Source organism: Rhodococcus sp. Leaf278 (genome assembly GCF_001426085.1).
Classification (GTDB): Bacteria; Actinomycetota; Actinomycetes; order Mycobacteriales; family Mycobacteriaceae; genus Rhodococcoides.
The window spans coordinates 1-57,436 of sequence record NZ_LMRR01000014.1 but is presented as its reverse complement, the minus strand read 5'-3'; the positions used below and the strand labels follow the sequence as shown (position 1 = coordinate 57,436).

The 57,436-nt window shown below is 62.0% G+C and carries 53 protein-coding genes and 2 pseudogenes; 31 read left to right on the top strand and 24 right to left on the bottom strand.

Going from position 1 to position 57,436, the window contains the following annotated elements; genetic code table 11:
- The first annotated feature begins 287 nt into the window (after positions 1-287).
- Positions 288-1,319, top strand: a complete 1,032-nt coding sequence (locus ASG84_RS15445) for a hypothetical protein (protein ID WP_156399541.1) — start codon at positions 288-290, stop codon at positions 1,317-1,319.
- Positions 1,320-2,436: 1,117 nt separating this feature from the next.
- Here ASG84_RS15445 and ASG84_RS27765 read toward each other — a convergent pair.
- A complete protein-coding gene (locus ASG84_RS27765) occupies positions 2,437-3,045 on the bottom strand; it encodes a TetR/AcrR family transcriptional regulator (RefSeq protein WP_162248343.1) in 609 nt (202 codons plus the stop codon).
- Positions 3,046-3,143: 98 nt separating this feature from the next.
- On the opposite strand from ASG84_RS27765, the gene ASG84_RS15435 reads away from it, so the two are divergent.
- Together ASG84_RS15435 and ASG84_RS15430 are read left to right on the top strand one after the other, a co-directional pair.
- Complete coding sequence (locus ASG84_RS15435) at positions 3,144-4,205, top strand: hypothetical protein (RefSeq protein ID WP_057477934.1); 1,062 nt, start codon at positions 3,144-3,146, stop codon at positions 4,203-4,205.
- Positions 4,202-5,323, top strand: a complete 1,122-nt coding sequence (locus ASG84_RS15430) for an ABC transporter permease (protein WP_057477933.1) — start codon at positions 4,202-4,204, stop codon at positions 5,321-5,323. The genes ASG84_RS15435 and ASG84_RS15430 overlap by 4 nt, the downstream gene beginning before the upstream one ends.
- Before the next feature lie 862 nt (positions 5,324-6,185).
- On the opposite strand, the gene ASG84_RS15425 is transcribed toward ASG84_RS15430, so the two are convergent.
- Positions 6,186-7,193: an amidohydrolase family protein gene (locus tag ASG84_RS15425; protein WP_057477932.1), complete on the bottom strand. Its 1,008-nt coding sequence runs from the start codon at positions 7,191-7,193 to the stop codon at positions 6,186-6,188.
- Positions 7,194-7,255: 62 nt separating this feature from the next.
- Between ASG84_RS15425 and ASG84_RS15420 the strand changes: the two genes are divergently transcribed.
- Positions 7,256-7,690, top strand: coding sequence for a MarR family winged helix-turn-helix transcriptional regulator (locus tag ASG84_RS15420; RefSeq protein ID WP_057477931.1), 435 nt, complete (start codon positions 7,256-7,258; stop codon positions 7,688-7,690).
- Positions 7,691-7,782: 92 nt separating this feature from the next.
- On the opposite strand, the gene ASG84_RS15415 is transcribed toward ASG84_RS15420, so the two are convergent.
- Positions 7,783-8,445 (bottom strand): SDR family NAD(P)-dependent oxidoreductase, encoded by a 663-nt coding sequence (locus ASG84_RS15415; RefSeq protein ID WP_057477930.1) that lies wholly within the window; start codon positions 8,443-8,445, stop codon positions 7,783-7,785.
- A 140-nt stretch (positions 8,446-8,585) separates the two neighbouring features.
- On the opposite strand from ASG84_RS15415, the gene ASG84_RS15410 reads away from it, so the two are divergent.
- Together ASG84_RS15410 and ASG84_RS15405 are read left to right on the top strand one after the other, a co-directional pair.
- On the top strand, positions 8,586-8,954 hold the full coding sequence (locus tag ASG84_RS15410; protein WP_094680321.1) for a winged helix-turn-helix transcriptional regulator: 369 nt from the start codon (positions 8,586-8,588) through the stop codon (positions 8,952-8,954).
- 1,156 nt (positions 8,955-10,110) lie between these two features.
- The gene (locus tag ASG84_RS15405; protein WP_057477928.1) at positions 10,111-11,217 is read left to right on the top strand and encodes a GGDEF domain-containing protein; all 1,107 of its coding nucleotides are present in this window, start codon (positions 10,111-10,113) and stop codon (positions 11,215-11,217) included.
- A gap of 586 nt (positions 11,218-11,803) precedes the next feature.
- Here ASG84_RS15405 and ASG84_RS15400 read toward each other — a convergent pair.
- Positions 11,804-12,322 carry a PadR family transcriptional regulator gene (locus ASG84_RS15400; protein ID WP_057477927.1) on the bottom strand — a complete coding sequence of 173 codons (519 nt, stop codon included), beginning with the start codon at positions 12,320-12,322 and terminating at the stop codon, positions 11,804-11,806.
- Between the two features lie 185 nt (positions 12,323-12,507).
- On the opposite strand from ASG84_RS15400, the gene ASG84_RS15395 reads away from it, so the two are divergent.
- Together ASG84_RS15395 and ASG84_RS15390 are read left to right on the top strand one after the other, a co-directional pair.
- A complete protein-coding gene (locus ASG84_RS15395; RefSeq protein ID WP_057477926.1) occupies positions 12,508-13,488 on the top strand; it encodes an NADPH:quinone reductase in 981 nt (326 codons plus the stop codon).
- 67 nt (positions 13,489-13,555) lie between these two features.
- Positions 13,556-13,948: an ester cyclase gene (locus ASG84_RS15390; protein WP_057477925.1), complete on the top strand. Its 393-nt coding sequence runs from the start codon at positions 13,556-13,558 to the stop codon at positions 13,946-13,948.
- Positions 13,949-14,071: 123 nt separating this feature from the next.
- Here the strand turns inward: ASG84_RS15390 and ASG84_RS15385 are convergent, their stop codons facing one another.
- Positions 14,072-15,370: an MFS transporter gene (locus tag ASG84_RS15385; RefSeq protein ID WP_057477924.1), complete on the bottom strand. Its 1,299-nt coding sequence runs from the start codon at positions 15,368-15,370 to the stop codon at positions 14,072-14,074.
- 244 nt (positions 15,371-15,614) lie between these two features.
- Positions 15,615-16,442, bottom strand: coding sequence for an IclR family transcriptional regulator (locus tag ASG84_RS15380; RefSeq protein ID WP_057477923.1), 828 nt, complete (start codon positions 16,440-16,442; stop codon positions 15,615-15,617).
- Between the two features lie 143 nt (positions 16,443-16,585).
- On the opposite strand from ASG84_RS15380, the gene mhpA reads away from it, so the two are divergent.
- The 4 genes from mhpA to ASG84_RS15360 are packed head-to-tail and all read left to right on the top strand — an operon-like array spanning position 16,586 to position 21,148.
- Entirely contained in the window at positions 16,586-18,175 is a 1,590-nt protein-coding gene (gene mhpA, locus ASG84_RS15375; protein ID WP_057477922.1) for a bifunctional 3-(3-hydroxy-phenyl)propionate/3-hydroxycinnamic acid hydroxylase MhpA, read from the top strand.
- Positions 18,176-18,219: 44 nt separating this feature from the next.
- Positions 18,220-19,209, top strand: a complete 990-nt coding sequence (gene tsdA / locus ASG84_RS15370; protein WP_057477921.1) for a gamma-resorcylate decarboxylase — start codon at positions 18,220-18,222, stop codon at positions 19,207-19,209.
- A complete protein-coding gene (locus tag ASG84_RS15365; RefSeq protein WP_057477920.1) occupies positions 19,206-20,300 on the top strand; it encodes a maleylacetate reductase in 1,095 nt (364 codons plus the stop codon). The genes tsdA and ASG84_RS15365 overlap by 4 nt, the downstream gene beginning before the upstream one ends.
- Complete coding sequence (locus ASG84_RS15360; RefSeq protein WP_057477919.1) at positions 20,297-21,148, top strand: dioxygenase family protein; 852 nt, start codon at positions 20,297-20,299, stop codon at positions 21,146-21,148. The genes ASG84_RS15365 and ASG84_RS15360 overlap by 4 nt, the downstream gene beginning before the upstream one ends.
- Positions 21,149-21,263: 115 nt before the next feature.
- On the opposite strand, the gene ASG84_RS15355 is transcribed toward ASG84_RS15360, so the two are convergent.
- The 4 genes from ASG84_RS15355 to ASG84_RS27760 all read right to left on the bottom strand — a co-directional run bounded on the left by ASG84_RS15355 (position 21,264) and on the right by ASG84_RS27760 (position 25,409).
- Positions 21,264-22,805 carry an MDR family MFS transporter gene (locus ASG84_RS15355; protein ID WP_057477918.1) on the bottom strand — a complete coding sequence of 514 codons (1,542 nt, stop codon included), beginning with the start codon at positions 22,803-22,805 and terminating at the stop codon, positions 21,264-21,266.
- Positions 22,802-23,449, bottom strand: coding sequence for a TetR/AcrR family transcriptional regulator (locus ASG84_RS15350; protein WP_082521011.1), 648 nt, complete (start codon positions 23,447-23,449; stop codon positions 22,802-22,804). Before ASG84_RS15350 ends, ASG84_RS15355 begins: the two co-directional genes overlap by 4 nt.
- A 557-nt stretch (positions 23,450-24,006) precedes the next feature.
- Positions 24,007-25,188 (bottom strand): lipase family protein, encoded by a 1,182-nt coding sequence (locus ASG84_RS15345; RefSeq protein ID WP_057477916.1) that lies wholly within the window; start codon positions 25,186-25,188, stop codon positions 24,007-24,009.
- 71 nt (positions 25,189-25,259) lie between these two features.
- The gene (locus ASG84_RS27760; RefSeq protein WP_162248342.1) at positions 25,260-25,409 is read right to left on the bottom strand and encodes an alpha/beta hydrolase; all 150 of its coding nucleotides are present in this window, start codon (positions 25,407-25,409) and stop codon (positions 25,260-25,262) included.
- A 4-nt stretch (positions 25,410-25,413) separates the two neighbouring features.
- Here ASG84_RS27760 and ASG84_RS15340 point away from each other — a divergent pair, with 4 nt between their 5' ends.
- Both ASG84_RS15340 and ASG84_RS15335 read left to right on the top strand, forming a co-directional pair.
- Positions 25,414-25,758, top strand: a complete 345-nt coding sequence (locus ASG84_RS15340) for a DUF3237 domain-containing protein (RefSeq protein ID WP_162248341.1) — start codon at positions 25,414-25,416, stop codon at positions 25,756-25,758.
- Between the two features lie 87 nt (positions 25,759-25,845).
- The gene (locus ASG84_RS15335) at positions 25,846-26,202 is read left to right on the top strand and encodes an AMP-binding enzyme (RefSeq protein WP_235581677.1); all 357 of its coding nucleotides are present in this window, start codon (positions 25,846-25,848) and stop codon (positions 26,200-26,202) included.
- Between the two features lie 4 nt (positions 26,203-26,206).
- Here the strand turns inward: ASG84_RS15335 and ASG84_RS15330 are convergent, their stop codons facing one another.
- Positions 26,207-26,887, bottom strand: coding sequence for a HemK2/MTQ2 family protein methyltransferase (locus ASG84_RS15330; RefSeq protein WP_057477913.1), 681 nt, complete (start codon positions 26,885-26,887; stop codon positions 26,207-26,209).
- Between the two features lie 176 nt (positions 26,888-27,063).
- Complete coding sequence (locus ASG84_RS15325; RefSeq protein WP_057477912.1) at positions 27,064-30,495, bottom strand: ATP-binding protein; 3,432 nt, start codon at positions 30,493-30,495, stop codon at positions 27,064-27,066.
- A gap of 102 nt (positions 30,496-30,597) precedes the next feature.
- On the opposite strand from ASG84_RS15325, the gene ASG84_RS15320 reads away from it, so the two are divergent.
- A complete protein-coding gene (locus ASG84_RS15320; protein WP_057477911.1) occupies positions 30,598-31,146 on the top strand; it encodes a hypothetical protein in 549 nt (182 codons plus the stop codon).
- 107 nt (positions 31,147-31,253) lie between these two features.
- Here the strand turns inward: ASG84_RS15320 and ASG84_RS15315 are convergent, their stop codons facing one another.
- Positions 31,254-31,736, bottom strand: coding sequence for a hypothetical protein (locus tag ASG84_RS15315; RefSeq protein ID WP_057477910.1), 483 nt, complete (start codon positions 31,734-31,736; stop codon positions 31,254-31,256).
- 248 nt (positions 31,737-31,984) lie between these two features.
- Between ASG84_RS15315 and ASG84_RS15310 the strand changes: the two genes are divergently transcribed.
- Positions 31,985-32,845 (top strand): MerR family transcriptional regulator, encoded by an 861-nt coding sequence (locus ASG84_RS15310; protein ID WP_057477909.1) that lies wholly within the window; start codon positions 31,985-31,987, stop codon positions 32,843-32,845.
- A 47-nt stretch (positions 32,846-32,892) separates the two neighbouring features.
- On the opposite strand, the gene ASG84_RS15305 is transcribed toward ASG84_RS15310, so the two are convergent.
- Positions 32,893-34,068 (bottom strand): epoxide hydrolase family protein, encoded by a 1,176-nt coding sequence (locus ASG84_RS15305; RefSeq protein WP_057477908.1) that lies wholly within the window; start codon positions 34,066-34,068, stop codon positions 32,893-32,895.
- A gap of 38 nt (positions 34,069-34,106) precedes the next feature.
- Positions 34,107-34,697, bottom strand: a complete 591-nt coding sequence (locus ASG84_RS15300) for a TetR/AcrR family transcriptional regulator (RefSeq protein WP_057477907.1) — start codon at positions 34,695-34,697, stop codon at positions 34,107-34,109.
- Positions 34,698-34,784: 87 nt separating this feature from the next.
- Here ASG84_RS15300 and ASG84_RS15295 point away from each other — a divergent pair, with 87 nt between their 5' ends.
- From ASG84_RS15295 to phnA, 5 genes are all read left to right on the top strand, one after another.
- Positions 34,785-35,213, top strand: coding sequence for a nuclear transport factor 2 family protein (locus ASG84_RS15295; protein ID WP_057477906.1), 429 nt, complete (start codon positions 34,785-34,787; stop codon positions 35,211-35,213).
- Entirely contained in the window at positions 35,210-36,043 is an 834-nt protein-coding gene (locus ASG84_RS15290) for an NmrA family NAD(P)-binding protein (protein WP_057477905.1), read from the top strand. The genes ASG84_RS15295 and ASG84_RS15290 overlap by 4 nt, the downstream gene beginning before the upstream one ends.
- 204 nt (positions 36,044-36,247) lie before the next feature.
- Entirely contained in the window at positions 36,248-37,639 is a 1,392-nt protein-coding gene (locus ASG84_RS15285; RefSeq protein ID WP_082521008.1) for a cation:dicarboxylate symporter family transporter, read from the top strand.
- Entirely contained in the window at positions 37,636-38,550 is a 915-nt protein-coding gene (locus ASG84_RS15280) for a LysR family transcriptional regulator (protein WP_057477903.1), read from the top strand. The genes ASG84_RS15285 and ASG84_RS15280 overlap by 4 nt, the downstream gene beginning before the upstream one ends.
- Entirely contained in the window at positions 38,547-39,905 is a 1,359-nt protein-coding gene (gene phnA, locus ASG84_RS15275; protein WP_057477902.1) for a phosphonoacetate hydrolase, read from the top strand. Before ASG84_RS15280 ends, phnA begins: the two co-directional genes overlap by 4 nt.
- 118 nt (positions 39,906-40,023) lie before the next feature.
- Here phnA and ASG84_RS15270 read toward each other — a convergent pair whose 3' ends face one another.
- Positions 40,024-41,775, bottom strand: coding sequence for an amidohydrolase (locus ASG84_RS15270; RefSeq protein WP_057477901.1), 1,752 nt, complete (start codon positions 41,773-41,775; stop codon positions 40,024-40,026).
- Between the two features lie 272 nt (positions 41,776-42,047).
- Here ASG84_RS15270 and ASG84_RS26975 point away from each other — a divergent pair, with 272 nt between their 5' ends.
- From ASG84_RS26975 to ASG84_RS15245, 4 genes are all read left to right on the top strand, one after another.
- Positions 42,048-43,610, top strand: coding sequence for an amidohydrolase (locus ASG84_RS26975; RefSeq protein ID WP_162248340.1), 1,563 nt, complete (start codon positions 42,048-42,050; stop codon positions 43,608-43,610).
- A gap of 572 nt (positions 43,611-44,182) precedes the next feature.
- On the top strand, positions 44,183-45,238 hold the full coding sequence (locus ASG84_RS15255; RefSeq protein WP_057477898.1) for a sugar ABC transporter substrate-binding protein: 1,056 nt from the start codon (positions 44,183-44,185) through the stop codon (positions 45,236-45,238).
- An 18-nt stretch (positions 45,239-45,256) separates the two neighbouring features.
- Positions 45,257-46,777 (top strand): sugar ABC transporter ATP-binding protein, encoded by a 1,521-nt coding sequence (locus tag ASG84_RS15250; RefSeq protein ID WP_057477897.1) that lies wholly within the window; start codon positions 45,257-45,259, stop codon positions 46,775-46,777.
- Positions 46,770-47,813, top strand: a complete 1,044-nt coding sequence (locus tag ASG84_RS15245) for an ABC transporter permease (protein ID WP_082521006.1) — start codon at positions 46,770-46,772, stop codon at positions 47,811-47,813. Before ASG84_RS15250 ends, ASG84_RS15245 begins: the two co-directional genes overlap by 8 nt.
- 76 nt (positions 47,814-47,889) lie before the next feature.
- Here the strand turns inward: ASG84_RS15245 and ASG84_RS15240 are convergent, their stop codons facing one another.
- The gene (locus ASG84_RS15240; RefSeq protein ID WP_057477895.1) at positions 47,890-48,822 is read right to left on the bottom strand and encodes an SDR family NAD(P)-dependent oxidoreductase; all 933 of its coding nucleotides are present in this window, start codon (positions 48,820-48,822) and stop codon (positions 47,890-47,892) included.
- Between the two features lie 67 nt (positions 48,823-48,889).
- Between ASG84_RS15240 and ASG84_RS15235 the strand changes: the two genes are divergently transcribed.
- Positions 48,890-49,300, top strand: a complete 411-nt coding sequence (locus ASG84_RS15235; protein ID WP_057477894.1) for a MarR family winged helix-turn-helix transcriptional regulator — start codon at positions 48,890-48,892, stop codon at positions 49,298-49,300.
- Between the two features lie 35 nt (positions 49,301-49,335).
- Here ASG84_RS15235 and ASG84_RS15230 read toward each other — a convergent pair whose 3' ends face one another.
- Positions 49,336-50,061, bottom strand: coding sequence for an SDR family oxidoreductase (locus tag ASG84_RS15230; RefSeq protein WP_057477893.1), 726 nt, complete (start codon positions 50,059-50,061; stop codon positions 49,336-49,338).
- A 130-nt stretch (positions 50,062-50,191) separates the two neighbouring features.
- Here ASG84_RS15230 and ASG84_RS15225 point away from each other — a divergent pair, with 130 nt between their 5' ends.
- Positions 50,192-50,626 (top strand): MerR family transcriptional regulator, encoded by a 435-nt coding sequence (locus ASG84_RS15225; RefSeq protein WP_057477892.1) that lies wholly within the window; start codon positions 50,192-50,194, stop codon positions 50,624-50,626.
- 61 nt (positions 50,627-50,687) lie between these two features.
- Here the strand turns inward: ASG84_RS15225 and ASG84_RS15220 are convergent, their stop codons facing one another.
- Both ASG84_RS15220 and ASG84_RS15215 read right to left on the bottom strand, forming a co-directional pair.
- Positions 50,688-51,092 carry a nuclear transport factor 2 family protein gene (locus ASG84_RS15220; protein WP_057477891.1) on the bottom strand — a complete coding sequence of 135 codons (405 nt, stop codon included), beginning with the start codon at positions 51,090-51,092 and terminating at the stop codon, positions 50,688-50,690.
- A 102-nt stretch (positions 51,093-51,194) separates the two neighbouring features.
- Complete coding sequence (locus tag ASG84_RS15215) at positions 51,195-51,755, bottom strand: PadR family transcriptional regulator (RefSeq protein WP_057477890.1); 561 nt, start codon at positions 51,753-51,755, stop codon at positions 51,195-51,197.
- 93 nt (positions 51,756-51,848) lie between these two features.
- Here ASG84_RS15215 and ASG84_RS15210 point away from each other — a divergent pair, with 93 nt between their 5' ends.
- Positions 51,849-52,646 carry an SGNH/GDSL hydrolase family protein gene (locus ASG84_RS15210; protein ID WP_235581675.1) on the top strand — a complete coding sequence of 266 codons (798 nt, stop codon included), beginning with the start codon at positions 51,849-51,851 and terminating at the stop codon, positions 52,644-52,646.
- Between the two features lie 156 nt (positions 52,647-52,802).
- The gene (locus ASG84_RS27460) at positions 52,803-52,973 is read left to right on the top strand and encodes a hypothetical protein (RefSeq protein ID WP_156399539.1); all 171 of its coding nucleotides are present in this window, start codon (positions 52,803-52,805) and stop codon (positions 52,971-52,973) included.
- Between the two features lie 17 nt (positions 52,974-52,990).
- On the opposite strand, the gene ASG84_RS15205 is transcribed toward ASG84_RS27460, so the two are convergent.
- On the bottom strand, positions 52,991-54,010 hold the full coding sequence (locus tag ASG84_RS15205) for an NADP-dependent oxidoreductase (RefSeq protein ID WP_057477888.1): 1,020 nt from the start codon (positions 54,008-54,010) through the stop codon (positions 52,991-52,993).
- A 104-nt stretch (positions 54,011-54,114) separates the two neighbouring features.
- Here ASG84_RS15205 and ASG84_RS15200 point away from each other — a divergent pair, with 104 nt between their 5' ends.
- Positions 54,115-55,695, top strand: coding sequence for an MFS transporter (locus ASG84_RS15200; protein WP_156399538.1), 1,581 nt, complete (start codon positions 54,115-54,117; stop codon positions 55,693-55,695).
- A gap of 31 nt (positions 55,696-55,726) precedes the next feature.
- Here ASG84_RS15200 and ASG84_RS28630 read toward each other — a convergent pair whose 3' ends face one another.
- A complete protein-coding gene (locus ASG84_RS28630) occupies positions 55,727-56,083 on the bottom strand; it encodes a hypothetical protein (protein WP_327213075.1) in 357 nt (118 codons plus the stop codon).
- 134 nt (positions 56,084-56,217) lie between these two features.
- Here ASG84_RS28630 and ASG84_RS28625 point away from each other — a divergent pair, with 134 nt between their 5' ends.
- Positions 56,218-56,403: a hypothetical protein gene (locus tag ASG84_RS28625; protein ID WP_327213074.1), complete on the top strand. Its 186-nt coding sequence runs from the start codon at positions 56,218-56,220 to the stop codon at positions 56,401-56,403.
- A gap of 384 nt (positions 56,404-56,787) precedes the next feature.
- On the opposite strand, the pseudogene ASG84_RS27455 reads toward ASG84_RS28625, so the two are convergent.
- Positions 56,788-57,004: pseudogene (locus ASG84_RS27455) on the bottom strand (hypothetical protein); the annotation flags it as partial.
- 1 nt (position 57,005) lies between these two features.
- A pseudogene (locus tag ASG84_RS28210) lies at positions 57,006-57,436 on the bottom strand (3-hydroxyacyl-CoA dehydrogenase); the annotation flags it as partial.

Here is a 57,436-nt window from a genome sequence, read left to right as displayed (position 1 = left end):
CACGCTGCCTGATTTTAGGGGCGTGAGACGGGAAAACGCGGTCAATCCTTACAGATTCGATGTCAACTGAGGCGGGGACAGTCCCTAACCCGCCGTTACCCCTCCAAAAGCTGCCTCCGGCTCATCCGCCAATCAGGCCGAAGCCTGCGCCGGCGCGTAGCAAGCGATGGGGAATCTCGTTGCGCCCACCGTAACTTCCGTGCGGTTCGCTGGCATGTACAGCCCTATGTGTCGGTGTCTGTCGGCATGATCACTACATGTCCAGGAAACGGGATCGGAAGAAGCCGTTGGAACGTAAGACCGCCGCGGGCGGGCGTACGTCCAACAAGGCCGTGGTCTATGACGGTATACGCAACGTGATTCAGGAGGAGTTTGAATGGCGAGGTGGGCCATCACTGCTACCCGGCATCGTTCCGCGCGGACTTCTCAGCCGTCGTCGCCAAATGGTACTGGCTGTCTTCGATGAGTACCTCCCGGACGACGTGGTCGTTCGAATCCGAATCACGGCGTCGATGGCTGCCACCCTCGCCAACCTCCAACCGGATTTGTACGGAAGAGAAGGTCCGGGTTACACCACAACGAGGGGGGCGAATATAGCTCAAGCCAAGACCGTGCTGGCTAGTGACGGCACGTGGGACGTTGTGATCGACTGGGAACGATTTCTGAACGAATCTCCCGAATCCCAGGCTGAAGTCGACGACCAGACGCAAATCTTGGAACACCTTGCGGCACATGAGCCACAGCACATCTTGATGCATCTGACCAGCACGGACTCAAGCGACTACGTCGATAGCTTGACGGGTTCGCCAACCGTTCGAGCATGGCGTCACTACGTTGGCGAAGCAATCGATGAATTTCGCTGTGAGTTGGCAGCCAACCGTCGCGTGACCATGACTCCGACCCATGAGTCCACCGCAAGTGACGATATAGAGCATTTTCGACGCGCATTGAACGAGAGCGCTGCACACATTGACGACAACCCCAGGCGAGCCGCGATGCAAGCGCTGGGTGCAGCGAAAGAGATGGTGAAGGCTCTTGGCTATCTGGCGGCAGAATACGCGGCAGGGGGCCGAGAGCCACTTCCCCCGAGTCCACTGCCGACCGGATGGGACGAATACATCGGTCAGTTTTGGCCGGACATATTCGAACTCTTCGCCAGTGTGCCTGCTGCCAACGAATCAGCATCCGTAGAGTTTCTCACGACAGTTCTACAGGCGACTTGCAAGCGAGTCATCACGTGGCTGACGGAGATTGGTATCCGATACGAGAAGGACGAAAATCTCAACGACTACTGCTGGTGGGACCGGCGGGAGTTCTGACGCAAGGATGGACGACACCGAAGGAACGTAAGAGCAAACTAACGCGTGACGAGGGCTCGACAGGCTATCGAAATCTCTGATCCCTCATTTCCTTCGTGAGGTGACAGTCTCCGTCATTCTTAGAACGGTTCGAGACCTGCCCTCCCAGCGGCAGTTATGAGGTGTAAAAACACCGGCGTGGCGGCTCGGCGAAGCGGCTCAGTCGAGTAGAGGTTTGGTGGTCACGACCCGAGGTGTGTAAAAACCTTCAAGGTTCCTTGACGGTGCGGTAACTGCCGTTTCCGCGCGATGTCGTCGGCGGCATCGTGCCTGTTGTTGGCAACTCGGCAATTGTTCGCTCCCGTCAGTATCATCGCCGGATGGTTAACGCCTCGCCTGGAGCAGCATTTGTCCGACATGCCGTTGGACCAATGCGGTGGGGTTCGCCGCTGCACTTTTCGACTGATTCGAGGGCGATGTAGGTTGGCGACGAATAAGTCTCGTTGTCACGAGTCCGCACAGAGCGTCGGTGCGCCAGGACGCTCTCCGTCCACCCGATACCGTGGCTGTCCGACACCGTTCAAGACTGTCCGGTGTCGGAGAATCGGCGGCAGTTCGGTGTCACGAGAGTGTCACAAGTCGGTACGTTCGGGCATGGACTTGTTCGGACGGTAATGTACGAAAACTGTTGCAAATAAACAAATATCGAGTCCAGAGACGTTCAGATGAATCCACTTCCAGGGACTTAAAATCCGTCAAGTGTCGGTTCGAGTCCGACTGGGGGCACCAGGGTCCATATGGATCCAGATTTCTGGACCAGGAAAGTGCTTTTCGGTTGGTAGCGTGTATGCCGGTGGCTTCCCACGGATCCGAGTGGACAACCGACACAGCGGATTTCAGATCCGCGCGGGAGTTACCTTCATCGTCGCCGTTTCTTCGAGTTCGTGCAGATCAGGGTCGGTCTTCGGGTTCGACGGTCGTGTCCGCAGGTGGTTCGCTGTCACGAGGCTGTCACAACTGGACATGGTGTAATTGCTGCGGGATGCGCTCGAGATGACCGGCATCCCGACGGACTCGCGGCATCACACCATCGGACGAGCGCACCGTCACGGATCCGACGATGGAAGTCGAGGACTTTTTACTGCAGCTCCTGCGGTTCAGGGGCACTCGCCACGGTCGATAAGAGATGCCACAGTCGTTCGGCCAACCAACGTTGCTCCGAGGGCTCGTCGACGTGGTCGCCATCGAGCCACTTCGATAGCACCGTCACCATTCCGCCCGTGATGAACCATGCTTCTTCGTCGAGCCGCCTCGATTGACGGGAGTTCGGCGAGGTGTCGCCCAGTCTTTGTTGTCGGAGGTACTGGCCCAATCCTTCACGCAAAACGGTCATCACCTGCTCGCGGGATCGCGAGTTCGATTGAGCCCCGATCAGTTTGCGGTAGAACTCACGGTTCGAACCCAGTTCGGCCACAACGAGCCCGATGCTGCGTTCTGCCTGATCTCGGTCCACCGCCACGTCGTCGTCCAGCGCGGCGATCGACTGTAATCGCCTCCGAACGACGGCGGCGAACAATGTGTCTCGGTCCTGGAAGTGCAGATACAGGGTCGGCCTGCTGACGCCGGCAGCCGAGGCGATGTCGGTGATCGACACCTCCGCAGGATCACGGTGAGACACCAGTTCGGCAGCAGCGTCCAGTAACAGTTCTCGACTGCGTACTGCCCGAGGGTCCATGTTTGCGGTCATCGTGGTCCACCTTAATAGGTGATGCGCCTCTCTCGCGTACCTTATCTTACATATGTATTGTAATGAACAGATGTAAACTACCGACGAGGAGTTCGATTGTGACCGACCAGCTGGCAGCGGGTGCTCAGGAAGCACGTCCGCGCAAGAAACCGTCACCGACGGTGATGATGCTCGGGGGAATGGTGGTACCGCTCTTCCTGATGACGGTTCTTCCTCTGCTCTATACCTGGGGCCTCCATTCGCCGACGCCGCACGACATGGACGTGCGGATCGTGGGAACGTCGACGCAAGTCGAGCAATTCGCGCAGCAGGTTCAGGCGCAGGTCGGGTCGTCATTCGACGTCGGGGTCGTAGCAGATGTCGACGCTGCAAAGGATGCTGTGTCCAGCTTGGAAACGCGTGGCGCCTACGATCCGGCAACGAACATCGTGTACGTCGCGTCCGAAGGAAACCTGGCCGCTGCGCAGGCGGTCGAGGGCCTCTTCGGTTCCATTGCGGGCAAGACAGTCGGCACTGCACCTACCGTCTTCGACGTAGCACCGACGAGTTCTACCGACAGGTTGGGCGCATCGCTGATGTTCGTCGGCCTCGCGGCGATACTCGGCGGCTTCTTGACTGCGACAGTTCTCCAACTGCTCCTGCCAGGCCTTTCGCTGCGTGTCGAGCTGACCGTCATTGCCGTCATGAGCGTGGTGTCCGCGGTAGTGCCGGCCTTCGTTGCATACGGGGTGTACGGCGCGGTGTCCGGAAGCATCCTGGAGGTGCTCGCACTGCTTGCACTGTCGGCGTTCGTCGTCGGATCCTTCCATCTAGGGGGGATGCGTTTGATAGGACCGGGGATGATGATCCCCACGCTGCTGATCATGGTGCTACTCGGAGTGCCCTCGTCGGGTGCGGCGATTGCGCCTGAGATGGTGCCCGGCTTTTTCACCACACTCAATAACTTCCTTCCCACGCCTGCGCTACTGGAGGGCCTCAAGCGCCTCGTGTACTTCCCGGCAGCAAGTATCGGGGGCACCGTTGCCGTGATGGCGATGTGGGGATTCTTGGCCGCCGGACTACTCGGGCTCTCGGTGCTTCGACACAAAAAGGATCCGGACGAACCGATCCTGAGTTCCTTCGCCGCAATTCCCGCACCCGAGAACGGAGACTCGAAATGAGTGAAACAGTAACTGCGCCGGCTGCATCGAACGCAGACTTTCCAACGCAGGGAACGAACCATTTCCGCTTCTACTTCGGCGACGAGCATTCCGCGACTCCGCAGCAGATGAAACGGAGGCACATGCTGACGGGCGGACTGTTGCTCCCGCTGTTCATGATGTTCGTCCTACCTCTCACCTACATCGGACTGTTCCACAGCCCCGGACCGAACGGTGTTCATATCGACGTTGTCGGAAACAGTCCGGCCGCAATGAAATTCGTCCAGAGCAGCGATGCCCTCAACAACGACGATTTTGTGGTCGACCGTGTTGCGACGGTGGACGAGGGTACCGAGCGACTTCTCGATCTGGAAACCCGAGCCGTATACGATCCGACGACCTTGACGTTGTACACAGCGCAGGCGGGCAATACACAATCGACCATCGCTGCGCAGCGATTCGTGACCGCACTCGCTGCATCGACGAATGCAACAGTGAATGTCGAGAATCTGGTACCACTCCCGGAATCGGACGCGGTAGGTGCCGGCGTGATGTATGTCGGACTCGGAGCCATCCTGGCAGGCTTTCTGACGACCGCAGTGGCGTCGCTGGTTGCACCCGGCGTACGCATCAGGTGGAAAGTGTTGTTGCTCGGCGTGATGAGCAGCATCGCGGCGGGAATCCAAGTACTGATTTCCTACGGAATTACCGGGACCTTGCACGACAACATCGGCGGAGTCGCAGGGATGGTGTTTCTTCTTGCATTCACCTGCGGGATCGTCACACTCGGAGGTTTCGTGAACTTCGGACCGGTCATGATGCTCATCTCACTCGGCCTGTACATCATGCTGGGGGTTCCGGCATCGGGCGTTGCGGTCGGGCTCGATCTGGCACCGTCGTTCTACCAGTTTCTGCATCCGCTGCTTCCGACGTCCACGGCGCTGGACGGACTGAAACGTATTGCGTACTTCGATGGCTCGGGCCTGGGTCCTGTTCTGCTCACCATGTCGGTGTGGGCGCTGATCGGATGCTTGGGGGTCGTCATCGGCCACCGTCGCCGAGCGAAAGCCGTGGCGCTCGAACCGGCCGTCGCAGCTGCAGAGGTCACCGATTCCGGTTCGCTGAGTGAGCGCGTTTGAAATCTGCGCTTGATCTGCACCACTCCCCGGCGGACTCGGAGATTGAACTCCGACTACCGGGGAGCGCGTGTAGGCGCGTACGCGGTTCACTTACCGAGGATCGTGAAGGCGACAGTCTCGGCTGCCGCGGAGGGTAGTGGCGCGCCTGGCACCGCGATCACGCCGCGTCAGCGAATTCGTGGCTGCCGAAGGGCGATTCGAAGTGGGCGACGCCGATGTCGCACTCGCAATCGTTTCCGGTTCCTGGCTGTCACTGGGGGCGTCTACTGCTCTCGCAACCCCAACGCGACGAGGCGGAAACGGTCGACCGCACCATCGAACGAGTGCTTCGCGCACTGGGAATCTCGACCGACGAAGCTCGAACACTCTGCGCCGGTGCCCTACCCGCGTCATACGGCGTTACCGTACATGCGGTCGTCGACCCCTGGCCGGGTACACCGAATGGGCGTGAACACGCACGAGCCAAGCCATGGCCTGGCCTGCAGGTGCCCCCTACTCGGTCCCCGGCTTCGTCCCCAAGATTCGGTGGCCAGAGGCGCGGCAGGAGGTCGAGTCTTCAGAAGAAGGCCAGCTGAGCGTCGCCCACGGGTCCGCGGCCGGACTGTGCCCTTCCCGGTCCGCCCGACGGTCCACGTCGAGCATGGACGCCGAGCACCGAGGGGTGCTTCGAGTAGAGCTCGGTTACGGCCCGGCACCTCGAATCGGCTCGGATACGAGGCCGTTCGGCGGAACGGGCACGCCCCACCATGGTGGGGCGTGCCCGTTCCACGTCAACTCCCACATTCGTGAGCCGGCGTCGGTGCTGCCAAGGCCCGGGTCGATCAGCGGGTGAAGTAGCTGATCGATCCCGAGTGCCGAAAGACTATGGATGCGTCGGGGTTCCGGCTGTCAGCCGAGGTAGGAGGCTGTAGGCGTTGTCGTGCATGACCTGCGCGAGCATTGTCGGCCTGTCGGCGAAGTAGGTGTCGACGTTGTCGGTGAACCAGGTCGCGGTGCGCGGGTTCGCGGCGGGGAAGTCTGTACCGAAGAGAATGTGGTCAGGTGCAACGAAGTTCTCGAGTGCCACCAGGTTGGTTTCGAATCCGGATAGGGCGGTCTCGTAGTAGAACGTTCGGAAGTCCTCGAGGATCTCGTCTGCTGTCAGTTCGCAGTCGAGATGGAATGCGCACAGTGCGGCGACGCGTGCGGCGAGGTACGGGGTGCTGCCGCCCGAGTGGGCGAGGACGATTCGTACGTTCGGATACTGGCGTTTGCGTCCGCTGGTCACCAAATCGGCTGCGCCTTTGTAGGTTTCGTTCGGAGTTTCGCTGATCGGGGTGGGCAGGAATCTGCTCGGGGCCCGATTGCTACCGGGTGTCTGCTCACCGTGTAGGAACACGAGCGCGTTGCGGCGGTCGAGCTCGGCCCACAGTGGCTCGAAGATAGGGTCGCCCAGCGATCGGGCCTGATCTCCGGTGCCGTAGACGTTGGTCAGGGTTATTCCGTCGGCTCCCAACACGTCGAACGCGTAGGTCAACTCTTCGAGTGCGGCGTCGGTGTCGGTCGGGGTCGGCAGATGAGCGAACAGTCCGAATCGTCCTGGATGGTCGTCCGCGGCCTGACGGGACAGGGTGTTCACCTCGCGGGCGAAGTGATGGCGCTTGTTCTCCGGGAGCCGGGATTCGATGTCGTTGGGTACGGACAGGATCGCGGTGTCGATCTGCAGTCGGTCCATGAAGTCGACACTGACCTGCGGTGACCAGGCGCTCTCGTCTTCCTTGAATTTCCAGCCGGATGTGTCGCCGAACAAGCCAGAGGTAAGCATGCTGGACGGCATGAAGTGGTGATGGAAGTCGATACGGCCGGGTGTGGTGGCGTTGTCGTGGGTCATACTCACACTCAACGCGCAATAGTTGCTAGTTGTCAATAATATTCAGATGTTAGGTTCTTTACATGGTTGACACCGACGCACCCGAATTGCAGCTCCTCGACGCGCTGTATCGCCTCAACAAGCTGGTCTTGACCGACGCTCGCGTGCACGTCTCCGCTGTCGCGCACTTGGATCTCGTCGACTTTCTGGTGCTTCGCACCGTGAAGATGGGCATCGATACTCCCGGTGATCTCGTCGTAGATCTCGGTCTGAACCCGTCGATGCTGAGCAGGTCGTTGTCCAAGCTTGCCGACGCGGGCCTGGTGATTCGCGAGATCGATTCCGCGGACTCGCGCCGATCACGGATCAGACTGACCGACGATGGTGTGCGAACCACCGCTGACATCGGGGGTCGGATGCGCCCCAGCCTGGCGCGGCGGCTCCAGCTCCTGCCCCCCGACCGGATCCGTGTCCTGTTGGACAGTCTCGAAATCCTGTGCGGGGATGCAGTCGACTGAACCTGGACTGCTCGTGTTCGGTGAAGTGCGCCGCAGGAACCCGGCGCGAGGCCGCGGTCAGTGGTGGTGCTTCACCTCGACACGGTGTGGCGTCACATCGGTGCGGCAGGGTAGCGGGGGTCGGCATCGGACCGCTTTTCGTGCAGTTCGAGGTACGTGGGAGCGATCTCGGCGGCAGAGGTGCCGGGTTGCCCGGATCCGATCCATGCGTTGATGGCCAGATGTGCCGCGTACACGCCGTGTTCGGCGAGTACGTTGTGCAGGTTGAGAACCCAGTTGCGCAGGCCGGCCGACGCGATATTGATGTTGGCGAAAGACGGTGTCGGGTTTATCGATCCGCCGCCGGTGGTGACGATGATGGTGCCGGCTTTCGCGGCGATCATGTCGTCGACGACCTGTCTCACGACATGTATTGCGCTGAAGTAGAAGTCGAGCTGCGGCTGAAGGTTGGCGGGCGTGACGTCGAGGACGCCGGCAGCAGGCAGAGTCGCGTCGGCCGCCGAGAATTCGAGAACGTCCACGGTGCCGAGTGTGGCGCGGATCTGGGTGAAGGCCGTGGTAATCGATTCCTCGTCGAGGAGGTCTGCGGTGAATCCGTGCGCGTCGATCCCCTCACTTTTCAGCTGTTCGGTCAGCGAACTCAACTTCGCCTGGTTTCGGGCGACGAGGGCGACGGTGAAACCTGTGCGCCCGAAAACGCGGGCGATTTCCAACCCCATTCCGGGGCCGGCACCGACTATGACAATCAACGACATGGGTTCACTCCTGCTCGGTTACTATTTGTGTGTCACCCCATCTTCTGTGTGTCGTATCCGCGGCACAAGAGGGCACATTCGTGTTCGTGAGGAGCGCCATGGCGACCAGGAAGACCGGCACCGTCGAGCTCGGCACTCCGATGCCCGGGCCGTGCGAGGGGTGGGGCGAGGATGCGGCATTGATCCGCGGAATTCTCGATCGTGTCGGAGACAAGTGGGGCATTCTCGTGATCGCCGTGCTTCGTGATGCGCCGATGCGATACAGGGAGTTGCAGCGCGCGGTCCCTGGCATATCTCAGCGGATGCTCACCCTTACGCTGCGTCACCTCGAGCGCGACGGCCTGCTCACACGTACCGTGTACCCGGAGGTGCCGCTGCGAGTCGAATATGCCCTGACCCACCTCGGTGTCTCGCTTCTCGAACATGTCTTGGGTCTGGCGATGTGGGCATCAGCCCATACCGACGAGATCCGAAAACATAGGAACGACTTCGACAGCCGGCAATCATGATCATCCACGAGAAAAATCGGCTCGCGTGACCACGGAGAAGTCGCATGTAGACGCGCTGCTTCTACTGCGAGCCGGCACACCGGATACAGCGATGACGGGCGCCCGCAGGTCGGCTACGTGCGGCACCGATGTGTCTACAGATCCTCGATAGAAGCGAAAACTTTGTCCTATCAGCATGATCTGGGTGTCGATGAGCGAAAACGATTGCGGCACCACGCCATGGCTATTTGCCTGCGCTCGCCGCGCACTCACGCGAGCCATGCACGACGCGGCATCACCCATAAGAATCGACGTTCTCTCGAGTCTCTCGTCGGGTGTCGTCGACGTAGGCCATGCTTGGTCTGGTGAGGTGATGCCTTCTCGAAAGAGTTATCGAGGGCGTCAACGACGAATGAGGTCACCTGAGTTCGCACCCTCGAAGGGTGGCAGTTGAGGTAAGAGCAGGAGCCGTCACTGGGGCACGTCTGCTGCGCTCGCGCTCGCGTGGTCGTGGTCGGTACGCCTAGGTTTGCGAGTCCGGGCAGTGACCCAGTGTGCGCGCAACCACCCCGACCATCTCAGAGCCGAGTTCAGTTTTTGGGTTGCGCGGGCCAACTTCCAGGACTTGCGGATGCCGTTCGTGGCGGTGGTTTGGCTCGATGTTCCGGGTACCCAGAAGCCTGCGAGGGGTAGCGCGCATACGCTCGACCCCTACGGGCCAGTTCCAGTGCCATCCGACCGCCGAGAGAGTTACCGGCGAGGTCCGCCCCTAAGACCCAGGACGGTCGGAACGACGACACGGTGGGACTTCGCCAGGAACGGAACTGTCGAGTGCCAAATCCGAGACGACATCGTCACCCCATGCAAGAGAACAAGTGGACTCGCCTTTGCGCCCTCAACGTCTCGAACCAACGGCCCCCTGTTGTCCGTCACGCAAAATATAAAGATTCCATACAAGTATGGTCTGCACGGAGAACTTGATGGCCCGGATGTATGTACTGGATTGCCACTGAAAGCATGCTCGGAGCAGTAGGCTCGGCGAGAGCAGTGGTTTCATGGATGACACGACTGCTTCTGTTCGGCTCACTCGCCACAAGTTCGTGCCTGGACTGCGCGACGAAGCAGTCCAACCGCGACGGGGCGTGAAAAACTGCGAGAACCGAAGGCTGGATCTACCGTGGATCGATTCCGTCAGTGGTGGGTCAGCTCCGTCGACTTCGACTGGCTGCTGGGGTACCACCGGGCACGCCCATTCCTCAGGTACGCCGAGGCTCTGATTTCCCTGTACGGCTTCCTGTGTGCGCTGTTGTGCCTGGGCCTGTTGGTGAGCCCCGATGTGGTTGTGGGAGTTACACAACGAGGCGTCGTGTGCGCCAGCGGCGTTCTCGCGGTTGCCCTTTCCGTTTTGGGTGTCGCGCGGAGGATCGACACCAGGGGTGCGTCTCTCCTGTTTACGGCTGCCAGCGATATCGGCATCGCGGCAGTGTTACTGTCCGTGGCACCTTCGCCCATCGCAATCGTGGGAACCACTATCTTCACGGGCCTCGGAAACTACGTGTCGTCGTTCCACGGACCACGAGTCTTCCTGGCGCATTACGCATTCACGTTGCTCGTGCTGTGTGCGGTGGCGGTGCATGTGTTGATCGAGGGAACTTGGCCCGTCGCAACTGTGCTCACAGTCACAGGTTGTGTGTTCGTCGGATTGTTCACCTCGTCGGTCATCATGCAGGCGCTCGTGTCGCATTTGAGGCACGACGCTTCCGGCGCGTATTTCGACCAACTGACCGGGCTGCGAAACAGGCGAGGCCTCAGCTCGGCCGTGAGCGAGCTGTACCGGACCGGACCTGCCGCTGGATCAGTCGCGTGGAGTGTGGTGATCGATCTCGATGAGTTCAAGTCCATCAACGACCGTTTCGGCCATGGCCACGGAGACGACGTTCTGCGGCGTACCGCTGCAAGAATCCACCAGGCGTGCCCGGGATCGGCATTCGCGGCGCGCATCGGCGGTGAGGAGTTCACCGTGGTAGGGCGCGGGGCTGAGGTCGATGCGCGCGAGTGCGCCGACCGCATCCTGCGCTCGATATTTCGCGACAGTGATGACACCCCGGTAACAGCATCTTTGGGCGTGGCGACCATGGCCGTTCCTCGACTCACCGAAGACGTCGCAAGTGCGATGACTGCTCTGACGGGCCGGGCGGACGCAGCGATGTACGACGCCAAAAGACAGGGCGGCAACCGTGTAGTTCAGGTCGGACATGAGTGCGACGACAAACCTGAGTTCTAGTGTTTCGCCGAACGTCGTTGTCGAACAGGACCCAACTCGGTCTGAAGCTTCCTTGTAAGAAAGCGCGGCTCTACAGTGAAGGCGTCCGATGAAATCCGACGCGAAACACAGTTTCGTCAGAAGGATTCGGGGCCGTTGTAGCCATGTCGACAGACGTATCCGGCAGTCGCGGAAGCGCTCTCGCTGTGCGATCGATCTGCTTACGCCGGCCTGGGTCCTGGTGACCGTCGCAGCGTTCTGCTCTGGTTCGACGGCGTCGGCCACCCCGGTGCGGGCAACTGTTCCGGCGCACGCCGCGGAAGCACGCCTGCCGGAGCACGCCGTGTACCGCCCGGTGGAGATCGAGCGAACACACCGGCTCTCGTGTGGGGCGAAGGCGGGTGCGCTGCGGTCGACTTGCTATACAGCGAGTTCTCGACGGCCAGCGCTGCCTGGGGGTGGTCGTCATCATGGGGTTACGCCGAATTATGCCGAATTCGGGATGGAGGACGAGGTGTACCACTGATCATGTAGGAGAACGCTTTTCGTGTCCAGCAGTTGTCCTGGGAGCGCGGAACGCCGTCGGCTACGGGCAAGTCCGAATTCTTCAGTTCGGGCTGTCGAGTAGAGACCTGAGCCAGACTCTTTCTGTGCGACTCGTCTTGCGCGCGAAAAGTAATAACCCCCGACGGTAGATGTCGGAAATTTCTTCCGCTTTCACGGCCCGGTCCCCGTCGTAGAAGAAGCTGGCCGGTTCCTCGAGAAAGCGCAGCCTCCGTCGCAGAACTGCATGCTGCTCCTCCACGGAAGGCACAAGAGACAAGAATGTCAGCACCACAACGAAACGCGAGAACTCCGACAAGTCGTTGTCCTGCGGATCCCGCAGGCGGGACGTCAACTCGTGGCGTCCTTCGTCGGTGATCGTGAGTACGTAGCGCGCCGGCCCTGCACCGGGCTCGGAGCGTCGCTCCAGAAGACCGCTTCGGTCCAGGCGTTTGATTGCGGGATACAAAGTTCCATCGCTCACTGGCCTCGCGTAGCCGGTCAGCTGAGCCACTCGTCGTTTGAGTTCGTATCCATGCAGGGGGCCCTCCGAAAGAAACCCGAGAATTGCCAATTCCAACATGTGTCCAGTGTGACAGGTGTACCTCGATTCGATGTGTACCTCGAATCGAGGTAGTAGGGTGGGTGACCGATGACCAGGACTCACCTCCTCCAAAGGGACTACATGACAATTCTCGAGCTCGAACGCATCACGCTGGCTCCCGTGAACGGACCGAGGGGCATCACCGACGCTTCGGTCGTGGCACATTGATCGCCGCGTGGTACGACTCGCAGGGGGAAGCCCAGGACGTTCTCCGAGTCGGAGAGATTCCGGCACCCGACCCTGGACCAGGCGAGGTTCGAGTGCGCCTGTTGTTGTCCTCGGTCAATCCGGGTGACACCAAGAAACGGCGTGGGTGGCTCGGCTCGACGATGCCGTATCCGCGGGTGGTGCCCCACAGCGACGGAGCCGGGTACCTCGACGCTGTGGGGGAGGGCGTCGAGCGAAGACGAGTTGGCGAGCGTGTGTGGGTTTTCGGTGCGCAGTCCTATCGAGCGTCCGGCACCGCGGCGCAATGCACGGTCGTACCCGGCTGGCAGGCAGTCGCCTTGCCGGATTCCGTGGATCCGAACCTCGCTGCCTGCCTGGGAATTCCAGGTATCACGGCACACCGCGCAGTGTTCGGTGACGGAGCGGTTGTCGGGCAGACGGTCCTGGTCCACGGCGTGTTGGGCGGCGTAGGGTCTCTCGCTGCGCAGTTGGCTCGATGGAACGGGGCGACGGTAATCGGAACTGTTCGCACAGAAGGGGACGCGGATCTCGCGCGTGCCCACGGCACCGACCACGTCGTGGTGCTGAGCGACGACGAAGCAGTGACGCAGGCACGGGATCTTGCGGTTGGTGGCGTCGACCGCATCATCGAAGTGTCGTTCTCGGACAACGTCGAATTCGACGCGGCAATTGGCAAGAACAACACAGTCATTGCCGCCTACGGCACCCGCGAGGATCGACCGAGTCTGCCGTTCTGGCCGATGCTGTTCGACAACATCACCATTCGTCTACTGGGCAGCGACGATTTCTCTCGAGAGGCTAAGTTGGCTGCCGCGGCGGACCTGACCGCGGCTGCTTCTACCGGTGCGCTGTCCATCGCGGTCAGCGATCCACTGCCGCTGGATCGAATCACCGACGCTCACGACCGCGTCGACGCGGGAACTCGGACGCGAGTCCTCCTACAGATCCCAGAGTGATCAACCAATGAACCTTGCATCACAGAATGAATGGAACAACATCAAAACGAAATCTCCCGAAGAGGTGATGACACGATTCGTCGAGTTCATCAACACAGCAGACGAGCAGCTCTCTCACGAGGTGATTGCGGCAGAAGCCGTGTTCCATGCCCCGACACATCCCGAACCGCTGCGGGGACCGTCGGGCTACCTGGAATTGCTCGCCCTGTTGCGCAACGGCTTTTCCAATATCCAGTGGACCATGGAGGAGACGATCATCGAAGGCGACAGGGTCGCGGCGCGATTCACCATGCGTGGCACACACTCGGGCGAATTCTTCGGCGTCCCGCCCACCGGCGTGACGATCTCGGCCCAAGCCTTCAACTTTTACTACCTCGCCCACGGACAGATCGTCGGCGAGCACGGGCAGCCGGACCTGTTGGGAATCTTGCAACAGATCGGCGCCGTACCTGCTCCGTGATGTCGTAGCCGAAAGCCTGTGTCCGGTTCGAGGGACTACATCCTCGAACCGGACACAGGATCAATCATGTTTCAGCACAACCTTTTCGGGCTGCGCGGCCCACGGATTCATGCAGCCGGCCGCTCAGGGCCGACGAGTGGAATTCGACGCCGCATCCGCAAGTGATGTGTCGGTAATCGGATCGGTCGTGGAGTGCCGGGTTCGAGGCCGCGGAACGGCTACGGCGGTGATGGCACCGGCGAGTCCGACGATGGCGAAGCTGTAGAAGTTCCAGTCGACGCCGCTTGCGCGGTCGAGAACGAATGCACCGAGGGTTGGGCCGACGATGGCCCCGAGGCGTCCGACCGACAGGGCCCAGGCCAGTGCGCTGCTGCGGTTCTCGGGATCGTAGACGGAAAGTATAAAGGCGTTGGCCAGGATCTGAGAGCCGATGAACCCGAAACCACTGACGAACATCAATACGAACAGCACGGGGGTGGGCGGTGAGAGGCTCATCAGAATCAGGCTCACCGTGCCGGTCAGGAAGGCTGCGACCACCACGATGCGGGGGCCGAATCTGTCGGCCACGGGCCCGGCTGCGATGACTCCGACGAACACGCCCAGCCACATGGCGGCAGTTTGCATCAGTGCGGAGCCGAGCGAGTATCCGGCGGCTTGCATGATCGACGGCAGCCAAGCGCTGATACCGAAGACGAGCAGCAGCCCGCAGAAGGACATCACCCAGGCGAGGATGGTGGTGGGGGCGAGGCGTCTGGTCAGTAGCGGGCCGAGACCGAGGAACCGCCCGGCGGAGGTGCTGGTTGCCATCGGTTCATGGGCGAGTCCGTAAAGATTCTCGATCTGCTTCGCATCGCCATCTCGGCCGGTGAGGCGCAGGTGGAACGGGCTTTCCGGCAACCGGAACATCAACGGCAGAGCGACGAGCGGCAGGATGACGCCGATGAGGTACAGCCAGTGGTAGGAGATCTCGGGTAGCAGTGCAGCTCCGAGAAGCGGCGCGGCCAGTGCACCGATTGCGTAGCCGCTCATCATCAGTCCGATATGCCGGGCGCGGCGTCCTGGTTCGCTGAGGTCTGCAACATAGGCGTTCAGCGTGGGAAGCACGACGCCCAGACCGAGGCCGACGACCAAACGGCCGAGCCCGAAGATCTCCGCGCTCGTCGCGACAGTGGACAGCAGCATGCCGACGGTGAAGATGGCAATCGATCCGAGCAGCAGTCTGCGCGGTCCGAAGCGATGCATCACGGCTCCGGCGAAGGCTGCTCCGACCAGCATGCCGACGCCGACCAATGAGCCGATGGTTCCCGCCGACGCCCTGTCCATGCCCAGCGAGGGCGTCTGCAGTAGGACGGGGACCGTGGCCCCGTAAATGGCGAGATCGAAACCTTCCAGGGTGGCGACCAGCCACGTCACATACAGCATTCTTTTGGTGGCGCGGGGCAGGCTGCGCCCCTGTGTGCTTGGTGTTGTCGAGCGACTCACGTGAATCTCCTGTCGAGGCAAAGTCGTTGGTGCGCAGCGAATGCCGACGTGCGACGTCGATCGGCACGGCATGTGATGTGCGGTCGGCTCGACGCCCGTATGGCGCAGATCACAGTTCAACATAAAGAAACGAGTTGCGCAATAGTGAAATCGCAATTACTTCGACGTGATGGTGGTTTTCGGGTCAGGCGGGACGCTCGACCACGGTGCCCGAGCTGCCGAAATCCTCGGAGATTGCCTGTGTCGCGCGCAGCAATTCCTCGGTAGCGGCAGCGACCACTTCGGCGCTGCCGATCTTTGCCGGGATCGCCACTGCTACCACCAGGGGAATGGACTGGCCCGCAGGGAATACCGGGGCTGCTATCGACATCACGCCGGGGATCACCTCGCCGGAGATTGTCGCGACACCGTTTTGCCGGACGTGCGAGCGAAGTGCTGCCACCTCGTCCTCGTCGGGTGCGGTTGCACCCATCGACTCGAGCTCGTCGTGCAGAAAGGGTGCGACCATCGTTTCGGGGAGATGCGCGAGGTAGACGTGGCCGATGGCAGACGTCAACAGCGGCATCGTCGATCCCACGCGAATGGTGATCGGCAGCGCGTGTGCGCCGTAATCCCACCGCACCAGAACCGGGCCGTGATCTCCCCAGGCTGCCAGGTTGACCGAATGGCCGGTGCGGTCTCGCAGGGTCGGGAGGTGCTCGGACGCGACGCTGACGTCATCCATACGGCGCAGTGATTCGATGCCGAGCCGGCGCATGGCGGGGCCGAAGTCGTACAAGCCCGACCGGCCGGATTGCACGATCAGACCGGCACGGCCGAGGCTGACCAGGTAACGGTGGACTTTGCTGGCCGCCATTCCCGAGGCGTTCGCAATCTGGGTCAGGCTCATCGGTCCAAGGCCTCGCTCGAGCGCTTCGATGACACCCATCGCTAGTTCGACCGACTGAATGCCCTGGCGAGCACCCGTGCGTTCGGAGGCGTCGATGGAATCGGAGTCTGGATTATCGGTCACGGATCCACCCTAGGCACTCGGGGAGAATTCGACGGCCTTCAAAGAAATTCACTACTGTGCATTGACTTCACTAATAATGAACTCTAGCGTTGTGGTTGCCATCACATTCGACGACAGAACGTCACAGCGAGAGGAGCAGCCACATGTCTGCTTTCGAACCAACGCAGGCCGGCCACGAGACGACGGCTGACGTCGTTGTCGTCGGCTGCGGTCCCACCGGCATGGTGCTGGCCGCCCTTCTCGGAAGCCAGGGGCGCAGCGTCGTGGTTCTCGAGCGGTACAGCGGCCTCTACAACCTGCCGCGAGCTGCAGCATTCGACGACGAAACGATGCGCACGTTTCAGAAGCTCGGTATCGCGGAGAAGATGCTGCCGGGTGTCAACGTGCAGCGCGGATACATCTGGGTCAACGCCCAGGACGACGTTCTACTCGACATCGAGTACGACAACCCGGGCCGCAGTGGGTGGCCATCGCAGTACATGATGCATCAACCGCACGTCGAGACCGTGCTCGACGAGTTGCTGACTTCGCTTCCGACGGTCGATGTGCGGCGCGGACATACCGTGACCGAAATCCAGCAGTCCGATTCCGTGACAACCGTTCTCGCCACCGACGCAGAGGGCCGCACCGTCCGAGTGGACACCGAGTTCGTCGTCGGCTGCGACGGCGGCAACGGAATCGTCCGGGAGGTCGTCGGCGGGGAGCTCGACGATTACGGCTTCTTCGAGAACTGGCTGGTGTGCGACTTCGAGCTCTCTCGCGACGTCCCGACGCTGCCCACGTTCCGCCAGGTGTGCGACCCCGCCGAGCCGATCGCGATCGTGAACATCGGGCCGCGCCACCACCGGTTCTCGTTCCGTCTCGACAGTGGCGCGCAACGAGACGAGGTGGTGCAGCAGGACAGGGTGTGGTCTCGTGTGTCTGCATACTTGACCCCCGACGACGCCGAGCTCGTCCGCGTCGCGAACTACACCTTCCGATCGTGCATCGCCTCGAAGTGGCGCGCAGGCAACGTCTTTCTGGCCGGCGACGCCGCACATCAGATGCCGCCGTTCCTTGCGCAGGGCATGGTGTCCGGTATCCGCGACGCCCGAAACCTGGCGTGGAAGCTCGACATGGTTCTCTCCGGGCATCCCGACGCCCTCCTCGACTCCTATCAATCCGAACGCGAGCCGCACGTCCGATTCATCACCGAGAAGGCGATCGAACTGGGCCGCGTCCAAACGATGCGAGACCCCGTCCTCGCAGCGGAACGTGATGCGCGAATGATCGCCGCTCGCAAGGCCAACCAGAAGCCCGACAAGCTGCAGTACCCGGCGCTGTCCGGTGGTTTGATCGCCAACAGCGGCGATATCTTTCCCCAGGGACTGGTCTCCACCTCGTCACGCACTGCACTGTTCGACGACATCGCTGGAACAGGATGGCTTGTGGTATCGGACGGAAATGCTGCGCTGCATACCATTTCGAGTGACCACCGTGAACGGTTCGCAGGACTGGGCGGCAGAGAGATCGTCTTCGGGCTGTCCTCGATGTTCGACGGTGCTCCGACCTCCGACACCGCCGGCGTGTACACCCGCTGGTTCGCCGCGCAGAAGTGCGTCGCGGCAATTGTGCGGCCCGATGGCTACATCTACGGACTGGCCCGCACCGACGACGAACTGGCCCAGTTGATGACAAGCCTGATCGAGGCGGTAACACCGACCCGGTCGGCGTTACTCGCCACGACATCCTGACACCCCCGATTTCCGGACCGACCGACAACACCCGAGGAGAGATCATGCAGGGCAAGATCGCACTGGAAGAACACTTCGCCATCCCCGAGACCCTCAACGACTCAGCGGGATTTGTGCCCGGTACCTACTGGGACGAGCTGCAGAGGCGGTTGCTCGACATCCAGGATGTCCGACTGAAGTTGATGGACGACAACGGCATCGAGACCATGATTCTCTCCCTCAATGCCCCTGCCGTGCAGGCCATCCCAGAGCCCAAGCGCGCCATCGACATCGCTCGCCGCGCCAACGACGTGCTCGCGGAGGAAATCGCCAAACGCCCCGACCGGTTCCGCGGCTTCGCCGCCCTTCCCCTGCAGGATCCCGACGCAGCCACCGAGGAACTGCGGCGATGCGTCACCGAACTCGGATTCGTCGGTGCACTGGTCAACGGGTTCTCACAGAGCGAGTCGGTGGACGACGGAAACACCCCGCTGTACTACGACCTTCCGCAATACCGTTCCTTCTGGGCAGAGGTGGAACGACTCGATGTGCCGTTCTACCTTCACCCGCGCAATCCGCTCGAGCAGGACGCGCGCATCTACCAGGGCCACCCGTGGCTTCTGGGACCGACGTGGGCGTTCGCCCAGGAGACCGCCGTGCACGCACTGCGACTGATGACATCCGGTCTGTTCGACGAGCATCCCGGTCTGAACATCGTGGTCGGCCACATGGGGGAGGGCATCCCGGCCATGCTGTGGCGAATCGACAACCGCAACGCGTGGGTGGACGTGCCGCCCACCTATCCCGCGAAACGTAGGATGGTCGACTACTTCACCGAGAATTTCTTCATCACCACCTCGGGCAACTTTCGCACCCAAACTCTGATCGATGCGCTTCTCGAACTCGGATCCGAGCGCGTGATGTTCTCCACCGATTGGCCTTTCGAGAACGTCGACCACGCGGCGAACTGGTTCGACTCGGCGAGCATTTCCGAAGCCGACAGACTCAAGATCGGGCGCAGCAACGCCGCCGCGCTGTTCAAGCTCGACCGATGATCCGGGACACGACTCTGTCTTCCTTCGTTCACAGCGGATCACCCGCCCGCATCGTCTTCGGACGCGGCAGCGTGCAGACGGTGTCCGCTGAGGTCGAGAGGCTCGGATGCAGTCGAGCGGTCGTGCTGTCCACCCCGCACCAGCACGACGAGGCGACGCGCGTGCTGGGGACTCTGGGTGCACTCGGGGTCGGCGTCGTCGCCGTCGCCGAAATGCACACACCGACCGCGGTGACAGCTCGGGCGTTGATCGAGGTGGAGAACTTCGGCGCGGACTGCATCGTCGCCATCGGCGGAGGCTCGACCACCGGGCTGGGCAAGGCAATTGCGGCACGAACCGGACTGCCGCAGGTCGTCGTGCCCACCACCTACGCGGGGTCGGAGGTGACCCCGGTTCTCGGAGAAACCGAGAACGGAGTCAAGACCACGCGGCGCGGACCGGAGATCCTCCCCGAAACCGTGGTCTACGACCCTGATCTCACCGATTCGATGCCGATCGAACTCACCGTCGCCAGCGGCCTCAACGCCATAGCGCACGCCGTCGAAGGCACCTACGCTCGCGACGGCAGCCCCATCTACACCTTGATGGCGATCGAGGGGCTCAGGGCGCTGCGCGATTCTCTACCGGCACTGGTCGAGGCCCCCAGCAATCAGGACGCACGCGACGGGGCCCTGTACGGTGCCTGGCTGTGCGGCACCGTGCTCGGCGGCGTGGGAATGTCGGTGCACCACAAGCTGTGTCACACCCTCGGCGGTGCATTGGATCTCCCGCACGCACAGACTCACGCAATCATGCTTCCCCACACCATCGGCTTCGTCGAAGAATCCGTGCCGCAAACACTTACCGACGTCGCGACACTGTTCGGTGGGTCGGCGGGTGCAGGACTGCACGATTTTGCCGTCGATATCGGTGCGCCGCTCCGGCTCGCGGATCTGGGAGTCACCGCCGATCAGCTGGATCTGGTCGCGGACCAGGCCATCGCCTCGCCGTACTGGTCGCCGCGCCCACTGGACCGCGACTCCATTCGCAGGGTCCTGCAAGATGCCCACGAGGGCACCCGACCGAACCCGAGGAGCGGATCACCCGCATGAAGTACTTCACCGAACACGCATCGGTCGACACCGTCAACGAACGCATGAACATCCCCGCCGACGACCGTGTCGCCGTCGTCATGAGCAGCCTCGTTCGTCACGTGCACGAATTCGTCAAGGACGTGAACCTCACCGAAGCCGAATGGGACCTCGCCATCGACTTCCTCACCCGAACGGGACAGATCAGCGGCCCCGAACGGCAAGAATTCATCCTGCTCTCGGACGCACTCGGCGTGTCCATGCTCGTGGACGCAATCAACCACCGCCGGCCCGAGAATGCCACCGACAGCACGGTATTCGGACCGTTCCACGTCGAGAACGCGCCGATCCGCGAGATGGGCGAGAACATCAGCCTCGACGGGAAAGGCGAAGCATGCCTGTTCGTCGGGCGTGTTACCGGTACCGACCGTACGCCGATCGAGGGCGCGTGCGTCGACGTGTGGTCGGACAACGAGGACGGCTACTACGACGTCCAGCAACCCGACATTCAACCGCGCTGGAACAACCGAGGCCGCTTCGTCACCGGAGCCGACGGTAGGTACACCTTTCGCGGCATCAAACCCACGTCGTATCCGATTCCCGACGACGGGCCCGTCGGGCAGATGCTCACCCGCCTCGGGCGACACCCCTACCGACCGGCACACATGCACTTCCTCGTCTCGGCCGACGGTTACGAGCGGCTGGTGACACACACCTTCGTCGACGGCGACGAGTACCTGGAATCCGACGCAGTATTCGGTGTCAAGGAATCACTCGTCGCAACGTACGAAAAGCGCGGACCGGATGCAGACACCATGTGGATATCCGAGTACGACTTCGCACTTGTGCAGGAACCCGGCGAGGTATAGACCTACAGTCGCTTCGGGCCACACGTTGCCCACCGCATCGCCGTCTTGTCATACTGCCGAGCACGTTCCGCCAGTGCGAGTCGGCACCGCACACGCCACCGTGTCCTTCGCGATCTCAGCTACTGCGAGTGCTCAGAGTGCGCTCTCTCGTTGTCGCCAGGGGTTTTTCGTCGATGAAGACCAGAAGCAGCAGCGCGATGATCATCAGGGGCACCATGTAGAGGAAGACCGGTGTGAGGGCATCGTTGTAGGCGTTGACGATGACCTCTCGTGCGGCGTCGGGTAGTGCTCGCACGGACTCGGGTGTCAACGAACTCTCCGGTGATGATCCGTCGGTCGAGGCTCCTCCCAAGAGTGAGGTCAGTCGGGAGACGAACAGCGTGCCGACCACCGCGGAGCCGAGGGATGCGCCGATCTGTCGGAAGTAGTTGTTCGATGCGGTGGCGGTGCCGACTTCGGTGATCGGGAAGGAGTTCTGCACGATAAGTACGAGGATCTGCATGCTCATACCCAGTCCAATTCCCATGACGGCCAGGTATGCACAGATGATCCACACTTCCATGCCGGCGGTCATCGTCGATAGCAAGATCAGTGATAGGACTACGATTCCCGAGCCCATGATGGGTAGGTATTTGTAGCGTCCGGTCTTGCTGACGAGTTGGCCGGACACGATCGATGTCACCAGTAGACCGGCCATCATAGGGATCATCAGCAACCCGGCTTTCGTTGCTCCCGCGCCGGTGACCATCTGGAGATATGTGGGCAGGTAGGCGAGTGCACCGAACATGGAGACGCCGATGATGAGTCCGGCGACAGTGGTCAGATTGAAGTTTCGGTCTTTGAAAAGGTGTAGCGGCATGATCGGTTCCGCGGCTGCCTTCTCGACACCGACGAAGCTGACAGCTGCAACGGCCGTTGCAATGATCAGGGCGACTATTGCGGGGGAATTCCAGGCGTACGTTGTTCCGCCCCATGTCGTTATGAGCACCACGCCCGTCGAGGCGAGTGCGAGAAGCGTCATTCCCGTGACGTCCAGTCGGGGTTTGTCGTGGTCGATCTTGGGGAGTCTCAGGAAAAATACTGCTGAGGCGATCGCGAGCACGCCCAGTGGGACGTTCATCCAAAAAGCCCAGCGCCATCCAATTCCTTCGGTGAAGAATCCGCCGAGTAAGGGGCCTGCGACCGAAGAGAGCGCGAAGACGCCGCCCATGATGCCCATGTACTTGCCGCGCTGGCGTGCGGGAACGACGTCGGCGATGATTGCCTGAGCCAGGATCATCAGGCCGCCGCCGCCGAGTCCCTGGATCGCGCGCCCCGTGATGAGCCAGGGCATGTCTAGAGCGAGTCCGCCGACTATCGATCCCGCCATGAACAACGCAATTGCGAAGATGAACAGCGACTTTCGGCCGATGAGGTCACCTACCTTGCCGTAGATCGGCAGCATGATCGTCGAGGCGAGAACGTACGCCGTTGTCACCCATAGCATCTGGTCGACACCGTCGAGTTCGCCGACGATGGTGGGCAGAGCAGTACTGAAGATGGTTTGGTCGAGTGAGGCGAGCAACATCGTCACCATGAGACCGGCGAAGACGAGCAGGATGCTGCGCCTGTCGTCGGTGACGAGGGCCTGTTCGACGGTTTTGTCAGCGGTTGTCATGACAGTCCTTCTCGTAGCTCGTGCACGAGCGAGATTGCTCGGCGTTCGATGTCGGTCACTCTCGAGTCGGCTCCAACGACGGAGTCGTCGAGAGATGTCGCCCACTCGCGAAGGGCTATGCGCACAGCACCGCCGCACAGCACGAACAGCAGTTCGGCGTGCGCAGTTCTGTCACTCGTTTTCTCGAACGGCGTTCCAGTGAGCATTGTCTCGATGGTCTGTGTGAGTTTGCTTGCCCGGGCGGTGAATTGCGCCATTTGGCCACCGAGAATCTCTGGATGCCGTTTGACGACTTCGAGTCGGTCGGTCTTCATTCGAGCTCGGCTCGAGTGAGGGGATCCCATGACCGTGAGCACCAAGCCGACGATGGCAGGGACCAAGGCCGGGTCCGGGTGCTCGTGTATGTAATCGGCGATCAGTTCGTCGATGACTTCGGCGGGGTGAACACCCAGAACAGCGTTGTCTTTGCTTTCGAAGTAGTTGAAGAACGTCCGGGTGGAGATGTCGGCCAGATCGCTGATCGCGTCCACGGTCGTCTCCCCGAGCCCGTCCCTGAGCACGAGAGTCAACGCGGCTTCCTCTATCCGGGCGCGCGTCTCGGCACGCTTACGGTCTCGCCGGCCTGGCTTTTCGGTAGTGGGCACCTATCTACAGTACTGCAAATATGCAGTACTGCACGTTTTACTTCACGGTCAGGTCAAGCGCCGTTCACCTGTGCGTCCACCTGCGACGCTCGCGCTCCATGGTCCATACTTCCCGCCGCGGCTGCCGAAGACGGGCCCGCCCTCTGAGGTGGATTGGGCATAGATGCGCAGATTGCGCATGTCGGTGAACGCAGTTCCGAGGGCAACTTGGGTTTGGGGCGAATGAGTCTCGTTGTCACGAGTCCGCACACACCGTCGGATCGCCAGGACGCTCTGCGTCCACCCGACACCGTGGCCGTCCGACACCGATCAGGACTGTCCGGTGTGGGAGAATCGGCGGCAGTTCGGTGTCACGAGGGTGTCACAAGTCTGTACGTTCGGACATGGATTGGACCGAACGGTGATGCGCGAAAGACGTTGCAAATAAATAAGTATCGAGTCCAGGGGCGTTCATGTGGATCCACTCTTATGGGACTTGGAATCTGCACAGTGTCGGTTCGAGTCCGACTGGGGGGCACCACATTTCCGAGGTCGCAGCGCTATGTCGCCTCGGCGAGCTAACCCGAACCGTTGACCGCGAATTGCCCTGCAGTCCAACGCAACACAAATGGCAGCCCGGTCATGGCACCGATGAAGTGGTCGCCTGCCACGGGCTCGTAGTGCACGTCGGCACCCTTGCTGCGCCACTGCTCGATCAGGGCCGTCACGCCGGCCTCGGGGATGAAGCGATCGCCGATCATCTTGCTGGCGGAACCGTGGAAGAACGCGACCGGTGCCGATGGTGCGTCGGCACCGGGACGGTTCGCGGCGATCACCCGTCGCGCGATGTCGGAGTCGAACGGGTTGGGCTCGGACGCGAAGTCCTCTATCCGCATGCGTACCAACCCGCCCAGGGCCAGGGGGAAGACGGACATGTCCTTCACCCACGACGCCAACAGCAGCGCCTTCGGGCCGAACAACTCCACCATCTCGGGGTGCTCACGCGCGAGACCTATGCTCGCCGCACCCAGCAGGCCGGCCGCGACGGTGCCGTTCATAGTGTCCAGCAGCATCGTGAAGTCGGTGGGCGTTCCACCGGCGACGGCACCCACCAACCGCACGTCCGGCGCGTAGCTTGGCTGCAGTTGCGCTGTCCACGTGGTGGCGATCGCGCCGCCGCTGTAGCCGTAGGCAACCACTGGGCTGTCGGCGAGCTCTGGGGCGACGACCGTCATCCCGCGTAGCGAGTCCAGGACGGCATGCCCGGCCATCGTGCCTTCGGAGTACGACATCCGCGGGCCTTGGTGATCGGCGACGAGGACGGCGTATCCGCGGGCGAGCCAGAGCGGCATCACCGGTGGGAGGTCGGCACCGACACCGTGCACGAGCCGGTACGACGGCGTGGTCTTGGCTCCGAGGGAATCGATGGCCACGTTGTGGGCGACGACTGGCCGCGGTCCACGCCCGGTCCACGGCCGCTTCGGGATCAGCAGTGAGGCGGTGACGCCGGCGGGCAGACCCCGTGCGTCGGTCGATCCAACCATGAACTGATGCAGGGTGGTTCGCGGCCGGGGCACCAGACCGCGGGTCGTGCGCTGCCGGATGACCGCACCGGGTGCGAGGTCCTCGATGCCGGGAGGGGTGAGGAAGAAGTCGTCGTTGTCGATCGGGGTCGGAAGGATCGCGGCATAGGGGTCCTTTGGAGGCTCGAGGGGCAGTCGTCGAGTCAGTACGCGATCGAGCACACCGAACAGAGTCATGATCCCCCGATATCGTTTTCCAGCCGTACCGATCCCCGCGGTCACCGTACCGCTCGAATGGCTCAGCCGGGTCAGATGGTGCAGCGAGTACCTACATCCGGCAGTTCGAGGTCGATCAGGTAGTCGGCGATCGCTCCGTCGACACAGCCGTTGGCGGAGATGATCGTTCCGTGCTGGTTGGCCTCGACCGTGAGCAACCGAGCACCGAGGGTGTCGGCCAAGCTGATGCCCGTATCGGGCCCGAAAATGACCGGTGAGGTCCTTCCCCACGGGGGTGATTGGTTCGTTGAGCGCGGCGACACGGTGCAACTCGACGCCCGCTACGTGCTGCTCGCCGAGGACGGGTCATTGATCGACGTTCGGAATCAAGGCTACTATCGGGCCGACTCCGACGTCGAATCTCGTTTGGATGCAGGTGAATTCGTGGACGAGTGCGAGTACCACTATCGCACTGCTCCGGTGTTCCAGACCGATTCCGAGCCGTTCAGGTGGCTCGCGGACAATCAGTTCGTAGGGATGGCCCGTAACGAGGGTGGTCAGATCTGCATTCGGTTCTTCTGGCTGCGGTAACTGCAGGTTTCTACTCAGTGCCCTGATGGTTTTCAGGGCGCGTCGTAGCTCCGAAGCACCATCTTTGCCGAGGGCATGGAGGGCTTCGTGACGATTGTCGATCGTCTCGAGGACATGATCATCTCCGGCGGAGAGAACATCTATCCCGCCGAGGTCGAAGCGGCACTACTCGAACTGCCCGGGATCGACAGTTGCGCGGTGTTCGGTGTCCCCGACGAAAAATGGGGTGAATCTGCTGTTGCCGCAATCACTGTGGTCGAGGGAGCAAGCGTCGCCCTCGATTCCATCGCGGACGCGCTCGGCGGCCGACTCGCGCGGTACAAGATCCCCAAGCGTTACATCCTCGTCGACGAAATCCCGCGCAATCCGACGGGCAAGATCCGCAACAACGAGTTGCGGGAGCACTATTCGGTACGCCCGCAGACGTCGTTCCGGACTGTATGAACACCTAGCCACCAATGTCGCTCTTGGCCAATATCACTGCCAACTCTTCGGTTCGGCATCCTGGCACGATGAGGCCGTTGGCCTCGAGCCATGCGGCTCGCTCCAGCAGCACCGGTCCGAAGTCGACGGTTCGTCTGGCGACGATCGACGCACTCAAGCCTCCCTGCTCCATCATCGCAATCGACTTCGGAACGTCAGCGTGTTCGGACTGGACCAGTAGGAGGAACCCGTTGTCGGACAGCAGGGCTCGGGCTGCACGACACAGTGGATCCAGGAACGCTCGCCCGTCGACCCCGGCGTCCCACGCCACCGAAGGGCCCTCGGTGGGTGGTAGGTGCGCACTCGGTACATACGGGGGATTGCACAGTACGACGTCGTAGGGGCCGTGGGTCAGTGCGACGGAGAGGTCGCCCTGACGTGCCTCGATATCGAGGCCGAGTCGACGCGCAGCAGCCCGCGTCGATTCGACGGCCGCCTGCGAGATGTCCACTGCCAAGACTCGATCTGCACCGAGCGTTGCGGCCGTCATGGCTTGAATCCCTGACCCGGTACACAGGTCCAGTACCCGTGAGTTGCTCGAAATGCCGCGAGCAACGATTGCTTCGGCAAGCATGTGCGAGTCGTGTTGCGGTTCGTACACAGTCCCGTGTCCGAGTTGGCGCGGGTCTGAAGCTGTGCTTTTCATGGCAAATCCCCCCTTCGAGCCCGGCGACAATGTCGCCGGGCTTGTGCACCTGTACCCGTCGATCGGCCCCCCGGCCCGTGGCGAATGCGCGACGACCGTTGCCGCAAGTGTGATACTACCGTTTGTGTAGTAGTTGGTGCTGCCGCGGCGGGTGGGCCAGCGGTGGACACGTCCAACTAACTGTGTAAGAGCCCCGTAGCGCGCAACCGTCGCAGCACCGCAGTCGCGCCGAGTCGCTCGGCGCGGGCAAGCACCGCGTCGACCTCCGCAGCGTCGACAGATCCGGTCGCGGCCCGAATTCGCAGCGCGAGCGCGTCGGTCTCGACCGACCACGCCGCGAATCCCCGTTGCGCATGTATCGTCCGCGCCGCGTCGAGGTGACGGTGCGCGCAGGCATCGTCTTCGAGAGCCCACGCCAACGAGGCGAGATGGTGGTGCACGACGCCGTACAGGCTGGCCCAGGTGAGCACCACACAGTCTTCGTGGTCGAGCAGGATTCGATAGACGAACTCGCACAGCCACTTCAGCATCAGCTCGGATGCTGCCCGGGCGATCAACACCATGGTGGACAACCACATCGGGTCGATGGGGATCGCATCCAGGCGCTCCGGCGTGTACCACTCGATCAGTTCGGTCGCCTCGGCATGCCTACCCACGTCCATCAGGGCGACAGCGAGCGCGGGCCGCAATACAGGATTGTCGTGCGCGTGTGCACGCATTGTTTCGGCCTGACGCACGATCTCGCCCATGTCGCCGCGCAGTGTCCGCAGAGCGGTGAGCGCCGGCAGCAAACGTCCGTAATAGCCTGTGTCAGTAGGAGACGGCGGTACTGCTCGTATTCCGTCCAACGCCGCCTCGCACGCGATCAGATCGCCCGCCGCGAGCGACACGCCCAGTCGTCCGTAGTCGATGAGCCAGCGAAGTTCGGGGTCGCCGTCGACGTGCGCGTCGGTGATGGCGTCGAGACATCTCATGGCACCGTCGAGATTTCCCGCTTCGACTCGCGCCCTCGAGAGCCACACCGCCACTGTTGCGTCGTTCATGACGGATGGGTGCGAGTCGACGAGTTCGTCGAGGTCGGCAAGTGCGGCCGCGACGAGGTGGGCGCAATGGGGAACGCGTAAACCGATGAGTGCGGCAACGTTGCCCGACGCCAACAGCGTTGTTTCACCAACGCTTCGGGCAATGTCGGAAGCGTGAACGATCGTGCGGGCACGCTCGCTGTAGTCCGCTCCCCAGGCCTGCTCGATGACGCGCTGTATGGCGAGGACGGCGTACTCGCGTGACACCGTTCGGCCCTCGGCCTCCAACTCGGCGCACATGGCATGGATGACGGCGACTCGCTCGGCGTCGGGTGCGTACCGCTGTACGAATTCCACCCCACGCCGCGTGCTTGCTGCGATCGCGTCGTGCTGCAGGGTTCGATCGCCGAGTTGCCGCGCCGTCGTGAGTGCGTCCATCGCAGTACCGCGGGCGCTCGGGTCGCGCATGGCTCGCTGGGACAGCCCGAGCCCGATGGACATGGAACACCGGGTGGCGGCATCATCGACGGGCGTCCAATCGAGTGCTCGACGGTAGTGCTGACAGGCATCTTCGTAGGCACCGAGCGCGTAGGCGTTCTCGGCGGCTCGGTGTGCGTACGAGCCCGCACGTACACGATCGTCGACGCGACCCCGGCCGAAATGAAACGCTAGCCGCGCAGCGTCTTGCCTGTCTCGAGTCGTGCGTTCCAACGCACGTCCGATGTTGGAATGTAGCGCAGTGCGAGCGCCGGGACCGATGTCCGTGTATACGACGTTGCGAACGATAGGGTGCCGCACCTCGAAGAGATCTCCGTCGTCGGCAGGCGCGATCAGTCTGGCGCGAACAAGTTCGTCGAGCGCGTCCTCGAAGCGATCGTTCGTGAGCTCACCGGTTGCGCCGCGCAGCACGACAAGCGGTGTGGACATTCCTGCAACTACGCACGCATGCAGCAACAGTCGGGCATCCGCGCCCAGACGATGCTCGGATCGACGGACGAAACCCACGATGGTGGAGGGATATTCGGAGCGCTCAGCTGGGCCGTCGCTACGGCCGGCCGCCAGAATGGACGTCACGAACAGGGGATGTCCGCGCGTCGTGTTCAACAGTTGCACCGGATCGAGGTCCGACTCGTGGGCCGTGAGGAGTTCGCGAAGGTGTGCCAGCTCGAATTCGCGCAACTCCAGTCGTCGGGTTTGTCCCAACCGCGTGGCCGTGTCCAGCGTCGCGCTCAGTTCCACATCCTCGAGCGATTCGGTTCGGGCTACGACGACGAAACAGATCGAGGCCGTCGTACACACCTGAAAGAGGTAGCGCAGCATGGAGTGCGACGCGGGTGACGCCCACTGCAGGTCGTCGACGACCAGCATCGTGGTCGTATTCCTGGCAGCACCGGTGAGCCAGCGCCGAACGGCGTTCATCGTCGACACACGATCGTTGCTCGACGCGTCGGACTCGACATCGATGTGGGCGAATCGCTGAGCGCTTCCCGGCAGCAGCCTGAGAACGTCGTTGCCGTTGGCGTCGACCCAATCACGCAGCTGCGCGGAGTCGACGTCGTCGAGCTGCCCTTCGATTGCGTCGACGAATGGCTCGAACGGCACGACGGCATCCTCGCTGCAACGACCGAAGATCACCGTGACTCCGGTGGCGCGTGCCCGTCGCATCGCTTCACGGACCAACGTCGTTTTTCCACTCCCGGCGTCGCCGGTCACGACCACGCAGTGGCAATCTCCGGGCGCGGTCGAGTTCACTGTCCGCGCGATCGCATCGAGTTCGCTGTCCCGGGCCACGATCAGCTTGGTGGCCATCCCGACGGGTTCTGTGTTCGCCCAGTCGTTCTGGAGAGCGTCGGCGAAGAGTTGTGCAGTCTCGGGCGACGGATCGACACCGAGGTGCTCGGTGAGTGCCGTACGGCAACGAGCGGCAACCTCCAGCGCTTGTGCTCGGTCGCCCAATGCGATGTGACCGCGCATGGCTCGCCGGTATGCGCGTTCGACCAAGGGATCGATGGAGATGATGGCCTCGGCGCAGGAGATGGATCGCTCGAAGGAGCCGTCTTCGGCCGATGCTTGCGCGTCGATGTCGAGAGCCGCCACGAGAAGCGATACGCGCTCGGCTTGCAGTTCCTCCGCCCACGCTCCGACGACTCCGCGCAGGAGGGGGTCCGACAGCGCACGGTGGGCGTCGTGCGCTCGATCTGCCCTGACCCGAGCAGGCAAACCGCCGCCAGAGCGGCGGCAGAACTCGCGGATCACTTCGAGATCCACGTGCACCCAGTCGGGTAGTGCGAGTTGAAGGAGGCCGCCGCGCGATCGCAGACTGTCGCCGGGAATGCCTGCCGTGTTCAGCGCCTCCCGCACCTTCGTCAAGACACTTCGGGCTGCGGCATTCCAGGACTTCGGGCGACCGTGTGGCCAGATGATCGAGGCGAGTTCGTCTGCGGAGACATCGCGGTGCCGATGCACCGTCAAGTAGGCGAGTGCTTCTACGCAGCGCGGCCCGCCGATGGTTCGCGGGTCGACCACGCTGGTGCCGCGGACCGTCGGTGTGCCGAGCAGTTCGATACAGGCACTGTGCGCGGTCACAAATGAAATGTAAGCACAGCGTGCCGGCATTGGGTTGCAAAACAATTGCACTGCGGAACTAACGTCCGGTTCATCCCCCTGATCCGCAACGAAAGGCTGTATATGTCCGCCGTTCAGTACCGCAAGGCCTCGATCGCACTCGCCACCTTCGCCGTTGCCGCCGGTGCAGCGCTAGTGCTCCCGGGTACCGCCTCTGCCGTGACACAGACAGATCAGTACACAATCGTGGCAACAACGGGTGGCTACCAGCCCACCGACTTCGTGCTGGTGGAAGGTACACCGGTGACCGTGACGGCCGAGGGATCCGCAACGACGTCGACCATGGGGACTGCTACGTACTACGGCCCCAACGGATCGGTCGACACCTGCACCGTCGATTGCCAGAATCCTGCGGGTAAGTACGGGGCCCTGTACGCCAGGATCGGCAACGGCGACCCGATTCTGATCGGAGAGGGGCCGGTCGTCCTCAACGGCGCAGGTCCGCTGTCGTTCGCGTTCAACGACGGTAGCGAAAGCTTCGGCGACAACGCCGGCTCCTACATCGCCACCGTCACCTACGACGACGGCATCACGCCGGTGGATCCTGATCCCGGCTGCTTCGGGTCGGCTTGCTTCGACTTCATGGACTTCTTCGGGTCGTCTGCGGCCTGATTTCGCGTTGTTGCACACGGTCACCCGCATCCTGAGGAATGCGGGTGACCGTCTGGAACGAGACGCATGCTTCGATAGCCGAAATCGAGTATCGAAGTTTCCGATGCTCAGTTGCCGAGAAGACCTGCGAGTATTCGGTCCAAGCCCATCGGCCCGACGTTCGACGAACCTGCCGATCCTGTGCCGGGGCCGGCCGGCGCACCGACCGTGACCAATGTGGGTGAACCCTGGGGCGACCCGGCGATCTGCTCGAAGACGACGCCGTCGTCGATGAAACAGTCCCAGATCACCGCGTACGTGCCGGGATCGGTGGGGCCGATGATGATCGGGACCGGTGGCGCATCGAAGGTGAGGGGAGTTGCCGCGCTGGCGATCAACGGTCCACCGCCATCAGGACGAACGTCGTATTGGCAGAACACGTTTTGGTACGCGCTCGACCGAAGTGTGAATTGCAGCGCGATCTGCGTCGCATCACCGGTGGCGTCCAGAGTTGCAGGTTCTGGAGCGGCACCGGCGGGTGCCGCAACCAGGAAGCACAACGGGATCGCTGCCGCAGCAGCCAGGACGGCTCGGGTAACAGATTCTCTCACAGTAGAACTCCTCGATCATCCGGCCCCGACGTCGGAGTGTCCGACGGCCCCGCCAAGTAGAGCACGTCCGCGCATCACGTACGTCGTTTCGCGTGAAGTTCGATAATTGTTGTAAGAGAATGTATTTCGTGATTGCTGATGTTGCCGGCGGACAGTGATCACTCGAACATGCAGTGGGTGCAGAGTTGCACCTTCCGTAGCGTCATGTGGTGCAGTGGACCTATCCCGCCCACCGAGGAAGGCTCCGCATGTTCTCGTCCTTCACCCCGCCGCGCCACGTCACCATCGGGGGTGCCGCAGCCTTCGCCGGCACCACGCCGCGCGCGATCCGTCACTACCACCAGATCGGTCTGTTCCCGGAACCGGAGCGGGGGAGCGACGACCGCCGCCGGTACGGCTACGACGAGATGATCCAGCTGCTGTGGATCCGCCGGATGGCCGACGCCGGCATCGCTCTCGACGACATCCGCGACGCCTTCGCGGATGCGGCCGGCACCACAGACACCGACGTCGCGCATATCTTGGAGCGGCTGGAGGGCTCCCTCGTCGCCCGGCAGGCCGAACTGGAGCGGCAGCGGACCGCAGTGCAGCGTATGCGCCAAAAAGGAAGCAGGGTGGGCCTGCTCTCCGATGTTGTCGGCGACCGCCTCGCAGACCTGCGTGAGGGGACCCTGCGGCAGGACGACCTCGATACCCTGCTGGTAACCGAGCGGATATTCGGCGCGCTCGGCGCGTCTGTTCAGGCGTCGCGTTTCATCGCTCTGGCCGCCCGGCCGGACCTGCGAGAGCATTCCGACCGTGTCGATGCCGCCGAGGAGGCGCTCGACGACTCGGTCGCTGTCGACGACCCGCGGGTTGCGGTGGTGGCGGCCGAACGGCACGCCTTCGAGACCACCCTCCGCGCGGTCATCGAGAGCTCCGGACTGGCGCAGGCCGACGACGCTCGGTTCGACACCTGGGACGAGGTGCACCCCGGTCCCTCGGACGGGGTTGCGTGCGGGTCGACGAGCCTCACCGATGCCGTCCAGATGATGCCCTACGACTTTTCTGCTGCGCGCCTGCGATGCATGGAACTGGCACTGGAACTCGACGAGTCCGACGCGCTGTGAGTCACCGCAGTGTCGGATCGATCGAGTGCAGTTGTTCATTGTTCGCCTCAACCGAGGGCTTTACGATACGGCCGGAAGAAGTCGCGTAGTTCCTGCGCGTACAGTTCCGGTTCCACGAACGGTGCGAAGTGCCCGCCGCGCGGAAGTTCTTTTATACGAACGACGTTCGCGACGCGGTCGAGCCAGGCGCGGGGCGGCCGCGCGAACAGGTCACCCGAAAAGAACGAGAACCCTGACGGTACCTCGACGCGGCGGGCGTGCTGCTCCGACGGAATGGACCCGTTGGCGTTGTACATACGCATCGACGACCCGATGGTTCCGGTGAGCCAGTAAAGGGTGATATTCGTGAGGATCTCGTCCTTGCTGAAGCTCCGCTCGATAACCCCGTCGCAGTCGGTCCACCCTCGGAGCTTCTCGACGATCCAGGCGGCCAGCCCGGCAGGCGAATCGGTCAACCCGACGGCAGCGGTCTGCGGTTTCGTGCGGTGCATCGCAGCGTATGCGCCCTCGGTGCTGCCCCACGCGGCGGAGCTGTCGAGAAACTCTTGCTCCTGGGGCGAGAGGTCGGCGCGATCGCCGGTGAACACGGGCAGTCCGGCATCCATACGGTGGACGGCCACGACGGACTCGGGGTTGTCCAGTGCCAGGTAGCGACTGACGGCGCTGCCGATGTCGCCACCGGCGGCACCGTAGCGGGAGTACCCGAGAATGCGCATCAGCTCTGCCCACAGGCCTGCTACGTCGATCGAATTCAAGGGCGGACCTGTGGGGCGGTCGGAATAACCGTAGCCCGGCATGTCGGGCACGATGACATCGAAGGCATCGGCGGGGTCGGCTCCGTGTGCACCGGGATCGGTCAGCAGTGACACAACTTTCGAGTACCGCCAGAACGAGTCCGGCCACCCATGGCTGAGAACCAGAGGAAGAGCCGGGCCCACAGGTGACACAGCCCGTGCGTGCACGAAGTGAATGTTCAGGTCGCCGATCTCGACTCGAAATCGAGGATGTCTCGACAGGGCCGACTCCTGTGCTGCCCAATCGAATTCGTCGGCCCAATAGTCGACGAGTTCATGCAGATAGCCGACGTCGACACCGAGCGACCACCCGGCATCGGCAGGACTATCCGGCCACCGTGTCGCGCGAAGTCGCGTTCTCAAATCGTTCAGCGCCGCAGCAGAAGTCGCTGAAACAAAGGGTTCGGGACGTGGTGTAGAACGCGACATGGCACTTAATCTACGCTCGAGTCCAGTGGTCGTAGCGTTCAAGAACCGGTCAGTGCCGCGACAATGACGTCGGTCAGCGCGTCGAGATACTTGTCGTTCACGCCGGCTCCCCGTACGGTCGAGCGCCAATACACCGGGCCGGCAATCAGATCCAGCGCCAACTCGAAGTCGACGTGCTCGGGTATTTCTCCTCGCGCAACCGCACGTTCCAAGATCTGAACCGAACGCTCCCGCCGCGGCGTGCCGATCATCTGCTTGTGCAGTTCGCCCAGACGCGGGTTGCGGGCAGACTCGGCCACCAGGTCAGGCAGAATTCTGGAAAAGCGCGGGTCGTCGATCCAGTCGACGAACCGACCGAGCGTCGCCCGTAGATCACCTCTGAACGTGCCGGTATCCGGTGCGTCCGAAAGTCCGACGCTGAACTCGGACAGCACGGCAACCACCATCTCCTCCTTCGACGGCCATCGGCGATAGAGAGCACTTTTTCCGACCCGAGCTCGCTTCGCCACTCGTTCCATCGACAAACGGCCGTAACCTGCCTCGGAAAATTCGTCGAGCACTGCCTCGACGATCGAATGCGTCACCGTCGACTTGAGAACTGCCGCACCGGTAGGTCTTCCTGGGCTCATGAGACCAGCCTACTCGGTGGACGGGACGGTATCGTCTCGCGTACGGTAGGACGAGACGGTACCGTATCGTCCACTGACAGGAGAAACATGAAAGAACATATCGTGGACCGCGCGCTGGATCTTCTTCTCGATCACGATATGGAGGGATTTTCGGACCTGTGGGCAGCAGATGGGGTCATCGAATTCCCCTTTGCTGCAGTCGGGTACCCCTCTCGGATCGAGGGCCGGGAAGCGATCCGCGAATACATGAGCGGTTACAGCGACATCCTCGACGTTCGAGAACTCACGTCGAAAATCATTCACCTCACGACGGATCCGGACGTCGCTGTCGCTGAATTCGAGCTTGCCGGCATTGCACCCAAGACCGGACATGCGTACTCGATGCGGTATGTCGCCGTTGTCACGACAGACGGCAGCCACATCCGGCACTATCGCGATTACTGGAGTCCGTTGGCAGCCGCGGATGCGATCGGCACGACGAACGACCTCACAGCATTCGCCGGGGGCAAGGCGTGATTCTCGTTCTGGGCTCGACCGGCACGACCGGAAGTCGCGTAGCTCGGGCGCTGGACGCGAGAAACGTCGGAACCCGCCTCGCCACAAGGATTCCTGTATCGCCGAACGACGTGTTCTTCGATTGGGCAGATGTCGAGAGTCACGCGAGGGCTCTACACGGGGTCACCGGGGTGTACCTCGTCGCACCCGTCGGATCGGCCGACCCGATGACGGTCGTCGGGCCGTTCCTCGAGCAGGCAGCGCAACAGGGTGTTCGACGAATCGTCGCATTGAGCTCGTCCGCATTGGACCGGGGTGCACCGGGCCTCGGCGAAATCCACGACGCGGTTGCCTCGACGGCTGCGGAATGGGCTGTCCTGCGTCCGTCGTGGTTCATGCAGAACTTCATCGGCAATACCCCTCTTGCAGAAGGGGTTCGAGACGGAGAAATAGTCAGCGCAACCGGCGTGGGGCGAATTGCTTTCGTCGACGCGCTCGATATAGCCGCCGTCGCTGCACATTGTCTGACGGATCCCGAACCACACAACACCGACCACATAGTCACCGGGCCCACCGCTCTGAGTTACGGCAACGCAGCCGCAATCATCTCCGCCCAGACCGGTACCGACATCTCACATCGTTCGATCACCGTCGACCAATTGGCTCGATTGCACAGCGACCACGGCCTTCCGGCTGGGTTTGCACGGATTCTCGCCGCCTTGGACGCCGACATCGCCCGAGGCACCGAGGATCGGACGACAGACGTCGTAGAGCAGGTGACCGGGCACGCAGCGCGAACATTCGACGACTTCGCGAGGGCTCATTTCCCGCGGGTTTCGTCGGGGAAGTGATGACGATCAGGGGCTGGACTAATCCGCTTTCGGGTACGAGTCGAAAGGTCTCGGCCATCTGATTCTTCGATAGGGCCCCATCGGATCGTCGGCCAGATTGGTTGCCCCGTTCATGCACCGGCCACAGTTCGTTCACGGTCGTGCCCGATTCGCTTCGGACCATGGTCACAGGCGGTAGCGAATCGCCACGAGGAGGACGGGACCATGTCACATCCATCGAGCGCGGAACGGGTGGTAGTCGCAGCGCGACGAACCCCGTGGTATCGACATCTGTACGTCTGGGTCCTGATTGCCATGGCACTCGGCACCGCAGTCGGCCTCCTCTGGCCGACGACAGGCAAAGCCCTGAAGCCACTCGGGGACGCCTTTGTCAGCCTACTGACGATGACACTCGCTCCCTTGGTGCTGTGCATGGTGGTCGCCGGCATCGGAGCAGTCGCCAATCTCGGTTCGGTCGGAAAGGTTGCCCTTCGATCTCTTCTCTACTTCGAGGTTGTCACCTCGATCGCTCTCGGTCTCGGACTGCTTGCCGTCAACGTCATCAAGCCCGGCGCAGGCCTGAACACAGACGTCGACTCTCTCGAAGTGACGGAGAAGGTGGCCGACGGGATCGCTGCCGGCCAGGACTTGTCCTGGTACGACTACATCCTTCAGATCATTCCGTCCAACATCATTGCCAGCTTGGCAGCGGGTGCCATTCTGCCCATTCTTTTCTTCGCAATCCTTTTCGGCATCAGCTTGCAGTTGATGGGGGAGCGCGGCCGTGACATTGCACGCGGTGTGGAGCGGCTGAGCGAGGCTCTGTTCCACGTGGTCAGAATCGTCGTATGGGCGGCACCGGTCGGTGTGTTCGGGGCGATGGCCTTCACGGCCGGCAACTTCGGTGCCGCGTCATTGGGTGCTCTGGCCAAGTTGATCGCGACGTTCTATGCCACGTCCCTGGTGTTCGTCGTCGTGGTCCTCGGCGGCATCCTCATGCTGGTCGGCTTGCGACCGTGGCGAGTGCTGCGTTACTTCAAGGACGAAGTTCTGCTCGCCTTGGGTGCGTCGTCTTCGGAGGTCGCGTTGCCGGGAATCGTGCGCAAACTGGAAAATATCGGCGTCACGAAAGGCACGGCGGGAATCAGTGTCACAGCCGGATACTCCTTCAACCTCGACGGCACGTGCATCTACCTCACCTTGACGACGGTGTTCATCGCTCAGGCACTCGGTATCGACCTCTCGTTGGGTCAGCAGGTCATTCTGCTTCTCGTGATGCTGTTGGCGTCCAAAGGAACTGCGGGTGTCACCGGTGGGGGATTCGTGATGCTGACCACCAGTGTTTCCGCGACGAATCTGATCCCGGTGGCCGGTGTCATGCTGGTGTTCGGCATCGACCGGTTCATGTCCGAGTGCCGCGCAGTGGTGAACTCGCTCGGTAATGCAGTGGCCGGCATCGTCGTCGCTCGTTGGCAGGGCGAGATCGAACCGGATCGGGTACACGCGATCATGAGCGGGCAGCACCCAGGATTCGTCCATGAACTCAGCTCTCCGACAGTGAGTCCCGACTACGCTCCCATGTTGTCGGACGCGCAACCTGTCGCCTCGGCTCGATGACGCTCACCAGCCTGCAACGGTTGCGGGTGTACGTGGGTGTCGTGGAAGCCGGCAGCGTATCCGCCGGAGCGCGCGCTCTGGGGGTCACCCAATCGACGGCGTCGACACATGTGCGACAGCTCGAGGTCGAGGTCGGATCACTGCTCATCGAACGAACCGGCAGGCGCTTCGCGCCGACCGAGGCAGGTAGCGTCCTGCTCGCCCACGCCCGTCGTATGATCGCGATTGCCGACGAAGCGGTGGACGATCTGGCGAAGATGAGCCTGCGGCCGTTGACCGGCTCGCTGGTGGTAGGGGCAACGACGACCACTACCGAAGGCTCGTTCCTGCCCACTGCGTTGCGCAGCTTCACAGCTGCCTACCCCGAGGTCACTCTCGATCTGCGGGTGGACAACTCGACGACACTGCTGCGCCGAGTGTTCGACGGTGATGTCGGAGTGGCAATTCTCGCCGACGAGGTGAACAGTCCTGAACTCACCGTACTGCCGCTCGAACCTGAGGAGCAGACCGTCATCGTCTCCAGCACTCACCCCTTGGCAGGTTCGACGGTCGATCCGCGCACGATCCGCGGCTCCGTTGTCCTCCTACGTGAAGATGGCTCGGCTACAAGGAAATTCCAGGAATCCTTGCTCGAACGGTGGAGAATACCCGCCGCTCGGACGTGGACCTTGGCGAGCACCGGTGCCATCGTGGCGGCCGTGGCGGCGGGCTTGGGTATGTCGTTCCTGCCACGAGTGGCATGCCAGGATGCGCTCGAGTTGAACAAGATTGCCGAGTTGAGCCTCGACCCGCCGCCGCCGGCGCGGCCGGTCTGTCTGGTACACCGCAACGACCGCCACCTCAGCCGAGCCGAAGAACATTTCCTCGCCCTCGTTTCCGACGGGGCACCCATAGAAGGAGCTACACAATGAAGTCGCGCACGTTCAGCATCAACTCTCGCAACTACGTTCTGCCGCACGCGCCGGTGGTGGTGATCTGCATCGATGGCAGTGAGCCCGACTACCACGTGGAGGCGATGAAGGCCGGGCAGATGCCCTGGCTGGCAGGCATTCTCGACGGCGAGTCGAGTTCCTGGCCCGCCCACTGCGCAATGCCGGCCCTGACCAACCCGAACAACGTCTCCATCGCTACCGGGCATCCCCCCAAGGTTCACGGCATCAGCGGCAACTACATCTTCGACACCGCGACCGGTGAAGAAGTGTTGATGAACGACAAGCGGTTCCTACGAGCGCCCACCGTTTTCGGGGCCGCCAACGAAGCCGGCCTCGACGTGGTGGTGGTGACCGCAAAGGACAAGCTACGACGTCTCCTGGGGGCCGGACTCGTGGAGGAGGGGCCCAGCATGAGCGGTGGCACCACATTCGAGATGCCCTCTCGGACCGGCATCTGCTTCTCGGCGGAGAAGGCCGATCAGGCGACCGTGGCGGAGAACGGCATCGACAACGTTCTCGAGTTGGTCGGAAAGCCACTACCGCAGGTGTATTCGGCGGACCTGTCGGAATTCGCGCTGGCTGCCGGGGTCAAGATCCTCGAGACCCGAGGTGCGGACCTGATGTATCTGACGTTGACCGACTACATTCAGCACAAGCACGCACCCGGAACCGAGGTGGCGAACGCCTTCTACGCCATGATCGACTCCTACGCAGCCGAACTGGATGCGTTGGGAGCCGTAGTCGTGCTCACTGCCGACCATGGAATGAGTGCAAAGACCGACGCTGCCGGCGTGACGCGCGTGGTCTATGTCGAGGACGAGGTACGCCGCATCCTCGGTGTGGCTTCGACAGATGCCAACAGCGAGGGCGCAGAGGGTATCCGCGTCATCCTGCCGATCACAGATCCGTACACGGTGCATCACGGCGCTCTCGGATCTTTCGCCAGCATCTATCTGCCCGGTGACGCGGACCAGGATCTGGTCATCGAACAACTGCGCACGGTGGACGGGGTTCAGGCAGTGCACACCCGAGAGGAAGCGGTCGACATCTACCAGCAGCCGGCCGACCGCATCGGAGACATAGTGCTGCTGGCGGAAGCCGGTACGGCCGTGGGCCGGTATGCCGAGTGGCACGATCTGAGCGGATTGGACGCGCCACTCCGCTCCCACGGAGCCCTCGGTGAACTGCAAATCCCGTTCATCATCAACCGCCGTCTACCGCGGCCCGAGCCACTCGACGAGCCTTACGGCCAGCCGGCGGTGGTACACAACTACGACGCGTTCTGGGTAGCAACAACATTGGTCAGCGAAGCGGAGGCCATGGCTTCCAGCTGAACAGCAGACAAGTATCGCTCGGAGTCCCGCCAGCGTCGGCCACGAGGAATATGTCGTGGCCGACCGGTGCGAACCATCGTTCCGCTGTGAAGCAGTTCGCTGGACTCCGCGCTGGAGCTTACTTCGAGCCCAAGACCGTGTAGACGGTTCTGCCGTCGACAAGGGTGTGAAGTATCCGGCGGTCGAGTAGCGAAGCCACGTCTTCATCACTCGGCCATTCACCTTCCAACACGGCCAAGTCGGCGCGTTGACCGACGGCCAGCGTTCCGCGCCACGATTCCGCACGATCCCGGATGGCGGCACCACTGGTCAACAGTGATAAAGCGTCCACGGAGGTAATGGCCTCCTGGTCTTCTGTTGGAACAGGGCCTTCCCAGCAGTGGGCGCGGGTAACAGCGTTGACTACCGCGGGACGCCAATCGGGCGGCACAACGGGTGCGTCCGACGTAATTCCTGGGCGAACTCCGGCGTGAAGAGTCGACTTGATCGGCTCAGTGCGCAAAATCCGTTCCGGTGCGAGGAATCGCACGAAGGTGCTCATGATCACGGGATTGAAACACGCGCCTATCCCGTTGGCAGCCAATGTTTCCCATCCACTGGGGTATAGCTCTGTGGTGTGGATGAGGTAGTGCCGCAATGGACTGTTCGGAGCAATCTCTGCGATCGTGTCGATGACTGTCTCGACTGTTTGATCTCCGATTGCGTGAATGGCTACCTGCAGTCCGGCGTCGTCGACGATCCTGATGATTTCGCGTAGTTCTGCGACTTTGTCGACGTCGGTGTCGCCGGTTACGACCATGTGTCCGCAGTGATGCCCGGGAGGGTTCTGATCGTGGACGGGGTCCTTGTGCCAGGTCGTGCCATTTTGGGGTGTGCCGTCCGCGAAGACCTTGACGCCGGCAATTGTCAGCCTCTGTGGGTCGACGTCGCGATCGGCGTAGCGATCAGCAAGACCCGCATCCAAGTGATACTTCACGTCGGCAGCGTTGGCTCCCCCCGTTCCGTTCGGCAGGACAAGGACCGAAATTCGCATTGTGAGATCGCCGGCTTCCGCGAGGTCTGCCAGCGCATCCAATGCCTCGACCGAACCCGAGCCGTCCAACAACGCCCGATGGCCAGGGCCCAGACCAGGTTCGGTCAAAGCCGTGATTCCGAGAGCATGCAGATCCGCCTGTCCCGCGCGATAGGCGTCGAGTAACTGTTCTCTCGGCACCGGTGGAACGACCGCGATCAACAATGAAATTGCTGAGTCGGTGAGAAACCCTTCCGGGTTCCCGTCAGCGTCGCGCTCGATGACACCACCGGCGGGGTCAGGGGTATCGGCGGTGATACCCGCAAGTGAGAGTGCAGTGCTGTTTGCTGTGAGCGAATGACCGCTCCAGTCGAAAAGTACGACGGGTGTGCCGGTGATGCCATTGACAGCGAGAGCATCATCGACATCGGCTGCGGTGAGCTTTCGTCCGATGGTGAGCGCATCCCAACCGTGCCCACGGATCCAACCACTTTCGTCAATCCGGTCAGCGGTCAGAAAGCTGCTCAGCTGACCGACATCGGTAAAGATGTCGGTCCCCATTTTGACGTACGTGTGGCTGGTGACCGAATAAGCCGTGAAGTGCAAATGGCCGTCATTGATTCCAGGTATGACAGTGTTGCCGTCCAGTTCGACGATGTGAGTATCCGGCCCGATAAGATCTTCCGCGGCAGTTCCGAGCGCAACGACATTGCCTTGCGTGATTGCAATTGCGCGAGGACGGCTTCCTCGCCATTCCTCGGTCGCGTGATCACCCGGCCTCCAATCTGACAGATCGAGCACGGGACCACCCCGTAGCACGGTGTCGGCATAGGCAACTTCGTCAACGAGTGCAGTCATAGCTACATCGTGCGCTAGTCATCACCGGCGTCAAGCGAGAGTTTCACTGATCGAACCCTCTCGAGACGGTTCGTTCACCGAAACGATCAGGTCAGGATTTCGTGCGATCCGTGCAACGTGGCAGCGAGAAGTACCAGTGAATGCGATCGAAAAGCTACGTGGTCGTGTCGAGTTCGATGGAAGTGGTTGGAGATGTCCGTCACGGACCGCAGTACGGTCTTACGTCGGCTCGACAGGTCACTGCCGAAACTGAGAGGAACGGGAGAGAATATATGTCCAAGGCTTACGTGAATGCGGCTGTGTACACGGGGAAGTCGCCGGTGTCCTGGGCTTCGGTAATTGTCGAGAACGAGGGCAAGATATCGGCCGTCGGTGACGTGGCTTCACTCGCCGGAGACATAGCCGAGGCGGATGAAGTCATCGACCTGGGCGGGCACATGGTCATGCCAGGAATTCATGACGCTCATACCCATTTGGTCAGTGGCCTCAATCGCTGGGAAGTGGCGCTGCCTCACGGTGCGGGAGAAGCCGAAATCCTGTATGCCCTGCGCAGCTGGGTTGGGCCGAGGCCTGTAGATCGTCTCGGTAACCGTTGGCTGATCGGCGGACGCTATTGGCCCGACTCGTTCGGCAGTAAGGGGCCCGACCGGGCATTCCTCGACCGTGAGTTCCCTGATCAACCCGTCGTTCTACACGACAGATCGGCACACAATGTCTTGGTCAACTCCTGTGCTCTGGAACTTGCAGGTATAGACGATGAAACACCGGAGGTCGAGAATGGAAAATTAATTCGAGATGCCACCGGCAGGGTGACCGGTGAACTCTACGAACAGGCGCGGTGGCCGGTGTTCCGCGCGCTTGGAATACACGCAGACAGTGTCATGGCACAGGCAATTCGCTACGCGCGCGATCTGAATCATAGATACGGTGTCACGTCTGTTCAGGATGCCTCGTCAACGGAGCAGCTGCTCAGGGTGATGGGTCAACTCGACGCTGCCGATGAACTACAGCTACACGTGGCGGCGCATCTCGTCTGGCGGGAAGAGTCTTTCGGGATGGCCGGACTGGATGCCCTGAATCATATGATCGAGCATCACGAGGACTACGCGTCGGACCACGTGGATACACGTTTCGTGAAGTTCTGGCTCGACGGGTCACCGATTCCGCCTTACTGGACCCATTCGTGCATCCATGACGATGGCACCGTCGACGAAGAAAACCTGCTCATACCGCAGGACGAAATGAATGCTGCCATGGTGCGCTTCGATGCTGCGGGTTTGATGGTGAAGGTCCACTGCGGCGGTGAGGGAGCAATCCGGCGAGCCTTGGATGCTGTGGAACACGCCCGTTCCGTCAATGGGCCTCATGGACCCCGGCACGAACTGGCGCACTGCTGTCTGGTCCACAAAGATGACTTCGAGCGTTTCGCGGCATTGCGGGTGGGTGCCGAGATGTCGCCCGCCGTGTGGCATCTCCCAGAACACGGGGTCAGTCACCTGTACGAATTCGACTCCGTGGCACGAGCTGGAGCAGAAATGACGTTCGGAACGGACTGGAGTATCGCCGACTCTCCGAATCTGTTCCCGGCGTTGCAGGGTGCCATCGAACACGGAGACCAGTCGATCGACCTCGAGAGAGGGTTGGCGGCAATGACGATAAACGGGGCCCACGCCGTCGGGCAGAGCAATAAGCGCGGCACGATCGAAGTCGGCAAGGATGCTGACTTCATCGTGATCGACCGAAACTTGTTCGATATCCCGACCGGCTCGATCGGCGAAACGCGGGTGCTTCGTACAGTCTTCGGTGGACGCACCGTGTACGAAGCCGAGATCTAGCTCGACATCGTTGGCTCCCTTCGGGTTACCGAGTGCTTCGGTGTTCTCACGCAGTGACCGAACCGGGCAGGGACCATAGTGTCCATTGTTGGCTGTGCCGTTGAACTTTGCTGCGGACGAGGCAGAGGACGAGGCCACGGACGCGTACCTTTCGGTGCCGCCGGATCGCCGGCCGGCAGCACCAGGACATCAGGATGTCTACCGCCGCTGTCCTACGGTGGGCCAGGTAGAGCAGTGTGCAGTGCCGTCGCGGGCTCGGAAGTTCATGACGTCGGCCGCGAGACGTGATGCCCTCGAGAGCGATGGCTGTCTCGAAATCGATCGACCTGTTCGATGGGTGGCGAGGTCGCCCTCGATCATCCTGCGTTCTGTCCGCAGTAGTCGCACGCTCGGGACCCGACGACGTCTCGAGGTCGATCCGGGACTCTGTTCCTGGTGGTTTCGGTCAGTGAAACATCGCCGTCTCCCGCTATCGAACACGTGTTGTACTCGTCACAGCTCGACCGCAGACTTTTCGCTCAAAGTGGCTCGAAGACCACCGAAAAACGTTACGGCCCCATGGAGGATTCCACATGACCAAACCAGCCCGCTCTGTAGCCGCGATCGCGCCGCTCGTCCTTGCATCAGTGCTGACGTTGAGTGCCTGCGCGTCCGATTCCGGCCCGGAGGGCGACTCGGAATTCACCGTTGGGATCTCGAATCCGCAGGGCGCTCAACCTATCCTGAAGATGACTCAAGACACGTTCACCTCTGCTGCTGCACGCAACGGCATCGCGGTCAAGGCTCTCGATGCGCAGCTGGATCCCGCCAAGCAGGTAACCGACGTAGACCAGCTCGTGGCACAGCAAGTCGATCTGATCGTCGTTTATCCGCTGGACGCAAATTCGCTGAAGCCGGCTCTTCAGAGGGCGAATGCCGCAGGCATCAAAGTTGTCGGTTGGGCCGGTCTGGCGTCACCGGAATCCGATCCTGGAGTGCTTACGTCCAATGTGGACACCGGCGGCAGCTATCGCGGTTCCAAACTGCTGTCGGACTACGTCAAGGATCAACTGGGTGGCAGCGGAAATGTTCTGGGAGTCGGTCTCGGCGTGCCAGTTCCCATCCTCGAGACAATGATGTCCCAGTACGAAAAGAACACGACCGAAGGCAGCGCTATCGACTGGCTCGGACGTGTCGACGACCCCACCGATGATATTGCCGGCGGTCAGAAGGTCGTTGCGACCGCTCTTACCAAGTACCAGAACGACATTCAGGGAATCATGGCATACAACGATGCCGCCGCGATGGGAGCTTCCGTTGCAGTCAAGGCCGCAGGCCTCGAGGATGTTGTCATCGTGGGTCAAAACGGCGACGAGGATGGAATCGAAGCAGTCGAGGACGGCCGTCTCAGCGCGACGGTCGATCTTGTCCCGTGGCGCACCGGGTTGATACTCGAAGCGATCTCCCGCGCCATTCTGAACGGACAAGACGTACCTGCGTTCGTGGAAAGCCCAACCGAGCTCTACACCGCGGGCAACGCCGGTAATCGTGTGCCCTGGGCCGACGCGGCCGCAAAGATCGAGTCCGGCGAAATCACGTGTGCACAGGGCGGCGGTTGCCCAGAAGACGTTGCAAGCTTAGGCAACTGATCTCGAACGCGCACAGAGATGATTTCCGAGGAGGTACGGATGGAACCACCGCTCTTGCAGATGAAGTCTGTTCACAAACGATTCGGTCGAACTCACGCGCTGAAGGGGGTCGACTTCGAGATCCACGCTGGAGAAGCACACGCATTGTTGGGTGAGAACGGGTCCGGTAAATCGACCTTGATGAAGATTGCCTACGGCGAAGTCACGGCCAGCAGCGGCCAGGTGTTGCTACGGGGAGAGCCCGTGAAGTTCGCCAACCCGCTTCAGGCCTCGCGAGCCGGCATCGCGATGGTCGCGCAGGAGGTGCCCGTCGTAGAAAGTCTGACGGTGGCGGAAAACATTGCTCTGGGGAACTTACCCGGCTCCCGATTCCGTATCGACTGGACCACAGCTCACCGGACCGCAACCGAGGCCTTGGGCGAGCTCGGTTCCGGAATTCGCGCCGACCGAATAGTAGGGTCTCTCGGTCCGGGCGATCGTCAGGTCGTCGCCATTGCCAGGGCTGTTGCGTCGAAGGCTTCGGTTGTCATATTCGATGAACCCACGAGTTCGCTGACGGCCGAATTGACGGAATCGCTGTTCGACATCATTCGTAAAATGAAAAGCTTCGGCCTGGCAATTGCATTCATCTCTCAACGTCTGCAAGATATCGAACCTGTGGCAGACCGCGTGACCGTGCTTCGGGACGGCGCACTGGTGAGGACGATGGACCTGGCCGAGGCCGATGAGGGCACAATAACTCGATTGATGGTCGGTAGGCCCCTCACGGACTACTTCCACCGAGAGATTGCCAAAACTCGGTCCACTTCGGACAAGCCGGCCCTGTCGGTCGGTCACCTGTCCTCTCCTGGCGTCATCGAGGATGTAGGTTTCGACGTCGGGCCCGGGGAAGTCGTGGGACTCGCCGGTCTGGTGGGTTGTGGGCGTGTCGAGGTTGTCCGTTCGATCTTCGGCGCAGATGCCGGTGTAGGCGAAGTGACGGTAGCGGGCAAGCCCTACACCCGTCGGACCCCACGTCGGTCCATTCAACGTGACCTGGCGTTCGTAACCGGCGACCGAAAAGGCGAAGGGCTGGTTCCGGCCGCAAGCGTTTTCCACAACCTGAGTCTCATCGCAAACAACAGGCTGAATCTGCTACCTATCAACAGGAGAAATCAGCGAACAGCCGCCTCCAGTGCCATGCAAGAACTTCAGGTGCGACCGGCTGACATGAGCCTGCCTGCGGGGAGCCTATCGGGCGGGAATCAGCAAAAGGTGGTCATAGGCCGATGGCTGTCGAGTGCTCCACAGGTCTTGCTGATGGACGAGCCCACGAGAGGGGTGGACGTGGGTGCCAAGTCCGAGATATACCGGCTCGTGAGGGAGCTGGCGTCGCAGGGCGTGGCTGTTCTCATAAGTTCTTCCGAAAATAGCGAGCTGCTCGGTGTGTGCGATCGCGTCATGGTGATGTTTCGAGGCCGAATTGTCGCTGACCGCCCATCCGATCAGCTCGACGAATTGACAATTGCTGAACTCGCCGCAGGAGTTATTGATGTCTGAACCAACAGTCGCCCCATCGAAAGATTCTCCCGAAGCGGAGATCGCTGAGTCCGAACGGACAGAGCGTCAGGGAATGTCGACATCCGCGGGTGCTGTGCTGAAGAACTTCCGCGGGTTCGGTGGAGCATTGGCTGCTCTTCTCATCATGGTTCTTTACCTTTCGGTAACGCAGGAGTTCTTCTTCACGAAGGCGAACATCCTGAATGTGCTGTCCGGCAACAGCGCCTTGATGATCACGGCTATCGGTCTTACCTTCGTAGTACTGTCGGCCGGTTTCGATCTTTCCGTTGGAGCAATCTATGCTGCGGCCGGGTACGTTGCATATCGGGCGCTGGAGTCCGGACTCCCGGAAATTGTCGCTCTCCTGTTGGGAGGTTTGACGGGGGTCCTGCTGGGTGGAGCGGTAAACGGAGTGCTTATCGGGCGTATTCGTCTCAACTTCTTCGTCGTCACCCTCGGCACCACATCCCTGTTCACCGGTGCGCTCAACGTCGTGACCAATGGCAAGACCAACACGATTCCCATCGAGGAGGGAAGCCTTCTCTACGCGCTCGGAAATGGCACTGTCATGACCATTCCAGTGCCGGTTGTCCTGAGTCTCACGGTTCTGTTGCTGAGTGGATACTTGCTCCGCTTCACCTCGTTCGGGCGCGCCGTCTATGCAGTGGGCGGTAATCCCGAAGCGGCACGACTGGCCGGCATCAACGTCTCGTGGGTGTACGTGTGTGTGTACGGTCTCGGAGGTCTCTTCGCCTCGGTGGCGGGCATGGTGGATGCAAGTCGACTCGCCTCGGCATCTCCGACCGCGGGTGCGAGTTTGGCTCTGACTGCTGGTGCCGCAGTTCTGCTCGGGGGCACAAGCTTCTACGGCGGTCTGGGAGGAGTTTTCGGGACGGTAGTAGGCGTGCTCCTCATTGCCGTTCTGCAAAACGGACTGGGTTTGATGGGAGTTTCCGCATTCTGGCAGGGCGTTGTCACCGGCACCGTTCTGGTCGTGGCTGTGCTGCTCGACAAACTGCAGTCTCGATCTACCTGAGGAGGACGGCACGCCCATCTGCGGAAGTGAGGACATCTGCGATGGGCGTGCGTCGTCGGCGTCGTGATGCACAGCATCAGCGTCGTGGGTGTCGCTGTGCCAGGATCGGCGCACCGATGATGCGTTCGGTTTCGTTCCACACGAACGCTCCGAGATCGCAATTGCGGCTCGAATGAACAGGTTCGGCGATCACCGGTGGGCCGGCAGCATTCCTTTGTGGTCCGATGTAGACCCCGCCGAGCGGTAGATCGCGTGCCGCCATGGCCGCGACTGCGGGTGCAGCAGCAGAGTCCTTTCCCTGCACCATCGAAGAGAATGCAGGCCCGAGCACTCGGGCAGCTGCTCGCACGATGCCCGGCCGAGTGTGGATCCCCGGCCGATCCGCGGTGAGGGCATCGATTGCACCGCCTGGATGGACAACCACCGACTCTACCGAGGATGGACCGCCCCGAAGTTTGCGGGAGAGTTCGAAGCCCAGAATCTCCGTCGCATGTTTGGACATGGCATATGCCACGCGTGGCCGGTAGTAGTCCTGAGACAGCCAGTTGTTCCGATCGAACGGAATGCGTTGCGTGAGCATGCTTCCCATGCTCACGACCCTGGCGGTCGGTGCCCGTTCCAAGGACGGGAGAGCGAGACGGAGCAGTTCGACATGTGCGAGAAAATTCGTGCCGACAGTCAGCTCCACCTCGTACGGACCTTGCTCGAACGATGTGGGTGCAGCGACCAAGCCTGCGTTCATCACCAGGCCGTCGAGCTCAGGGGTATCGCGTAACTCTTTGCCCGCCCGCCGAACGGATTCGACATCCGCGAGATCCATCTCGAGGACGCGGTGACGGTCGGGGTGGGGCAGGAGGCCGATGGCGTGTCGGCCTCGCTCTCCCGAACGCGCCACGACGATGATCTCGGCGCCCAGTTCGGCCAACTGTTCGGCAATGAAATATCCGATTCCCGACGTAGCGCCGGTGACGGCTACCGTGCGCCCGTCGAGTCGATCGACTTCGAGCATGTGAATCTCCTTCAAGTCTTGAACTATCAAACTACTTCAAGACTTGAAATACTGCTAGCCTGCTCACGTGGACATTCTCGTCGCGACTCTACGAATGCAGGAACTCGCTCTCCGGATCAACGATGATTTCTTGCCGGTTGCCACACGGGAGGGCCTGACACTCGTGACGGCGCATGCCCTGTGGAAAGTGGATCCAGATCGAGGCGACCTGACGATGTCCGAAATGGCTGCGCAACTGGGATGCAACGCCTCCAATGCCACGTTTGTCATCAAGCAGTTGGAGGCGCGCGGTTTCGTCGAGAGGAGGGCCGACCCGGCGGACGGCAGACGGACATTCATCGGGCTGACCGAAGACGGAGCGCGTGCCCGAAAGCGCCTCGGCCGAGCGCTGACATCTGTCAGCCCCCTGAAGGCTCTGACCGAGGAGCAACGCGCTTCGTTCGTCAGCATTCTGGATGTCCTGAGCGATCGACGCTGATGCCGTCCACTTACGGGATCTTCGTGACCATGGAGTCAGTTGGTTCCGAGTAGCTCGGCCATTTTTGCGTAGAAGGTCGAGGGATCACCTGCGAGTGAGGATTTCACCATGGCGGTCCATTCGTCCACGATGATCTCGATGGAGCCGTTGATCAGACCGTCGAGTGCTGCGCGGGGCACAGTGCGGGGGTCGATCTTCGGCCCGTCGTAGGCGGCGGCAATGTCTGTGTCGGCAGCGCCGAGGAGCACGCCCTGTACCAGCGTCCCCTGGGGAGCGAGTTCCAGGCGTACGCCGTTCGTCATGTTCCATTCGGCAGCCTTTGCGGCCGAGTAGGCACCGGATCCCGTTGTGGCGAACCAGGACAGCGCAGAGAGGATATTGACTATCGAGCCACCACCGTGTGCGGCGAGTACCGGGGCGAAGGCGCGGATGACGTGCAGTGTGCCCCAGTAATGCGTGTCCATCTCTCGTCGAATTTCCGTCAGTTCGCCGGTGACGAGTGTGGCACCGGTGGAAATACCTGCATTGTTGACGAGCAGCGTGATATCGGACGCGAAAGTCGCTGCAGCGGCCACCGATTCGCTATCGAGAAGGTTCAGTGCCACCGGCACCACTCGGTTGTCTTCGAAGTCGAGCGTCTCGGGTCTGCGAGCCGACGCGTATACCTTCTGCACGCCACGATCGAGTAGTTCCAGGACGAACTGACGGCCGATGCCGCGGTTGGCTCCAGTGACGAGGGCGACCTGGTTCGAGAAGTCCATGGGGGCCTTGCTTTCTTGTCGGGGGTTCGTTCTTCGGTCCTGATCGGCCCGATATCGACAACACTAAAACTTGACGCTAACGTCAAGGGCAAGTCCGATCCACAGAATGTCGATCCGAGGGAGACGTGGGATGCGAATAGGCGAGGTCGCACGCCTGGCGGGAGTGAGCACGCGAGCGCTGCGCTACTACGAAGAGCAGGGTCTACTGACGTCCGAACGTACCTTCGGTGAACAGCGCATCTACCCCGAGTCCGCCGTCGAGCGTGTGAAGCTACTCCAGCAGCTCTTCGCCGCCGGTCTCTCCAGCAAGAAGATTGTGCAACTGCTGCCGTGTATCGACAGCGGTCAGAGTTCGCCCGAGGCCTTCGAGATCATGAGGGTCGAACGCGAACGCATCACTTCGGCCATGGCCGATCTGGCCGCCACGCGTGACGTCCTGGACCAGATGATCGACATTGCTCACAACCCCACACCCGAACACTGCCCCGCCCTCCGGGATACGCCCTGGGGGCCACTCGAGTCCGGTACGTCTGCGGCTGTATCACGGTCGTCGGTCGCCGTCTGAGTCTCCCGAACGCAGGCAACCGACGTCATGTGTCGCGTATCCCCAGGGTGTGTACTGCGCGTCAGCTGGTCTCGTCGACGGGACTGACCGGGGCCATCTCGGCGGCAAACTCTATGGCCATGGCTCGGGAGAGCGCCTGTGCGGCCGACAGTGGACGCACCATGACGGTGAAGTCGTCGATCAACCCGTCGGAATCGAGGTGGAGGATGTCGCAACCGTGGACGGTCACATCGTCGATGCGGGCCTCGAAGAACAGGACGTGATCGCGGCCGCGGACGTCCTCGACGGTTCGGACGTAGCGGAGGTCGCTGAAGACCCGGGTCACGGCGCGCAGAATTGCCGCAGTCGTCTGCTTACCGTGATACGGCTTGAAGGCGACGGGGGAGCTGAAGACGACGTTCTCGGCCAGTGTCGACGCCATGGCGTCGTGGTCGTTGGCCTCGACGGCTTGCTTGAACTGTTGCATGCGGCATCTCCTGGGTGAGGCCGGGGCCAGGATGGTCCTCGGGGCAAGTTACTACCCGCGAACCATACACATCTGTGCGACTATGGATGTCGATATTGCGGCCTAATCTCGACCAGCGCGCGAGTCGAGAACTTCGAGGACGCGGGCACCCCAGCGAAGCGATTCTTCCTCGAACATGCGTCCTCGCATCAGTGTGAGGTAAGGCCCTATGCGATCAGCGGACGCCAGGAACTCGGTTTCGGTGCGGCCGTCGAGCAGTCGATGTGCCATTCGGTCGTACCGGGCCAGCTTGTCGCGCGAGAGCTGCATGCGTTCACGAACCGCGGCGGTCGTCGGCTCGAGATCGCCTGCCTCCAACGCATGGATGGCGACCAGGTGCTCGTCGCGAACAGCGGGAAGCTTCGGGCGTCTGTGACTGACCTGACGTAACGCTTCCCAGCCCTTGTCGGTCAGGGTGAACAGTCGTTTGTTGGGTCTGCCGTCCTGCTCCACGAGTCTTGCCGAGATCACCTCGTCTCGATCCATTCGATCGAGCTCGCGGTACAGCTGTTGGGGAGTGGCAGTCCAGAAGTTGGCGACGGTTGCATCGAAAGCCTTGGACAGGTCGTAACCCGACATCTCTCCGTCCACCAGCGCGGCGAGCACAGCATTTCGTAGCGACATGATCCGGAACAGTACTCGTCGAGCACTTTCCTTGGGCGTTGCTAATACACAACTTGTTGTATATTGGCGTTCGACGACAGAATGGTGGATGTGGTGGAGCGAAAGAATCAGTTGCGGTACGTGGCCCTCGGCGACAGTCAGACGGAGGGGCTGAACGATGGTGACGACGAAACAGGCTTCCGTGGCTGGGCAGATCGACTGGCCGCACACATGGCCGAGGGCGATGCCGGGGTCGTCTACGCCAATCTTGCGGTTCGTGGTCGCCGAGCCGCGCAAGTCAAGTCCGAGCACTTGCCCGTTGCCTTGTCGATGAAACCGACCGTCGCGTCCGTCGCAGCCGGTGTCAACGACATTTTGCGACCGAATTTCGATGCGCGGACCGTGGCGGGTGAACTGGGCACGATGTTCAGCGCGCTGCGGGCGATCGACGCCACCGTCATCACCATGACGTTTCCTCGACTCGCCCATCCCGTACCGGGAAAGGCGGTCATCGCCAGGCGCATGACCGAGCTGAACGCCGAGATACGCAAGGTGGCAGAAGAATTCGGTGTCGTGGTAATCGATCTGGAGCAGCACCACGTGGCATCGGACCCTCGGCTGTGGAGCTGGGATCGTCTGCATCTCAACGAGACAGGGCATGCGCGGCTCGCCGCCGCCGCCGCGTACGCCCTCGGTCTTCCGGGTGCCACCGACGCCTGGAATCGAGAGCTGACGCCTATCGCACGCACGCACCCGTTGGCGCGAGTTCGTGCCGATGTCACCTGGGCCGGAATGTTCCTCGCGCCGTGGTTGACTCGCCGTGTTCGAAGGCGCTCCTCGGGTGACAGTCGTACGGCCAAACGGCCGGAGCTGACGTCGGTGCTCGGACGGGCCGTCGACCTACGTCCGTAGTGGCAACGCTGGCGGTGTACATCGACGGGGTTTCCGCCGGACGTCGCGGCGATCACGACAGTCGAACAACCGGCGGGGGAGACCAGCGGCAATTCGATTTCGGGCCGTAGAGTCTGAGCATCAGGCGGAAGGGGCCGGGCGGTAGGGCCGTCGACGATCACGGTGAGCGCATCGCCGCCCACGACCGACAGTCCCGACCATGCCTGGCTTCCGGCACCCCAGCATCCGTTCTTCTTGGTCCTGAGGATCTATCAACCGACCGAGGATGCCCTGAGTGAGCGGTGGACGCCGCCGCAGGTCGTGCGGTCGAATGTCGGACCGCTCTGAACCGGCGTGTCTGGGCTTCACAACCGGCAGAGCGTCTTTCCGCTGGTTCGTCCGTTGAGTAGATCGACCAGTGCGGTGGAGGCCTGCTCGAGGCCGTCGTAGACGGATTCCTCGTACATCATCGTTCCGTCGGCCAGTCGGCTTCCGACGGTGGATCGCATCGTGTCGTAGAGATGGCCGAACGAACCAGCTCGGAATCCTCGTATCGACAAGCTCTTGGCAGTGATCTGAAATAGGTTCGACGGCAGTGTGTTCGATATTTCGTAAGTGGAGATCGCCCCGCACATCGCGACGCGTCCTTGGTGCCGAAGGGCGTCCAGTGCGGCGGTGAAGTGGGATCCACCGACGTTGTCGAAGTATGCGTCGATCCCGTCCGGGGCAGCGTGGGCGAGGAGGCTGTCCATATCGCCGTCGTGGTAATCGAACGAACGGGAGGCACCGAGGGCACCGACCAGGTGATCGGCCTTGCGTCTGCTCCCTGCGGACGCGATCACCGTGCAGCCGTGGTGCGCCGCGAGTTGGGTGGCGATACTTCCCACTGCTCCTGCGGCGGCCGAAATCCAGACGGTGTCGGACGGCCGTATGTCCATGACCTCGAAGAGACCCACGTAGGCCGTGAGGCCGGAACTACCCAGCGGGCCGAGAAACCACTGTGGTGGCCAGTCGTGGGCGTCGATCTTGGTGAGCGTGCCCGCGCCGCCCAATCCGCCTGCGGTGGCAGAGACCGTCGAGTAATCGCGGTACCCGTACATGTGCGACACCAGATCTCCCGGCCGGAAGTTCTCGTGCCGCGACTCGACGACGACGCCGAGTGCCAACCCCACCAAAGGATCTCCGACAGAGATCGGTGGAAGATAGCCCGACGGTGCCGAGTCGCCGAGGCGCAGTCGAATCGACGGATCGATCGACAGCCACGTATTTCGTACCAGCACATCGCCGTCGAGCAGCGGAGCGAGCGAAATGTCCGTCAGCTCCAGATGCTCGGTCGTCAGTTTCCCGCTGGGATGGGCGGCGAGGCAGAGTACGCGACTGATCATGGTCTTCGATGACGTCCCTTCGAATCGTGTGATGTAGAAAACGCGACAATCTATCCGCAACTGAATTAGGTTCAAGTGTAGGCCGCGTCCGGAAGGTGACACAGGTGAAATCGTCGAATCACATCAGTTTCTTTGCGCCGATGCGTATTCCGAAGTTGCGCCGGATGTTGGGCTTCGAACTGAGCGCCAGTGTGGGCGTCTGGATCCTGGTTCTCGCCGCACAGTGGACGCTCACCGAGTCGGGGGAGTCCGCGCTGGTGGTCTCCTCGGTCCAGTTCGCCGCCAGTGTGCCGTTCTTTCTTCTTGCTCTACCGATCGGTGCTGTCGCGGAGTTCGCCGGTCATCGGCTGTTGCTCGCCGGAACAGCAATCATCTTGCTGGTGGCGTCGATCGTCATGACGGCGCTGCAGCTACTCGGCCTGTCCTCCACGCCGGCGTTGATGACCGCGGTGTTTCTCGCCGGGTGCGGGCTCGCGTCGGTGGCAATCGTGTGGCAGGCCCTGCTCCCTCATCTGGTCCCTGCCGACATGATGGCAGTCGTTCCTGCAATCGACGGTGCCATTTTCAACGGAGCGCGCGCAGTCGGACCGGTAATCGGGGGCGCAATACTCGCATGGTGGGGTTCGAGCGGTGCATTTGCGACCGTTGCCGCGCTGTTCGCCGTCTGTGTCGTCGTGGCGCTCACTCAGGTGCCGCCCGAGTCCGGTAAGAGGCCCAAAACCGAATCCGTGCACCACGCTGTCGGGGTGAGTGTGCGATTCATTCGCCATTCGCGGTGGACTCGGCGACTGTTGTTGCGCGTCATGACGTTCGGAATTCCGGCCAGTGCCCTGTGGGCGTTGCTACCGGTGGTGGCATTCGAACGACTACATGCATCGTCGGTTCAGTTCGGTGTCCTCTCGGGTGCCATCGGGATCGGTGCGGTGGCCGGCACCGTCGCTCTGATGCCTCTCCGTGCACGGTTGAGCTGGAACACCTTCGTAGCAATCGGTTCGGTTGCTTACGCGGCCGTTCTCGCAGGCATCGTTCTCGTGCAGTCGGTGAGTGTGGTCTTCGTACTGCTGGTCATCGTGGGTGCGGCGTGGGTTGCGATCCAGAGCACCTGGATGATCGCCACCCACGCTGTGATGCCGAAGTGGATCAAGTCGCGTGTCATCGCATTCGTGATGCTGACATTTCAGGGCAGTCAGGCAGTAGGGGCCCTCCTGTGGGGGTTGCTGGCCAACGCGGTCGGTCTCGTTGCCGCAGTGATCGTCTCGGCGACGTTCATGTCCGTCTCCGCAGTAGAGATTCTCAGACGGGGAATTCTGCCGAGCGAATCGATAGCACCGGATCTGTCGGGTGGGGCAGGTCCGGCGGTACTGCCCACCGAATTCGACGGCCGCCGGATAACCGTCGAAACGACGTATGTCGTCGATCCGGAAAAGCTGGCTCAGTTCGTCGACGATGTCGGACGCCTGCGATCGTCCAGACTCCGACTCGGGGCCGTACGGTGGTCCTGTGCGCAGACGTCAAGCACAAGAGCAACATTCGTCGAGCTGTGCGCCTTCGAGAACTGGTCGGAGTATGCCGCCCAGGAGACGGAGAGGCTGACGGTGCCCGAGCAACGCATCAGGACCACGATCGCCTCCCATCTGACGGCCGAACCGCAGGTGCGAGTGCTGGTGGATGTGGCACCGCGATAGTGGCGAATCCGGCCACCACATCCACCGACGTTCAGTTGAACTTGCTCTCCCATTCCTGTTGGAACTGCGAGACCTTCTCCGGCGTCAGCGAATCCGTATCGGGCAGCGGAATGTCCTGCGCTGACGCGACCGAGTTCTCGACGTCGGGCAGAGCGCTGCCGTAGCCCTTCGACAGGGCGCGTTGTCCGTCTGCCGACACCATGAAGTCGGCCAGCACCTGCGCGGCGTTGGGATGCGGCGCCGAGGACAACACATGGGAGTAGTACGGCGCACCCCACGCCGGATCGGGAAGTGTCCACTCGACGGGTGCCCCGGCATCCTTCTCCCGCACCAGCGGCGGCACCATCGGCGACGCGGCGATCTCGCCGGAGCTCAAAGCCTGAGCCACAGCCAACGCGCCCGGGATAAACCCGAGGTTCCTGTGCAGCCAGCTTGTCCAGGAAGCCGCCACCGGTCCAGTTCTCGTCGAAGAATCGATACTCGTCGACGACGGCGGCGAACCCCGCAGGATTGACGACGCCGATGCGACCTTTCAACGCCGGATCCAACAGATCCTGTGGGGAGGACAGGCCGGCAGGAACGGCACCGGTGTTCCATCCGAGCGCGAATATTGCTGCGCTGGTGAGGAAGAAGGTGTCGTTCAGCACGCTGGTGGACCGGTTGTACGCCGGGTCGTCGAAGGCCGGCCCGACGATCGGGGTCGAGTAGGTGCCCGATTCGGACGCAGTGGTGATCCACGCCGGATCGGTCGACATGTGTACGTCGGCAGTCCCGCGGCCGGTGCGGACTTCGGTCTCCACGCGCGGGTTGAGCTCGACGTCACTGCCGCGCGTGAATTCGAGATCGATGTCGGGATACTTCGATTCGAACGCGGTCTCGAGCGTCGCGAGGTTCTCAGGATGCTGACTGGAGTACAGGTGCACGCTCCCTTCGCCGTTGGCTGCGGCCACGACGTCGTCCCACGAACCCTGCACCGGTGCGGATCCGGCGTCCTGGGACGACTGCCCGCACGCCGCGGCAACGAGAGTCACCGCGGCAATCCCGACGGACATCACCGATCGACGTAGTGCGTTCACAGCATTCTCTTTTCGTTCAGGATGCGAGGGTATGGACGCGCTCTCCGCGCAGTGCTTTGTTCACCAACGACTGTGGCGGCTCGAAGTGAGCCCCGTACTTCGATGCCAATTCGCGTGCTCGGTCGACGAAACCGGACAGCCCGCCGTCGTATTGGTCGATGTACTGAATGACGCCCCCGGTCCACGAGGGGAAGCCGATGCCCAGCAAGGACCCGATGTTCGCGTCGGCCACGNGACAGCCCGCCGTCGTATTGGTCGATGTACTGAATGACGCCCCCGGTCCACGAGGGGAAGCCGATGCCCAGCAAGGACCCGATGTTCGCGTCGGCCACACTCGTCAGCACCCCTTCGTCCAGGCACTTGACCGCCTCGATCGCCTCGGCGAACAGCATCCGTTCCTGCATGTCCCGGAAAGGAATGTGCGTCGAACCGGAATCGAACGACGTGCGCACGCCCGGCCAGATCCCGGTTCTCGTGCCCGATTCGTCGTAGCTGTAGAAGCCGCCGCCGCCGGCGCGCCCGGGGCGGTCGAGCTCATCGACCATCTTGTCCATCACTGCGTCCGAGCCGTGTCGGCGAGGCGGCTTTCCTTCGTCGGCCAGCGCCCGCTCGTTTTCTTTGCGGATCTTCTGCGACAGCGACAGGGTCACCTGGTCCATCAGTTG

Excerpts from the sequence above, each read along its gene's own strand:
- ASG84_RS27765 (WP_162248343.1), bottom strand. The coding sequence starts at position 3,045 with ATGACCGCAAACATGGACCCTCGGGCAGTACGCAGTCGAGAACTGTTA.
- ASG84_RS15430 (WP_057477933.1), top strand. The coding sequence starts at position 4,202 with ATGAGTGAAACAGTAACTGCGCCGGCTGCATCGAACGCAGACTTTCCA.
- ASG84_RS15425 (WP_057477932.1), bottom strand. The coding sequence starts at position 7,193 with ATGACCCACGACAACGCCACCACACCCGGCCGTATCGACTTCCATCAC.
- ASG84_RS15420 (WP_057477931.1), top strand. The coding sequence starts at position 7,256 with ATGGTTGACACCGACGCACCCGAATTGCAGCTCCTCGACGCGCTGTAT.
- ASG84_RS15415 (WP_057477930.1), bottom strand. The coding sequence starts at position 8,445 with ATGTCGTTGATTGTCATAGTCGGTGCCGGCCCCGGAATGGGGTTGGAA.
- ASG84_RS15410 (WP_094680321.1), top strand. The coding sequence starts at position 8,586 with ATGCCCGGGCCGTGCGAGGGGTGGGGCGAGGATGCGGCATTGATCCGC.
- ASG84_RS15400 (WP_057477927.1), bottom strand. The coding sequence starts at position 12,322 with ATGTTGGAATTGGCAATTCTCGGGTTTCTTTCGGAGGGCCCCCTGCAT.
- ASG84_RS15390 (WP_057477925.1), top strand. The coding sequence starts at position 13,556 with ATGACACGATTCGTCGAGTTCATCAACACAGCAGACGAGCAGCTCTCT.
- ASG84_RS15385 (WP_057477924.1), bottom strand. The coding sequence starts at position 15,370 with ATGCTGTATGTGACGTGGCTGGTCGCCACCCTGGAAGGTTTCGATCTC.
- mhpA (WP_057477922.1), top strand. The coding sequence starts at position 16,586 with ATGTCTGCTTTCGAACCAACGCAGGCCGGCCACGAGACGACGGCTGAC.
- tsdA (WP_057477921.1), top strand. The coding sequence starts at position 18,220 with ATGCAGGGCAAGATCGCACTGGAAGAACACTTCGCCATCCCCGAGACC.
- ASG84_RS15365 (WP_057477920.1), top strand. The coding sequence starts at position 19,206 with ATGATCCGGGACACGACTCTGTCTTCCTTCGTTCACAGCGGATCACCC.
- ASG84_RS15360 (WP_057477919.1), top strand. The coding sequence starts at position 20,297 with ATGAAGTACTTCACCGAACACGCATCGGTCGACACCGTCAACGAACGC.
- ASG84_RS15355 (WP_057477918.1), bottom strand. The coding sequence starts at position 22,805 with ATGACAACCGCTGACAAAACCGTCGAACAGGCCCTCGTCACCGACGAC.
- ASG84_RS15345 (WP_057477916.1), bottom strand. The coding sequence starts at position 25,188 with ATGACTCTGTTCGGTGTGCTCGATCGCGTACTGACTCGACGACTGCCC.
- ASG84_RS15340 (WP_162248341.1), top strand. The coding sequence starts at position 25,414 with ATGCCCGTATCGGGCCCGAAAATGACCGGTGAGGTCCTTCCCCACGGG.
- ASG84_RS15330 (WP_057477913.1), bottom strand. The coding sequence starts at position 26,887 with ATGAAAAGCACAGCTTCAGACCCGCGCCAACTCGGACACGGGACTGTG.
- ASG84_RS15320 (WP_057477911.1), top strand. The coding sequence starts at position 30,598 with ATGTCCGCCGTTCAGTACCGCAAGGCCTCGATCGCACTCGCCACCTTC.
- ASG84_RS15310 (WP_057477909.1), top strand. The coding sequence starts at position 31,985 with ATGTTCTCGTCCTTCACCCCGCCGCGCCACGTCACCATCGGGGGTGCC.
- ASG84_RS15305 (WP_057477908.1), bottom strand. The coding sequence starts at position 34,068 with ATGTCGCGTTCTACACCACGTCCCGAACCCTTTGTTTCAGCGACTTCT.
- ASG84_RS15300 (WP_057477907.1), bottom strand. The coding sequence starts at position 34,697 with ATGAGCCCAGGAAGACCTACCGGTGCGGCAGTTCTCAAGTCGACGGTG.
- ASG84_RS15295 (WP_057477906.1), top strand. The coding sequence starts at position 34,785 with ATGAAAGAACATATCGTGGACCGCGCGCTGGATCTTCTTCTCGATCAC.
- ASG84_RS15285 (WP_082521008.1), top strand. The coding sequence starts at position 36,248 with ATGTCACATCCATCGAGCGCGGAACGGGTGGTAGTCGCAGCGCGACGA.
- ASG84_RS15280 (WP_057477903.1), top strand. The coding sequence starts at position 37,636 with ATGACGCTCACCAGCCTGCAACGGTTGCGGGTGTACGTGGGTGTCGTG.
- phnA (WP_057477902.1), top strand. The coding sequence starts at position 38,547 with ATGAAGTCGCGCACGTTCAGCATCAACTCTCGCAACTACGTTCTGCCG.
- ASG84_RS15270 (WP_057477901.1), bottom strand. The coding sequence starts at position 41,775 with ATGACTGCACTCGTTGACGAAGTTGCCTATGCCGACACCGTGCTACGG.
- ASG84_RS26975 (WP_162248340.1), top strand. The coding sequence starts at position 42,048 with ATGTCCAAGGCTTACGTGAATGCGGCTGTGTACACGGGGAAGTCGCCG.
- ASG84_RS15255 (WP_057477898.1), top strand. The coding sequence starts at position 44,183 with ATGACCAAACCAGCCCGCTCTGTAGCCGCGATCGCGCCGCTCGTCCTT.
- ASG84_RS15250 (WP_057477897.1), top strand. The coding sequence starts at position 45,257 with ATGATTTCCGAGGAGGTACGGATGGAACCACCGCTCTTGCAGATGAAG.
- ASG84_RS15245 (WP_082521006.1), top strand. The coding sequence starts at position 46,770 with ATGTCTGAACCAACAGTCGCCCCATCGAAAGATTCTCCCGAAGCGGAG.
- ASG84_RS15240 (WP_057477895.1), bottom strand. The coding sequence starts at position 48,822 with ATGCTCGAAGTCGATCGACTCGACGGGCGCACGGTAGCCGTCACCGGC.
- ASG84_RS15230 (WP_057477893.1), bottom strand. The coding sequence starts at position 50,061 with ATGGACTTCTCGAACCAGGTCGCCCTCGTCACTGGAGCCAACCGCGGC.
- ASG84_RS15225 (WP_057477892.1), top strand. The coding sequence starts at position 50,192 with ATGCGAATAGGCGAGGTCGCACGCCTGGCGGGAGTGAGCACGCGAGCG.
- ASG84_RS15220 (WP_057477891.1), bottom strand. The coding sequence starts at position 51,092 with ATGCAACAGTTCAAGCAAGCCGTCGAGGCCAACGACCACGACGCCATG.
- ASG84_RS15215 (WP_057477890.1), bottom strand. The coding sequence starts at position 51,755 with ATGTCGCTACGAAATGCTGTGCTCGCCGCGCTGGTGGACGGAGAGATG.
- ASG84_RS15205 (WP_057477888.1), bottom strand. The coding sequence starts at position 54,010 with ATGATCAGTCGCGTACTCTGCCTCGCCGCCCATCCCAGCGGGAAACTG.
- ASG84_RS28625 (WP_327213074.1), top strand. The coding sequence starts at position 56,218 with ATGCGACCTTTCAACGCCGGATCCAACAGATCCTGTGGGGAGGACAGG.